The organism is Dactylosporangium thailandense, assembly GCF_059739745.1.
In genome coordinates this window covers 459,739-514,936 of the sequence record NZ_AP029195.1, presented here as the reverse complement: position 1 = coordinate 514,936, position 55,198 = coordinate 459,739, and the positions used below count along the sequence as shown (strand labels likewise).

Sequence of the window (55,198 nt, the reverse complement as noted above, 5' to 3'; positions counted from 1 at the left end):
CGACCTCGGCCCCGTCCGCGTCACACAGCCGCAGGTCGACGCCGAACATGGGCCGCCCGATCGAGCCGAGCAGATGCGGGCGGCCCGCGAACGCGGCCCGGTGGTCGGCCGGGCGCAGGATGGTCTGGCCGCCGCCCTCGGTCCCGGCGCCGAAGGTGTTGAACAGGTCGCAGCCGAACGTCTCGTGCAGGCGGCGCACCAGGTCCGGCGGCATCGCGGAGCCGCCGTAGGCGATGCTGCGCAGCTGCGGCACGGGCCCCGCCCCGGGGTGGTCCAGCAGCGCGACGACCATGCTCGGCACCAGCAGGCAGCGCGTCACGGTGCCCTCGCGCAGGCAGCCCAGCACGGCCGCGGCGTCGAACTGCGGCAGCAGCATGAGGGCGGCGCCGCGGGAGATCGCGTAGTACAGCCACCCCATCCCGGCCACGTGGAACAGCGGGGTGCCGGCGTAGAGGCACTCGCCCGGCTGGAAGCCCTGCTCCAGCACCCCCTTGGAGGTGTTGGCCTTGACCATCCGCTGGGTCTGCGCGACCACGCGCGGGGTGCCGGTGGTGCCGCTGGTGAGCATCCACAGCAGCACGTCGTCGTCCGCGGTCGCGGCCGGGAGGGTGTCCGGCCCGTCCGGCGCGTGCCCGGCGGCGAACTGCTCGATCGAGGCGATGCCGGGCAGCGGCCGGTCGAGGGTCAGCACCAGCCGCAGGCCGGGCGCGGCGGCACGCAGCTCGTCGAGCAGGTGGGCGTACCGCGCCTCGATGACCAGCACCGCGGGCTCGGCGACCGCCGTGAGCCCGGCCAGCTCGGCCCCGGCCAGCCGGAAGTTCAGCGGCACCCCGATCGTGCCCAGCTTGAGCGAGGCGAAGAGGGTCACCGCGTAGCCGACCCCGTCGGTGCCCAGCACCGCGACGCGCTCGCCCCGGGCGACCCCCGCCGCGGCCAGCGCGGCCGCCAGCCGGGACGCCCGCGACTCCAGCCCGGCGTAGGTCAGCGCCACCCCGCCGGGCGTGCGCAGCGCCGGCGCGTCCGGGTGGGCGTGCGCGCCGATGGTGGGCCAGTCGCCGGGCCCGACCGAGGACAACGATCTCACGGACGCCTCCAAGACATTCAATTGCCGAAACCGACGTTAGCCCCCGGAATGGGCGTGTCAAGAAAGGAGCGATAGGCGTCCCCTATCAGTTCCGCGGGCACCCGTATTGGACATGGCCGGGGTTTACGGCAATGGTCGGGGAGTCGATTGATTGGCGGCAGGAGAAGCGAACGTGAATCTGGACAACGCCACCGTCGTGGTGACCGGCGGGGCCTCCGGTCTCGGCCTGGCCACCGCGCGCCGGCTCGTCGCCGGGGGCGCGACCGTGGTGCTGGTCGACCTCCCCACCGCGACGGAGACCGGCACCGCCGAGGCGAAGGCGCTCGGCCCGGCCGCGACGTTCGTCGCCGCGGACATCACCTCGGCCGAGGAGATGTCGGCGGCCGTGGACGTGGCCCGCTCGCGCGGAGCCGTGCGGGGGCTGGTGCACTGCGCCGGCCGCGGCAGCGACCGCCTGCGCATCCTGGACAAGCAGGGCGTCCCCGCGCCGATCGAGGGCTTCGCCGAGGTGGTGCGGGTCAACCTCGTCGGCACCTACAACGTGCTGCGCCTGGTCGCGGCCGCGATCGCCGAGGCCGAGCCGGTCGACGGCGAGCGCGGCGCGTGCGTGCTCACCGCGTCGGTCGCCGCGTTCGAGGGGCAGATCGGGCAGGCGTCCTACACCGCGGCCAAGGCCGGCGTGCACGGCATCACCATCACCACCGCGCGCGATCTCGCCAGCCGGGGCATCCGGGTCAACACGATCGCCCCGGGGGTGTTCGACACCCCGATGCTCGGGCGGCTGCGCGACGACCTGCGGGCGGGGCTGGCCGCGAGCGTGCCGCACCCGAAGCGGCTGGGGCAGCCGGAGGAGTACGCCGCGCTCGCGGTGCACATGCTGACCAACGGCTACCTCAACGGGGAGACGATCCGGCTCGACGGCGCGATCCGGATGGCGCCGCGCTGATGGGCGACGTCCTCCTCGAGCGGCGGGGGCACGTCGCCGTCATCACGGTGAACCGCCCCCACCGGCGCAACGCGATCAACCGGGCCACGGCCGAGACGATCGCCGAGACGTTCACGGCGCTGGATGCCGATGCGGCCGTACGCGTCGTGGTCCTCACCGGCGCGGGCGGCACGTTCTGCGCCGGCATGGACCTGCGCGACTTCCCGGAGCAGGGCCGCCCGAGCGTGCCCGGCCGCGGCTTCGCCGGGTTCGTGCAGGCCCCGCCGCGCACGCCGGTCGTCGCCGCCGTCGAGGGCTGGGCGCTCGGCGGCGGGTTCGAGATGGTGCTCGCCTGCGATCTCGTGGTGGCCGCCGAGGACGCCCGCTTCGGGCTGCCCGAGGTCACCCGCGGGCTCGCGGCCCGGGGCGGCGGCGCGTTCCGCCTCCCCCGCCGGCTCCCCTACGCCCTGGCCATGGAGCTGGTGCTCACCGGGCAGCCGATCGACGCCGCCCGCGCGGCCGGGCATGGGCTCGTCAACCGGGTCACCCCGTCCGGCGGCGCGCTCGCCGCCGCGGTCGAGCTGGCCCAGGCGGTCGCGGCCAACGCGCCGCTCGCCGTCGCCGCCAGCGTCCAGGTGGTGCGGCGCGGCCCCGACTGGCCCGACGACGAGGGGTTCACGCGCCAGGACGAGTGGTTCGACCCGGTCTTCGCCTCCGCCGACGCGGCCGAGGGCGCCCGCGCCTTCGCCGAGCGCCGCACGCCGGACTGGGCCGGGCGATGACCGCGACCTTCGACGAGCTGGCGGCCCGCATCCACGCGTTCGCCGCGGCCGAGGGGCTGGCCCGCCGCGACCCCGCCGCCCTGGTGGACGAGCCGGGCGGCGGCGACGGCGGGCTCCCGGCGTCGATGGCGTTCCAGCGGCGGCTCTTCGACGCCGGGCTGGCCTGGTTCGACGGGCCGGTCGAGCACGGCGGCCTCGGTCTCGACCCGGACACCGCGAACGCGCTGCGCGACGTGCTCCACGCCTACGCGCTGCCCGACCAGGCGTACTTCACCGTCAGCCGCCGCATCGTCGCCCCCACGATCCTCGCCCACGGCACGCCGGAGCAGCGGGCGCGCTGGGTCCGGGCGCTCTGGCGCGGCGAGAGGCTCGCCTGCCAGCTGTTCTCCGAGCCCGAGGCCGGCTCCGACCTCGCCTCGCTGCGCTGCACCGCGGTGCGCGACGGCGACGAGTGGGTGATCAACGGGCAGAAGGTCTGGTCGTCCTGGGCGCACCTGAGCGACGTCGGCGAGCTGCTGGCCCGCACCGGCCCGCCCGCCGAGCGCCACCGGTCGATCACGGCCTTCCTGGTGGAGATGGACCGGCCCGGCATCACCGTGCGCCCCATCCGCCAGATCAACGGCGAGAGCCACTTCAACGAGGTCTTCTTCGACGACGTGCGCATCCCCGACCGCGACCGCCTCGGCCCGCCCGACGCCGGCTGGGCGGTCGCGATGTCCACGCTGACCAGCGAGCGCACGGCGATGGGCAGCCGGGACAAGACCTACCTCAGCCGGCCGTACCGCCGCCTGCGCGCCCTCGCCGGGACCGCACCGGACCTCGGGGACGCCGAGCGGGAGCTGCTCGCCGAGGCGTGGATCCGCGAGCGGCTCGCCGGCGTGACCGCCGACCGGGTCGCGGCGGGCGCGCTGTCGCCGTCCGTCGGCAAGCTCGCCCTCGTCGACGACCTCGGCTTCTACGGCCGGGCCGCCGCGCGGCTGCTCGGCCCGGACCTCGTCGCCGGCGACGCCCCGGGCGCGACCGCCTGGGCCGGCTTCCTGCTCAGCTCGCCCGCGCAGCGCATCGCCGGCGGCACCGACCAGATCCAGCGGGGCATCGTCGCCGAGCGCGTGCTCGGCCTGCCCCGCGACCGGCGCGACTGATTTCGAAGGGACCGCAGCATCATGATGACCGGGGAGCAGTACCGGCAGAGCCTCCGCGACGGCCGCCGGGTCTACATCGCGGGCCGGCCGATCGAGGACGTCACCGAGGAGCCCCTGCTGCGGCAGAGCATCGCCATGACCGCGGCGAACTACGACGAGTTCCACCGGCCGGGCGAGGACGCGTTCGGCCCCCTGTTCTTCATCCCGCGCAGCGTCGAGGACCTGCGCTACCAGGAGGTCGAGCAGCTCAAGTGGGCCAACCCGACGCGCACGACGTCGGTGAGCCTGCTCATGCTCATGACCGCGGCCAGCCGCATCCGCTCGCAGCTGCCGCAGTACGCCGACCGGGTGATGGCGTACTTCGAGCACGCCAAGCGCGCCGACCTGCGCTGCGTGCAGACGATCACCGACGCCAAGGGCAACCGGGCCCTGTCGCCGATGAAGCAGGACGACCCGGACCTCTACGTCCGGGTGGTCAGCCGCGACTCCGGCGGCGTGGTCATCCGCGGCGCGAAGCTGCACATCACCGGCGCCCCGATCGACCACGACCTCATCGTGATGCCGACCAAGCGGATGAAGCCCGGCGAGGAGGACTGGTCGATCGCGTGCGCGGTCCCGGTCGGCGCGCCCGGCGTGAAGATCATCGCGACGACCTACGCCCCGCGGCCTGACCTGCCCGCCGACTACTTCCCCTACAGCGGCCGGCGCAACATGGCCGAGGGGTTCGTCATCTTCGACGACGTGTACGTGCCCAACGACCGCGTCTTCCTCGACGGCGAGGTCGAGCACTCCGCCACCTTCGCCCACTCCCTGGGCCTGTGGGAGCGCATCGGCAGCGTCGCGCACTACGTCGAGATGGCCGACACGCTCGTCGGGATGGCCCAGCTCGTGGCCGAGGCCAACGGGCTGCAGCGCATCCCGCACATCCGGCAGAAGATCGCCGAGCTGATCAACTACGCGACCATGGTCCGGGCCGGGCTGGAGGCGGCGGTCAACAACGCCCAGTTCACCCCCGAGGGCTGGGCGTCGCCGGACGAGCTCATGACGAACGCGGCCAAGTACTTCGCCGCCGCCAACTACGCCGAGATGGTGCGCAACCTGCACGACATCGCCGGCGGCAGCGTGCTCACCGCCCCGATGCTCGACGACCTGCGCAGCCCGGAGACCGGCGCGTTCGTGGCGAAGTACATGCGCACCATGGAGGGCGTCGGCGCCGAGCACCGGATGCGGCTCTTCCACGGCATCCGCGACTTCACCGCCGACACGTTCGGCGGCTGGCAGAGCGTGACGATCCTGCAGGGCGGCGGCGGCCTGCACGCGCAGCGGCTCATCGTCGAGAAGCACTACGACATGGCCCACGCCAAGGAGCTCGCCCGCCGGATCTGCGGGATCGAGGACCTCTCGTGAGCGAGACGGCGGCGGAGCTCGGCGCGGCGCTGCGGGACTTCCTCGCCGCGCACGCGAAGCCGGTCGAGGCCGAGCCGGTCTGGCCGCGGCTGCGCGACGAGCTGGGCCTGGCCGGGCTGCTCGTCCCCGAGTCGCACGGCGGCCTCGGCCTCGGGGCCGCCGAGCTGGTCGCGGTCGCGGCCGAGCTCGGCCGGGCCGTCGTCGGCGGCCCGTTCGTGCCCGCCGCGGTCGCGGCCGCGACCGCGCTGTCCACGCTGGACCTCCCGCCCGCCACCGCGGCGACGCTGGCCCACCGGCCCTTCGCGGCCACGCGCGTGCGGGCGTCCACGGTGGACAGTGCCGTGACGCTCACCGGCACCGTCGGGCCGATCCTGGCCGCGCCGCCCGGGCCGCTCCTGGTGCCGGCCGACGCCGGCGGCACCCCGGTGCTGTGCCGGGTGGACGCCGGCGCGACGCTCACCGCGCTGCCCTCGCTGGACCTGAGCCGGCCCGGTCACCGGGCCGAGTTCCGCGACACCCCGGCGACCGTGCTCGCCGAGGGCGAGCGGGCCGCCGAGGCCGTCCGCCGGGCCGAGCTCGCGACCTGGCTGGCGCTCGGGGCCGAGTGCGTCGGCGTCGCCGGGCACGCCCTGGAGCTGACGGTCGAGCACGCCAGGACCCGCCACCAGTTCGGCCGCCCCATCGGCACGTTCCAGGCGATGCAGCACAAGCTCGCCGACCTCACGGTGACGCTCGAGGTGGCCCGCTCGGCCGCCGAGTTCGCCGTGCGCCGGGGCGGCGACGCGGCCGGCGCGCACACGCTCGCCGTGAAGGCCGCCGAGGCCGCCGTGACCATCACGACCGAGGCCATCCAGCTGCACGGCGGGATCGGCTTCACCTGGGAGCACCCGGCCCATGTCCTGCTGCGCCGCGCGCACGCCGCCGCGGTGCTCGCCGGGACCCCGGACCAGCACCGCCGTGCGCTGTTCGCCCTGCTCGACGAGGAGTGACCATGCCCAGTTCCAAGGTGCGCTTCATCGCACCCGCCGCCGTCATGGGCGGCGGCTTCTCCACGAAATCGTTCCGCGCCGCGCTGCGGAGCGAGCCCGACTTCATCGCCTGCGACGCCGGCTCCACCGACTGGGGCCCCTACTACCTGGGGGCGGCGAAGTCCTGGGCCGGCTACCGGCAGACCCGCCGCGACCTCGAGCGCATGGTGCTCGGCGCGCTCGACATCGGCGCGCCGCTGCTGATCGGCTCGGCCGGGTTCACCGGCAGCGACGCCGGGCTGGCCTGGTTCCGCGGCATCGTCGAGGACATCCTGGCCGCGGCCGGCCGCACCGCCCGCATCGCGACGATCCGCACCGAGCAGCCGAAGGACTGGGTGCTGGGCAAGGTCCGCAGTGGACAGACGTGGGGCCTCGACGGCCGGCCGGAGCTGACCGAGCAGGACGTCGGGCGCGCGGCCCGGATCGTGGCGATGATGGGCCCCGAGCCCTACGCCGAGGCCCTCGACGCCGGCGCGCAGATCGTGCTCGCCGGCCGCTCGTCGGACGCGGCCATCTACGCCGCGGTACCGCTGATGCGCGGCGTCGCGCCGGGGCCGGCCTGGCACATGGGCAAGACCGTCGAGTGCGGGTACGCCATCGAGGAGCCGATCGGGGCCGGCGAGTGCATCGTCGGCGAGGTCGACGACGAGGGCTTCACCGTGCGCCCGGTCGGCGGCCGCTCCCGCTGCACGGTGCGGTCGGTCGCCGCGCAGATGCTGTACGAGAACGCCACGCCGTACCTGCTGCGCGAGCCGCCGGGCACCCTCGACACCTCAGCCGCGCGCTACATCCAGCTCGACGAGCACTCGGTGCGGGTCGAGGGCGCGACGTTCCGGCCCGAGCCCTACAGCGTGCGCCTGGAGGGCGTGGACCAGCTCGGCTACCGCAGCATGTGCCTCTTCGGCGTCCGGGACCCCGCCGTGGTGCGCAACGTCGCCGAGTACACCTCGGCCATCACCGACCTCGTGCACCGCACCGCGCAGGACCGCTACGGGCTCGACCGCGACGCGTACACCTTCGGCTTCCGCCGCTACGGCTACGACGCCGTGCTCGGTGACGCCGAGCCCAACGCCGCGAACGGGTACGAGGGCTGCTACGAGATCGGGCTCGTCGCCGAGGCCGTCGCGGCCGACCAGGAGCTCGCGCACGAGATCGTCTCCGGCGCCATGCCGTTCTTCATGCACGGCGTGCGCGTGCCCGGCGTCGCCAACTCCGCCAACGGCGCCCTCGCCTACGCCCCCTCGGTCGTGGACGTCGGGCCGGTCTTCACCTGGAGCGTCTGGCACGGCGCGGCGCTCGATCACCCGATGGAACCCTTCACGCTCGAGGTCTCCGACTCGGCCGGCACCCGGGAGATGGTCACGTCATGAGTGACGACATTCGCAGCGACTGCAGCACGTTCCGGACCCGCAACGCGGGCGCCTTCCTGGTCTCGGCCGACATGGTGTTCCGCACCGAGGAGGCGTACCGCTCCTGGCGCGACTCCGGCGCCGTCACGGCCGAGGCGGTCGCCGCCCTGCTGCGCGTGGACCCGGCCACCGTGCAGGTCATCGACTACCCGGCGGCGAACGCCATCAAGGTGACGATGCCGCGCCGGACGGTCGCCGGCGGCCCCGACGACACCGACCTGGACAGCGCGGCCCAGTTCGTGCCGCTGCTGTCGCTGCGCCGCCCGTGAGCCGCGGCCCGCTCGCCGGCGTCCGGGCCGTGCTGCTCGCGGGGGCGGGCCCGTCCCCGTTCGCCGGCATGCTGCTGCGGGATCTGGGTGCCGACGTCGTACGGGTGGACCGCCCGGGCGGCGGCGACGGGGTCTCCGGGCTGCCGGTCCGGCTCGACTCGCGGTACACCGGCATCCGGACGGTCACGGCCGACCTCAAGTCCGCCGAGGGCCTCGCGACGGTCCGCCGGCTCGTCGCGGACGCGGACGTGTTCGTCGACCCCTACCGCCCCGGCGTCGTGGACCGCCTCGGGCTCGGCCCGGCCGCGCTGTGCGCCGAGCACCCGGCGCTCGTCTACGTCCACATGACCGGCTGGGGCCACGACGGCGGCTGGGCGCACCGGGCCGGGCACGACATCAACTACCTCGCCGTCGCCGGGGCGCTGCACCCGACCGGCCCCGCCGACCGCCCGCCCCTGCCGCCGCTCAACCTGCTCGCGGACTTCGGCGGCGGCGGGACGTACCTGGTGATCGGGGTCCTCGCGGCGCTGCTGGAGCGGACCCGCACCGGCCGCGGCGCGGTGCTCGACGTGGCGATGCTCGACGCCGTCGTCTCGCTGACCACGCTGCTGCGCGACATGCGCGCGGCGGGGCTGTGGACGGACGAGCGGGAGTCGAACATCTTCGACGGCGGGGCCCCGTGCTACCGCACCTACCGGACCGCCGACGGCGGCTTCATGGCCGTCGGCGCCCTGGAGCCGGCGTTCTACGCGGCGCTGCTCGCGACCCTCGGCCTCGACCCCGCCGACTGGCCCCAGCACGACCGCGCGCGCTGGCCCGCCCAGCGGGAGGAGCTGGCCCGCATCTTCGCCGCGCGGACCCGCGCCGAGTGGGAGCGGGCGTTCGAGGACGTCGACGCCTGCGTGACCCCGGTGCTGACGCCCGGCGAGGCGCCCGCCCATCCCGCGCTCGCGTCGCGGATGATGGCCTCATGAACCCGCTCGTGCTCGAGGTCGCGGCGCTGCAGGCCGCCTACTGCCGCGGCGTCGACGATCGCGACCCCGGCCTGCTGCGCTCCATCGTCGCCGACGACGTGGAGTTCCTCGGCGCCGACGGGGTGGCGCACACGGGCGCCGAGGCGTTCGTGGCGGTGTTCACCCGCTACTGGGCGGCCAACCCCGGGCCCGTCATGCACTTCGTGTCCAATGTGGAGGTGCTCGGCGACGGCGACCCGTTCCCGGTGCAGGCGCTGTTCCACGCGATGTCGCGGCCCGCGCCGGACCGGATCGTGCAGACCTGGGGCCGCTACCACGACCTGCTGCGGCGGACGCCGGGCGGGCTCGTGTTCGCGGCCAAGCGGCTCTCAGTAGTGCACCGCGGCTGAGGTTCCGCCCGACACGGTCAGCACCTGGCCGGTCAGGCCCGATGCCGAGGCGGACGCCAGGAAGACCACGACCGCGGCGACCTCGGCCGGCTCGACGAAGCGGCGCAGCGACTGGCGCGCGGCGAGCTTGCGCAGGTGCTCGTCCGGGTCGGTGCCGTCCGGCGCGCCGGCCAGGAGCATCGCCCGCACGTCCGGGGTGAGCACGACCCCGGGCTGTACGACGTTCGCGGTGATCCCGTGCGGGCCCAGTTCCCGGGCCATCGAGTGGGTGAGGTGCACGAGGGCGGCGTTGCGCACGCCGGAGCTCACGTTGTGCCGGGCGATCCGGGCCGCCTCCCCGCCGATGTTCACCACGCGGCCGGAGCCGCTCGCGCGCAGGGCGGCGGCCGCGGCGCGCACCACGCGCAGGTATCCGACGACCTTCTCCTCGAAGTCGGCCCGCAGCAGCCCGTCCGTGGTCGTGAACAGCCCGTCGGCGACGCCGCCGGAGACGCGGGCGGCGTTGTTCACCACGACGTCGAGGCCGCCGAGGGCGTCGGCGGCCGCGCGCACGGCGCGCTCGCACGCGTCCGGGTCGGTGACGTCGGCCGCGTGCACCGAGCGCGCGGGCAGGCCCGGCGCGGCGGCGGGGTTGCGGCAGAGCACCGCGCAGTGCGCGCCGGCCGCCGCGGCCGCCTCGACGATCGCCCGCCCGATGCCCCGCGACCCGCCGGTCACCAGGACCCGGCGGCCGTGCAGGTCCGTCATGGGAGCAGCTCGACGATGGTCGCGTTGGCCATGCCGCCGGCCTCGCACATGGACTGCAGGCCGTACCGAATCCGGTTGTCCCGCATGTGGTGCAGCAGCCGGGTCATGAGGATCGCGCCGGACGCGCCGAGCGGGTGCCCGACCGCGATGGCGCCGCCGAGGGGGTTGAGGCGCTCCGGCTTCGCCCCGGTCTCGGCCAGCCAGGCCAGCGGGACGGGCGCGAACGCCTCGTTGATCTCGAACGCGCCGATGTCGTCGATGCCGAGGCCGGCCCGGGCCAGCACCTTGTGCGTGGCCGGCCAGGGCGCGCTGAGCATCACGACGGGGTCGTCGCCGACGACGGTGCCGCTGTGGAAGCGCGCGAGCGGCCGCAGCCCGAGCGCGCGGGCCCGCTCGCTCGTGGTCACGAGCATGGCCGCGGCACCGTCGGAGATCTGCGACGAGTTCCCGGCGTGGATGACCCCGTCCTCGCGGAACGCCGGCTTGAGGTTCGCCAGCGTGTCCACTGTGGACGTGCGCCGGATGCCCTCGTCGGCGCCCAGGGACGGCAGCGCGACGAGCTGGCCCGCGAAGGCGCCGGCGTCGGTGGCCGCGGCCGCGAGGGTGTGCGAGCGGACCGAGAACTCGTCGCAGGCGGTGCGGGACAGGCCGTACCGCTCGGCGAGCATCTCGGCCCCCTCGCCCTGGCTGAACGCCTCGCGCGCGTAGCGGGCCCGGACCTTCGGCCCGTAGGGCATGCCGGTCGCGCGGGCCGAGCCGAGCGGCACCCGCGTCATCATCTCGACCCCGCCCGCGACGACCACGTCGGCCATCCCCGACAGGACGCTCGCGACCGCGAAGTGCAGCGCCTGCTGGCTGGAGCCGCACGCCCGGTCGATCGTCACGCCGGGCACCGCCTCGGGCCACCCGGCCGCGAGGGCCGCCATCCGGCCGACGTTGGTGGACTGGTCGCCGAGCTGGTTGACGCACCCGAACATCACGTCGTCGACGGCGGCCGGCTCGATCCCGGTCCGCGCGACGAGTGCGTCGAGCACCTCGGCGGCCAGGTCCACGGGGTGCCATTCGGCCAGGGCGCCGTTGCGCTTGCCGATCGGGGTACGCACGGCGTCGACGATCACCGCATCACGCGAGGACTCCATGGTCCCATCCCACCGGGCCGCCGCCGCGCGCACAAAGACGAACCGCGGATCGGTCGATAGGCGCGGCCAATCTCACGCGCCAGTGGTCCCCGTCAACTTCCGCGCCAGGTTCTCGATGCCGCCGCGGATCATCGCGCCGTACTCGTCCGGCGGCAGGTGGTGCACGTTGGCCCGGGCGGCCGCCAGGTGCTCGCGGGCGGCCTCGACATGGTGCAGGCGCCGGTGTACGTCACCCAGGTTCAGGTGCAGCGAGGGCAGGAAGCTGTTGCGCTGTTCGGCGGGGAGCCCGGCGGCCGCCTCCAGGGCGCGCTCGTCCCAGGCGAGCTCCGCCTCGGCGTCGTCCTGCCGGTCGGCCGCGTAGTGCGCGATGGCGCACCGGGGCAGGGCGTCCTCGGTCTCGTCCCAGAGGGCGGCCAGGGCGTCACGCGCCTCGGGCCGGTCGAGCTGCATCGCGGCGCCCACCCGGGCCATGATGTCGTCGCTCATGCGTGCTCCTTCGTCTTCGCCGGCATGGCCAGGGTCGTGAAGTCCGTGTCGTCGGCGGAGCGCACGACCACGGGGAGGTCCGGCGCGGCGATCCGCAGCAGGACGTCGGGGCCGATGCTCGCGGCGATGGACGGGTACAGCGTCCGCAACTGGAACCGCAGCGCCATCGGGCCGCCGCTGACCTCCGCCGGGACGGCCGCGCCGCCGACGTGCAGCCCGCCGTCGACGGTGAGGTCGATGCCCGCGCCGGGGTCATCGACGGGGTCATCGGCGGGGTCATTGCCGAGGGCGCGCAGCAGGGCCTCCCGCGGCGCGACGACGCGCACGACCGGCTCGGGCAGGCCGTTCAGGATGGCGCGGTACTCGGGAAACTCCCCCGGCATCGCCGGCAGCACCCGATCCCCGAGCCGGACCTCACCGCCACCGATGTGCAGCCGGACGGTGTCCTGGCCCGCGATCCACGGCCGCGCCTCCTCCAGCCGCGCGACGGCGACGGTGGCCCGGGCCGGCGGCGCCGAGCCGGACGCGCGCAGCGAACGGATCGCGAGCCGGTACCGGTCCGTCGCCACCAGCCGCACCTCGCCCTCGGCCGCCTCGAACAGCACCCCGCCCAGCGCCGGGAACTCCCCGCCCGCGGCCGCGGCCGGGCTCACCTGCCCGATCGCCTCCGCGAGCAGCGCCCCACGCACCGCGAGCCCCCGCCCGCGCAGCAGCTCCCGGGTGGCCGCGACGGCATCCTCCATCGCGCGCAGGTGCCGGGTGAGCAGCGCCTCGGCCTCGTCGGCGGGCCCGTCGAGCACCCGCCGCACGTCGACGAGCGGCAGGCCGGCCTCGCGCAGCCGCCGGATGAACAGCACGTCGTCGAGCTGGCCGAGCGAGTAGTACCGGTAGCCCGTGCCCGCGTCCACGAACGCCGGGCGCACGAGGCCGCACTCGTCGTAGAAGCGCAGCGCGCTCGTCGTCACACCCGCGGCGCGCGCGAACGCCCCGATGCTCACCCGCTCGTCGTGTTCCCTCACGCCCTTCATCCTGGGCCTTCAACCAACCCGAAGGTCAAGCGCTCGCGTCTACCGCCGCAGCTGCGCCAGTCCCGCGTCGATCATCGTGCCGGTGCGGGGGAAGTCGTACAGCATGCCGCGGTAGCGCTCCAGCGGGATCGCCAGGCTCGCGGCCGGCACCCCGCGGCTCGCCAGCACCTCCCCCGTCCAGGCGAGGAACCCGGTGAACAGCTCGGGGTCGTCGACGTAGACGGCCGCCGCGAGGAAGTCGACGATGTGCGCCAGGTCGGCCATGGTCGCGTCGAGCTGGGCGTCGGAGTAGTCGCGCATCGGCGGGAACCGGCGCCGCAGCTCGGCGGCCGCCTCGTCCACGAGGTCGCCGCGGCGCTTGAGCAGCGCGGTGTGCTCGTCGTCGGCGAGGTGGGCGAGGGAGCCGGCGGACTCGGTGCGCAGCGCGGCCGGGTCGTCGAGCAGGTCCGCGGCCCCGGTGGCGTCGGCCGCCCAGCGCGCGCCGATCGCCCGGGCCCAGCGGCCGTCCGGGCCGAAGCCGCGCCCGCCGACGATGAGCGGCACCTCGGCGCGCCGGCAGGCCTGCACCGCCCGGTGCGCGGCCTGCAGGCGCGGCGCCAGGGCGCAGCTGAGCGCGACGGCGTCGACGTCCTGCTGGTGCAGGTAGGACACCAGGTGCGCCACCGGCACGCTGGCCCCGAGGAACCTCACCTGCCAGCCGCGCAGCCGCAGCACCTCGGCGACGATCCGGGCGGGCAGCGCGTGCCACTCACCGTCGAGGCAGGCGACGACGACCCGGCCCTTGCCGGTCGCGCGGGCGCCGTGGCCCAGCATGGCGACGACGCGCTCGCTGATGTGCGTGGCCGCGTGCTCCTGGGCGACGCTCCACTCGTTGCGCTGCCACCACTCGCCGACCTGCCGCTGGGCCGGCGCGACGAGCTCGAGCAGCACCCGCTCGGCGTCGGTGCCGGCGTCCACCAGCCCGCGGGCCACCGCGACGGCTCCCTCCTCGTCGGCCTCGGCGAGGCAGGCGAGGTAGTCGTCGTAGGGGCTCACGACACGGTCACCGTCGCGGCCTGGTGCACCGAGTGCAGGTGGCGCGGGGACGTGCGGACGGGCTCGGCGCGAACGGCGAACACCGCGATGTCGTCGTGCTCGCGGCCGCCGAGCCAGTCCATCGCGAGCTGCTCGACCCGCTCGGCCAGGGCCGGCGCCGGCATGGCGGCGCAGCCCGCGAGCGCGGTGGTGAGGCGGCGCAGCCCGTACATCTCGGCGCCCCGGTGCCCGCCCCGCGCCTCGGTGACACCGTCGGTGAACAGCAGGCAGGTCTCGCCGGGCGCGAGGTGCAGGCTGCGCCGGCCGAAGACCGGCTCGTCGGTGACGCCGACGAGCATCCCGTGCAGGGCGACCGTCTCGACGGTGCCGTCGGCGCGCAGCACGAGCGGGGGCAGGTGCCCGCCGCCGGCCAGCGTGAGCCGGATCCCGCCGCCCGGGCGGGGCTGGGCGGTGCCGAGGACCATCGTGGCGAACCGGCCGTCGGAGACGCCCTCGAGCAGCATGTCGTTGAGCACGTGCAGGAGCCGCTGCGGGTCCTCCTCGATGCGGCGCAGCGCGCGGAGGCTGTGCCGGACCTGGCCGGTCAGCACGGCCGCGTCGACGCCCTTGCCCGACACGTCGCCGAGGAAGAACATGGCGCCGCCGGCGATCGGGTGCGCGCCGTAGAAGTCGCCGCCGATGTGCATCGTGGAGCGGGCCGGGCGGTAGGCGGTCCCCCAGGTCAGCCCAGCGACCGGGGCCGGCGGCTCGGGCAGCAGGCTCTCCTGCAGCGTCGCGGCGACCCGGGACTGGGCCGCGTAGAGCTGCGCGGCCTCCAGCGCGGCGCCGACGCGGGCCGCGAAGTCCTCCAGCAGGGCCAGATCGCCGACCTCGGTGACCACGAGCGCGGCGGCCGGGGCACCCGCGGCGAGGATCGGCACGACCCAGGCGGCCGGCGTCGCCTCGCCGCCGAGGAATGGGGTGCCGCCCGGCCACAGGAACGGCTGCGCGACCGGGTTGCCGTCGAGCGTGTCCTGCACGGCGGCCGGCAGCGCGGCCAGGGCCACCTGGTCCTGCCGCACCGGCGCCGAGCCGGCCGCGTGCCAGCAGCGGGCGCGGCCGCGGCGGGTGGGCAGCACGAGCAGCGCGGCCCCGGCGAGCGAGGACACCGCCAGCTCGACGGTGGCGCGGCAGACCCGGTCGGCGTTGAGCATGCCGCCGAGGCGCCGCGCGGTGGCGGCCAGGAAGGCCGCGTGGTCGTTTGCCTGTTCAGAGGCTCGATCGGAGGCTCGTTGGAGATACCACGCCACCTGTCCGTCACCGAGCTCGACCCGGCGTCCGCGCAGGTCGTCGGGCATCGATCCACCGACCGTCACCGCGGGCAGCCGGCGAGCCGCCGCGGGGTTGCGGTAGAGCACGATCCCGGCGCCGTCACACAGCAGGACGCCCTCGTCGAGATGGTCGAGGAGCTGGACCAGAGCGGGCGCGGCCGTGTCGGGCGCACCCAGCGGTGCGTTCATTGGTTGTCCAATCCGTGGCCGTCGCGTTCCCTGCGAGCCTACGCTCCTGGCCTTAGGCTGGCACGGCGGCGACCCTTTCGGTGCACAGGAGGCCCTCGCGATGACGATCAGCGACGAGCGCGACACGGCGACGCTGGAGATCACGGTAACCGGCTCGACCGGCGAGTCCGTGCTGGTCACCGTCGAGGGCGAGCTCGACTACGACACCGCCGGCGACCTGCGCACGGCCCTGCTCGACGCGCTGGGGCGCGATCCGGCGGGGGTCACGCTCGACCTGGCGGGGCTGCGTTTCCTGGACAGCAGCGGACTGGGCGTCATCGTGAGCGGATGGCAGCGGGCCCGCGCGGCCGGGGTGCACTACGTGGTTCGCCGCACACCGGTCGTGATCGCCGAGCAGTTCGAGATGACGGGCCTGTCGCAGGTCCTCACGTTCGGCGATGAGCACGAGGCGGAAAGCGACGGATCGAGCGCCGCCTGACCCGTGTCGCTCGGTTGCCGGCTCCCGGCGTGACCGGCGCCCTGCCGACTGCGCTCAATGATGCGGCTCACGGCTCGCCGATCGCCGTCAAGCGGCCGCACGCAGCGGCGGACGGCAGCGTTCCCTACCGTCCGCCGCTGTGCTCGCGTGGTGCTAAGGCCTGTTTCATAACTGAGGCGGGGCTGCGGCGGGCCCAGATTCCGCCTGCGCGCACCCCGCGAAGGCCGGGTTACAACACCGGTAGCCAGGCCTCCGCGGGGCACACGCAGCGCCTTGGCTGGGCCGGCCTGGCGCAGCGCGCCGGGCCAGCCTTGGCGTCGCGAAATCTGGACTCCGCCTCGCTCCCACCCCAGTTATGAAACAGGCCTTAGTTGGTGACCGTGATCCGCACCGAGTCGAAGCTCGGGATCTCGTTCGCCTTCTGCATCATCGGGATGCGGTGCGAGCCGTCGCCGGCCCAGGACGCGCACTGGGCGGTGCCGGTCGTCGGCATGCCCGTGATGTTGATGGTCACGACGTCGGGCTGGGCGCCGCCGCCGCGGTCCTCCGTCGCGACGAAGAACGCCGGCGCGACGGTCGGGTCCGGGGCGCTGCGCGTGTTGGCGAGCATGCGGCACGCGGTGTGGAAGTGGCCGCGGGTCAGGCCGTCGGGCGTGAGGAACGCGCTCTCGAGGTAGTAGCCGCCCGCCGCCGCGCCGAGGAAGCGGTCGCGGACCAGGTTGCGGGTGCTGATCTGGATCGTGAACGCCTGGCCGACCCGGACCCGCTGAGGTGCGCGGGTGATGAGCAGCGTCGGGTTCTTGTCCTGGCTGCTGACCTCGCCGAACGCGGTGCTCACGCAGCGCGGGGCGTCCTGGAAGCCGGTGTGCGCCGCGAGGCGGCTCTGGCTGCAGTCGTTGCCCAGCGTCTCCAGCGTGGTGCCGGTGCTGCTGCCGGCGGAGGGAGCGCCGGTCGAGCCGCCACCGCCCTGGGTGGGCGGCGGGGTCGGGCAGTTCGGGTTGACGCGGCGCCACTGCGGCCGGCCGTTCACCTGGCCGTCGCCGATGTGGTTGGTCACCTGGTGGCCGTTCTGGTTGCCGCCGCTCACGTCGCCCGCGGTCTGGTCGGGCTTGGGGACGCTGCCCGCGGCCGGGTCGGCGCCCTCGTCGGCGGCCGCCGATGAGCTCGCGGACGGCTTCGGGGCGGCCTTCGAGGTGCCGCCGGCGGCGCCGGTCGCGGGGCCCTTGGCGGTGGCGGTCGGGCACGCCTTGGACCCGCTGTTGTTCTGGTTCGGCCGGCGGGTGGCCGCCTCGGAGATCTGGGTGACCGTGAGGCCCGCCACGAACGCGAGCACCGCGGCGATGACGGTGACCGCTCGCTTGCCGCGGGCGTTCGGGGCCCGTTGCTCGTCCTCGGCCGGGCGCTCCGGCTCGTCGCCGTAAAAGCTCCTGCGCTGCATGACGGAACCTCTCTCAAATCTTTGTCCGGCGTGAGCCAACGTAGATTTCGTGATTGACCGCCGTCAACCATTGAAGCATAACCTAAGTCGATCTAAAGAAGTTCCACAGGTTGCCGTATTTGGGCAGGCAGGAGCGCATCTCCTAACCCATTTCGATGCGGCCGGTCAGCTGGTCGCGACCATTTCCTCAGGCACTTCTTTTACCTCTGGAACGGGTTTCCGGCGATGTTGCAGGACCACGCTGACGATGCAGATCACGCCGATTCCGAGCAGCGCGACCAGACTCCACATCAGATATGACGGGCCGCCGGTTTCCGCTCGCTCCTGCGACTGCGGCTGCGACTGCGGCTCGGCCTCGCCGTGGGCGGCCGCGTGCGCGTTTCCCTCGCCGGGTTTCAGCGTGAGCGCCGGGGCCGTGAGGTTCGTCTGGGTGCCGTCGGAGTTGGTGAGCACGACCCCGAACGCGAGCTGGCCGACGGCCGGCAGCGGGCCGATCGAGAGGTACAACTCGGTCGTCTTCCCGGGCGGGAGCGCCTTGTCGGGCATCGCGATCCACTTGATCGCGGTGGTGACCTCGGTGATCTGGTAGCCGTGCAGCGACGCGAGGGGCTTGTCGACCTTCACGTTCGTCATGGCGGGGGCCCAGTCGTCGACCGACAGCGGGTACACCTCGGCGATCGGGTTGTCCGCCGGCAGCCGCACGTCGATCGCCGTCACCGAGGCCGTCCGGCTCTCGTTCGTGATCCGCAGCGTCAGGTCGGCACCGTCGCCCTGCACCGCCTCGGTCGGCGTGACGACCACGTCGGCCGCGGCGGGGGCCGCGATCCCGGCGAGGGCCAGGACACCGGCTCCGGCGATGACGGCGCGGACGGCCCACCGTTGCTTGTGCTCCACACCGGGTTGTTCGTAGCCGGGGCCCGGAGGGTTCAATCCGTTCCCAAGAAAATTTCAGCTTGCCGGTTTCTTGGCATCGACGCGGCTCAGGACGGTGCCCACCATCCGCCGCCAGTCGGTGGTGAACTCGGGCCCGGTGGCGTGCTCCCCCACCCAGTACACCGCGTAGCTCGCGACGACGATGGCATTGCCCTGCCCGACGACCGCCACCGCGACGTCGGCCGATCCCGGATAGGCGGCCTCGTACGCCTTGTGCCGCACGGTCACGAACCCCTTCCAGCTGCCGGAGACCAGCGGCTCGATCGTGCTCGTCTCGCTGTATCCGGCCTCGCTGCTGCCGTCGCGCGGCCCGGCGCTGCGCGAGGCGCTGGGCGGGCAGGCGTCCATCGTGTCCTGCAGCGACGCGAACGCCGCCTCCATCGCGGCCGCGTCCTTGTACACCAGCCCCAGCTGGTCGAACGCCTGCGCGCCCTTGTCGCCCTCGTCGGCCATCGACGCGGCGATCGAGCCGGTGGGCGAGCCGGGCACCGGCGGCCGCTTCGCGACTCCGGCACACAGCGGCGTGATGCTCGTCGTGGGCGGCGCCGACTCGGCCGGCCGCTTCCACGTCGGCCCGATGTCGCCGGGCTCGAGCACGCCGGCCTGCAGCATCGCGGTCGTGTAGGTGGCGCCCCGCGGGTCGGCCCCGTCGCTCGTGCACCCCGCGAGCGCCATCGTCGCCGCGAAACTACCGGCCGTCACCATGCGCAGCGCTTTCCTGGCCATCGACACGCCGCCCATCCTGACAGACCGTGGACGGACCGGAGTAGGCCTGGACCCACCCCGGCCGTACGGATCAGCGCCGTAGGTCGTGGCGGCGGTGCGTGACCTTCTCGACCAGCCCCGGCGGCAGCAGCCGGCGCAGCGGGAACACCAGCGGCGCGTTGCTGCCGACCGCGTAGTGCGCCTTCGGCCGCGCCGCCTCGACCGCCTTCACGATCGTCGCCGCCACCGGCTCGGCCGCGATCCCGGCCTGCTCGTTGCGGTCCAGCGCGGCCAGCATCCGCTCGAACTCCGCGCGGTGCGGCGAGGCCTCGGCGACATACTTGGTGCGCCGCTGGCTGATCCCGGTGCTGATCGCCCCCGGCTCGACGGTCGTGAGCCACACGCCGAACGGCGAGTACTCGTGCCGCGCCCCGTCGCTGAAGCCCTTGAGCGCCGCCTTCGAGGCGACGTACGACGATCGGTACGCCAGCGGGAACGACGCCAGCATCGAGCCGACCATCACCACGCGCCCGTACCGGCGCTCCCGCATCCCCGGCAGGAGCAGCTGCGCGAGCCGGACCGGGCCGAGCACGTTGACCTGGAACAGCCGCCGCAGCGCGTCCATGGGCAGATCCTCGAACGGCCCGGACTGGCTCTCCCCCGCGTTGTTGACGAGCACGTCCACCGGACCGGCGGCCGCCGCGAGCGCCTCGATGGACGCGTCGTCCTCGAGATCGAGCGCCAGGAACTCGATGCCGTCCACGCGCAACCCGCCGGGCTTGCGGCTGGTGCCGAGCACCCGGTACCCCCGCGCGGCCAGCGCCGCCGCGGTCGCCTTCCCGATCCCGGACGACGCCCCGGTGACGAGCGCGATGCGATCCATCGAAGCACCATACCGTCGCCGGGTGGGGCCGCGTGCGGCTAGCATGCGCAGCGTGATTCTGGCGCTGCTGCTCGACCTGGCCAACATCGCCGGGGGCTTTCTGCTCGCCATCGGACTCATCCGCCGCCTCCCCCGCGTCGGCGACGAGCTGGGGCGGTTCGCGGACCGCGCGGCACCGCAGGGCTGGATCGTGGGGATCGTCGCGCTCGCCCTGGGCGCGGCCTACCTGCTCATGCACCTGCTCGCCGGGCTGCGCGTGTTCCACTTCGAGATCGTCGGCATCGGGGTCGGCCTCGCGCTGCTGTGGGACCGCATCACGGGCCGCCGCGCGCCGGAGCCCACCCCCGCCCCCGACGGGCCGACGGGACGGGCGCTGCTGCTGGCCGTCTTCGGCGTCGTCGCCATCGTCGCCGGGCTCCAGGGGCTGTTCACGCCGGACTAGACCGGCCTTCCCGCGCGGCGGCGTAGGCGGCGTCGAGGCGCTCGAGCGGCCCCGGGCCGGGGCGCGGCTTCGGCGGGGCGCCCAGGTGGCGCTCCCGCAGCTCGTCCATGAGCTCCTCGACGAACGCCGGGCCCTCGTCGCGCATGAGCTGCTGGCGGGTGCGCAGCTCGTCGCTGCCCGCGCGCCAGTCGAGGCCCCAGTTGCCCAGGGCGTAGATGACCGGCAGCGTCTGGATGCCCGCCTCGGTGAGGCTGTAGCGGGCCCGCTGCCCCCGCGCCGCGGTGCCGCGGGTGAGGATGCCCGCCTCGACGAGCCGCACGAGGCGGTCGGCCAGGATGTTCGAGGCGATGCCCTCGATCGACCCGGTGAGCAGCGCCCGGAAGTAGCGGCGGTCGCCGAAGATGACGTCGCGCAGCACGAGCAGCGCCCAGCGATCCCCGAGCACCTCGACGGCGGCGTTGATCGGACATCCGGACCGTGGTTCCACGACTCCTCCTTGACAGGTACCTCGCCCCCAATATAGTGGTTGCAGATCGCAACCACTAGAGGGACGAGGTGAGCCCGTGCTGAGCCAGATCGCGGACGGTGTGCTGGTCCACGAGAGCGAGTTCTGCCAGAGCAACGCCGTGGTCGTGCACGGACACGGCGGCGTGCTGCTCATCGACCCCGGGGTGCAGGACCACGAGATGGCCTGCCTCGCGGACGACCTGTCCCGGTCGGGCCGGACCGTCGTGGCCGGCTTCTCGACGCACCCGGACTGGGATCACCTGCTCTGGCACGCCCGGCTCGGCACGGCCCCGCGCTACGGCACGGCCCGCTGCGCGGCCGTCATCCGGGAGGAGCTGTCCGACCCGGAGGCGAAGGCCCGCATCGCCGAGCACCTGGAGCCGACGGGCATCGCCGAGCAGATCCCGCTGGACCTGCTCGGCGAGATCACCGCCCTGCCCGCCGAGACGGCGCGGATCCCCTGGGACGGCCCGCGAGCCCGGATCATCGAGCATCAGGCGCACGCCCAGGGCCATGCGGCGCTGTGCATCGAGGAGCGCGGGGTGCTCGTCGCCGGCGACATGCTCTCCGACGTCCTGGTGCCGATGCTCGACGTGCACGGCACCGCCGACCCGATCGAGGAGTACCTCGCCGCGCTGCGGCTGCTGGAGGGCGTGGCCGGCGACGTCGACGTCTTCGTCCCCGGGCACGGGTCGGCCGGCGGGGCCGACGAGCTGCGCGCTCGGATCGAGCGGGACCGGGCGTACGTGCTCGCCCTGCGCGAGGGCCGCGACCCCGGCGACCCGCGGGTCGGCCCGTCGGCCAAGCCCGGCTGGGAATGGGTGAGCGACGTGCACGACGGCCAGGTCCAGCGCCTCGCCGAGCGGGGGAAGGCGAGCCGGACCGCGGCTAGTCGGCCCAGATCGTGACCGTGAACATGATCGGCCTGCCGGCGGCGGTCACGGTGCCACCGATCACCCGGCCGGGGCGCAGTGCGCAGAACGTCTGCCCGGCCTGGATCGGAATGCGGACGGTGGCCAGGGTCGCCGCCTTGCAGCCCTGGTACGTCGGCGCCGCGCCGTCCGCCGGCGTGTACGCCCGCACCGCCACGCCCACCGGGTCCAGCGATCCGAAGTCGCCGTCCACGCACAGGTCCCCGGACTCGCAGTCCTTGTCGATCTGGATGCCGGCGTCGCCGAGCAGCACCGAGCCCGTGGTCATCGTCACCGGGTACGCCCCGACCTGCGTCCCGGCCAGCGGCCCGCTCGGCGGCGGCGCGGCCACCACCGGGGAGCCGGGCGGGTCGGCCCACACCGTCGCGGTGAACGCGACCGCGCCGCCGGCGACGTGCGGCGAGGACGTGATCGCCACCCCGACCGCCCGGCCGGGCTTGAACACGCAGAAGGTCTGCCCCACGGCGATCGGCACACGCGCGGCGAGCACGGTCGCCGACTTGCAGCCCTGGTACGTCGGCGGCGCGTGATCCGCCAGGACGTACTGCCGCACCTGCGGGCCCACCGGGACGAAGGACGACGAGTCCGGGTCGAGGCAGATGTCGCCGGACGAGCACGGCTGGACGAACTGCGCATGGTCCGGGGCGGCGTCGTCCAGCGGCACCGAGCCGCCGTTCACGGTCACCGGATACGACGCGAGCTGCGTCCCGGCCGGCTCCCCGCCGGAGGTTGCCGAGTCCGCGACCGGCGGCGGCCGCGACGGCGCGACGGCCGGCTCCCCCGTGGTGCGCAACGCCGGGGCCACGACGAGCGCCAGCACCGCGGCGATGGCGACGACGCCGGCCACGACGCCGCCGGCGAGCAGATCGAGCCGGTCCCGATCGCTGGACGGCTGACCGGCCGCGGGGTCCTGAGGATCCGACACGCCGGAACGCTATCGATGCCGCTGCCGGAATGGTCCCGGCCTTGCGCCAGATCCGGCGACCCGAACGCCGGACCGCTGCTCGATAGATCGGCGGCCCGCGCTCTTGACCTCAACTCAGGTTGAGGTTTTACGGTGGGAACAGTGAACAGTGACGTGGTGGCCGGGTTCAAGGCCGCGTTCCGGGGCTACCCGACCGGGGTCGCGATCATCTCCGTCGCCGGCCCCGACGGGCCGGCCGGGCTGACCGCGTCCAGCGTCGCCTCGGTCTCCCTCGCCCCGCCCGCGCTGTCGTTCTCGGTCATGGACTCGCCGTCGGCGCTCGTCATCGTCAACGCCCCCAGCCTCGTGGTGAACCTCCTCGGGGCCGGGCACGCCGACCTCGCGCACGACTTCGCCCGCTCCGGCGGCCCCCGCTTCACGCCCGGCCAGGGCTGGATGACGCTGCCGACGGGCGAGCCGGCGCTGCGGGACGCGCAGGCCGTGATGCGGTGCGTGCCCCTGCACCGGGTGGCCGTCGGCGCGTCGACGGTCGTGGTCGCGGAGGTCACGAGCGTGCTCACGGGCGCCGAGGACGCCCGCCTCATCTACCACGGGCGCATGTTCCACGTGTTCCACCACTCAGGGGGCCCACAGCCCCAGTAGGCGATGATGGCCGGGTGCGCGTCGCAATCATGGCGATCGGCAGCCGGGGGGACGTGGCCCCCTACACCGGCCTCGGCGTCAGGCTCCAGCAGGCCGGCCACGAGGTCACCATCGCCACCCACGCCGCCTTCGAGCCGCTCGTGCGCGGGCACGGCCTGCGCTTCCACCTGCTGCCGATGGACGCCCAGGAACAGCTGCGCACCCGCTTCGCCGACCGCGGCCTGCTGCGCATGACGATGGCCGTGAGCCAGGTCGTCGCCGAGCACGCCCGCCCGCTGGCCACGGCGATGCTGGCCGCCGCCCGCGAGGCCGACGCGCTGCTGGTGACGCCGACGAGCTGGTTCGGCGTCGTGATCGCGGAGGGTCTGCGCATTCCCAGCATCGGGGTGTACCTGCAGCCGCTCACCCCGACGCGCGAGTTCCCGCCCCCGGCCCTCACCAAGCGCGACCTGGGCGGCTGGGCCAACCACCACCTCGCCACGCTGCTGCTCACCGCGGGCCAGCGCCCGTTCCGCAGCGTGGTCGCCGAGCTGCGCCGGGAGCTCGGCCTGCCCGGGACGACCCCCTCGGCCTGGCTGCGCTCCCAGGAGGCGAAGCACTGGCCCATCCTGTACGGCTACAGCCCCATCGTCGTGCCCACCCCGAAGGACTGGCCGGCCTGGTACCGCCCGGTCGGCTACTGGTGGCCGGCCCCCGAGCCGGACTTCGCCCCGGCCCCCGAGCTCGAGGACTTCCTGGCCGCGGGCCCGCCACCGGTGTACGTCGGCTTCGGCAGCATGCCCGTCCCCGACCGCGACAAGCTCGCGTCCGCGGTCGCGGCGGCGGTGCGAAAGGCGGGCGTCCGCGCGGTGGTGAGCGCCGGCTGGTCGGGCCTGACCGTCGACTCCGACGACGTCCTGGCCATCGGCGAGGTGCCGCACGAGTGGCTGTTCCCGCGCCTGGCGGCCGTCGTCCACCACGCGGGCGCGGGCACCACCGCCGCGGGCCTGCGCGCGGGCGTGCCGCACGTGCCGGTCCCGGTGATGGTCGACCAGCCGTTCTGGGCCCAACGGCTCCGGCTGCTGGGCGTGACCCCGGGCCCGATCCCGGTCCGCCGCCTGACCGCCGGCCGCCTGGCCGAGGCCCTGACGGCCGCCGTGACCGACCCGGTCTACCGCCGGCGAGCGGAGGCCCTGGCCGCCCGGCTGTCCGAAGAGGACGGTGCCGGGGCCGTGCTCCGCGCGCTCGAACGCCTCACGGCCGCCACCTCCTGACCTTGCGCCGGACCCGGGTCGTGGCCGCGAGCGCGACGGCCCCGGCGAGCAGCGCGAGGCCCGCGGTGGACAGCAGCCGGACGACGACGAGGAGGTACGCGCCCCAGATCGCGTCGGGCTGGGGCGGGACGAGCGCGACGGTGGTGAGCACGGTCCCGGGCAGCAGCAGCGCGACGCCCGCCCACCCCGCGACCCGGGCCGGCGTTGGCCCGCCCGCGAACCGCCGGCCGCCGGCCCACCCGACGGCCAGCCCGGCGAGATACCCGGCCAGCGCCAGCGGCCCGACGCGGCCGGGCCGGGTCCGCCCGAGCTCGAGCACGACCGAGCCGTCGGTCCACGGGTACACCTTGAGCGTCCACGCCCCCTTGCGCGCGACGACGTCCCCGGTGACCTGCCACCCGCCGGACGCGAGCGCGTCGCCGATCGTGCGCACGAGGGTGCCGGGGTCGTCCCCGCCGGGCGTGGTGAGCCAGACGGCCCCGCCGATGTAGCCGGTGTCGCCCACGAGCCACGTCCACGGCCCGCCGGGGTGCTCGTAGCCGAACAGCTCCGGCATCCGCCCCGCGACCGTCACTGAGGCCGCGGTTCCGTCGGCGTCGACCGGTACCGCCGGCGCCACCATCGCCACGGCCGCGTCGTCATCGGGCAGGTCGGGCGCGCCGACCCAGCCGAGCACGGCCCCGAACCCGGCGCCGAGCGCCGCGAGGGTGAACGCCACGACGATCGCCGCGAGGACGGGGCGCAGGCGAGCGGGGACGGTGACGGGGTCAGCCTGAACTACGGCGGCCATCCGGGTGGATCCTTCCGCGGGACACGACCCCCCGCGTCCGACCCGGATGCTAGTGCGTGGCCGGCCCGCCCCGGCCGGGAGGGGTGGCCCTCACGCCGAGCGCCGCACCGGCGAGCAGCGCGACGCCGAGGACGCCCAGCGCGCGGACGGCCAGGTTCAGGCCCGGGGAGGCGTCGAGCTCCCGGTCGCCGGCCAGGCCCGCCGTGGTGAGCGCGGTCGCCGGCAGCAGCAGCACGCCCCCGGCCAAGGCCGCACGGCGCGACCAGGCCCGCACGGCGAGCCAGGGCCGCGCTGCGAGCCGGCGCGGGGCGAACCACCCGGCGGCCAGGCCGGCGAGGTAGCCCAGGACGGCCAGCGGCCGCGCCGGGGCCGGTTCGGCCCGGCCGAGCTCGATGATGACCAGGCCCGCCTCGGGGACCGGCGTGAGCCCCAGGCTCCAGCGGCCCCGCACCACGCCGGCGCCGCCCGCGCGGTGCCAGCCCTGACCGGCGAGGGCGGCCGCGATGCGGTCCGCGGTGCGGTCGGCGCCGGCACCCGCGTCGGCGCCGGCGTCGACGGACAGCCAGACCGCGCCGCCGTTGTAGTCGGTGCCGGCGAGCCAGGTCCACGCGGTGAGCGGGTGCTGGGTGCCGATCGTCACACGGTCCGAGCGGCCGGCGACCCCGGCGCCGGGAGCGGCCGGGGCGACGAGCGCGACGGCGGCCGCGTCGCCGGGCAGGGCGGGGGCGGCGCGCCAGCCGGCCCACGCGCCGAGGGTGGCGCCGAGCGCGGCCAGGGTGAGGGTGGCCACGATCCGTCCGACGCCCACGTGCCCGCCCTGTCCCCCGGTGTCCGTGCCCGGCCCGCGGCCGGCACCAGGCAATCTAGTGCCGGCCGCGGGCCGTGGCTGTCAGGCGGTCAGCCGGAAGTAGTCCAGGTTGAAGCCGCCCGTCTCGCAGTGCACGGTGACGAGCTGGTCGCCCGCCGGGAGGGTGACCGTCGTGTGGACGGACCGGTAGTTCGCCCACCCGCCCGTGTCGGGCACCGAGACCGTCGACAGGACCTGGTCGTTCGCGTCGCGGAAGGTGATCGCCTCCGTCGCCGCCGCGCCGGAGCCGTTCGCCACGCGCAGTTCCAGGTCGTACGTCCCGGGCTGGGCCACCGCCAGGCGGTACTGCAGCCAATTGCCGGCCGCCGTCCACCCGACGTTCTTCCCGCCGCTCGCGGAGGGGTTGTTCTCCACGAAGTTCGCGCCGCCGTCGGTCCAGCCGTGCTCGGCGACGTACGCCTCCGCCTCGACCTTCTCCCCGATCGGCGCCCCGTGCGGGTTGACCGTCACGTGCACGGACACCTGGGAGCTCGCGGCGCCGTCGGTCACCCGGAACGCCAGGTTCAGGGTGCCCGCCGTCGTCGGGTGCAGGCTCACGGTGCCGGTCGCGGCGTCCACGGCGACGCCGTCGGGCAGGTCGACCGCGTAGAACGCGAGCGCGTCCCGGTCGCGATCGGTGGCCCGCAGCCGGAAGGTGGTCGTCGTGTACTGGTCCGCGACCACGTCCGGCACCGCGGAGAGCACCGGCGCGTGGTTGCCGCGCGGCGAGGGCACCTCGGCGCGCCAGCGGAACGTCGCGTACGCGCCCGCGGGCACGGTCTCGACGAACTGCCGGCCGGCGAGCACGACGCGGACCTTGCGCGCCGTGGTGTTCGCGTTGCCGACGACCGCCACGAAGTCGTCGCCGTCGCGGTACACCACGTTGCCGATCCCGTTCGCCGTGGCGCTGGACTCGACGCGGGTGTGCCGCGGGGTGAGGTACTTCGCGAACTGCCCCATGGCGTAGAGCTCGTCGCGGACCGTGAACGTGCGGGACGTGGTGTCGACCTTCACCAGGCGGTCGGGCCACTTGGTGGTGGCCGCGATCTGGTCCCAGTCGACGTTGTTGTCGCGCAGCGGCGTCCAGTGCAGGGTGCCGCCGTCCTGGTCGGTCGCCTGCGCCCACATCACGTAGGAGCTCGCGTCGAGCCGGAAGTAGCTCAGGATCGTGGCCGGCGAGAGGTCGCTGGTCTCGGTCATGTGCACCGGCTTGCCGGTCTGCTCGTAGGCGTCCCGCATCACCGTGGGGTCGCCCCAGTACGGGTGGAAGGCGATCGCGTCCGCGGCCTTGCGCGCGGCCGGGTCGTTCAGGATGCGGTAGTAGTTCTTGGTCTCGGTGCTGCCGGGGTCCTTCCAGTCCCAGAAGTTGAAGTCGTGGACGTACACGTCGACGTCCCGCGGAAGGTACTTGCGCATGGCGACCGCGAGCTTCTGCTGCTGCTCGACGCTGATGTCCATGGCCGGGTACACCACGTCCATGCCGGGCTCGTTGAGCAGCGTGAGCGCGTCGACGCGGATGCCCTTGCGCGCGTAGGCCTCCACGTACTTGGCGTAGTAGCGGGCGAAGACGTCGATGCAGTCGTCGCGCAGCTTGCCGACCTGGTAGTAGTCGGTGGTGCTGCCCGGCTTCAGCGCGACCTCGCCGAGGAACTTGTTGTTGGTCTTCATCCACGCGGGCGCGCTCCAGGCCGAGGCGAAGAACGTGGCCCGCGGGTTGTACTTCTGGATCAGCTTGATGGTGTCGACGATGTGCAGGTCGATGTCGCGCTGGATGGAGAAGTACTTGAGCCCGAAGTCGTCCGTGACCCCGGCGGGCAGGTCGTCCTCGGACCAGAACGGCAGGTGCTCGATGAGGTCGGGGCTGCCGATGGTGAGCCGGAAGCGGCTGAGCCCGGCCCCGGTGCGCGGGTCGGCCAGGAGCCGCACGGCGTCCTCGCGCTGCTGCGGGGTGAGCTTCCACAGGTTCGAGACGCTGGTCTCGTCCAGGGAGAAGCCGATGCCGCTGTAGCGCTGCCGGACCTGGCTCGGGTCGACCACCACGGTCGCGTCGGCGGCGACGGACGCGTTGTCGCCCACCTTGACCGCCGGCAGCGGTTTCCACGCCTGTCCGGCCCCGGCCGAGTACGTTCCCGTGACGGTCTCGGCCCGATGCGCCGGGGCCGCGGTTGCGGGCGCGGCCCCGACGGTCAGGGCGAGCAACGCCGTCGAGGTGACGGTCATGATGCGTCGCATGGTGTCCTTTCCGGTCACGGCCCCGAGACCAGGTACTCGACCTGGTGGCCCGAGTTCACCGCGGCACCGGTGTTGTTGATGACGTGCGAGATGGTGCCGGTGCCGCCCAGCGAGACGGTCACCATGTCGTGGAACTTGACGCCCGCCTTGGCCGGCACCTCGAACGCGTGCGCGGCGACGACGCCGGGGTTGACGTTGAAGTAGCAGTAGCTGCCCAGGCCCCACGCCTCGTGGTTGGTGACCGAGTCGGCGACCTTGTAGGCGGCCCAGCCCTGGGTGCTGCCGTTCATGAAGGCGGCCTGGTTCGGCGGGTCGTACGGCATCTCGTTCTGGTAGAAGTACGTGCGGCCGTTGTTGCCGTTCCAGATGGTCTGGTACTGCTGGTAGTGCTCGACGAACAGGCCGTAGAACGTCACGTTGTTGCCGTTGACGACCAGCCCGTTCTGGGCGGTGTTCGTGGTCCAGCCGACGCCGGAGCCGTGGTCGGCGCGCCAGATCCACGAGTGGTCGCCGATCACGTCGTTGCTGTTGATCCGCAGGCTCACGGTCGCCTTGCCGACGCCGGCGCCGCCGATGCGGAAGAACACGTCGGACAGGCTCGTCGGGTTGGCCGCGTGGCTCGCGGCCGAGCCGGACGGGCCGATCTCGGCGAGCACCGACGAGTTGGTGGTGCCGGCGTCGAAGAGCAGGCCGGCGAGCTTGATGCCGTCGACGTCGGCGGTCGTCAGCGCGGTGATCCCGCCGTCGGGCACGAGGGTGGCCAGGCCGAGGCCGAGGATCACGGTGTCGGCGCGGGTCACGTTCAGGGTCTGGTTGAGGTGGTACACGCCCGGGGTGACGAGCAGGTTCTTGCCCGCGGCGAGGGCGGCGTTCATGGTCGCGGCGGTGTCGCCGGGCTTGATGACCTGGAACTGGCTGATCGGCAGGCTGGTCCCGGCCGGGTTGCCGTTCGCCCAGCTGACGCCGGAGGAGTTGGTGCGCAGCGCGGGGACGAACACCTGGTAGGCGCCGGTGCCGTCGACGTACAGGAACGGCTTCTCGCGCACGACCGGGGTGGTGCCCACGGTGGTGTAGGGCGGGTTCGGGAAGCTGTTGCCGGGCGCGCCGGTAGCCCCGACGAAGACCTGGTTCCAGTTGGAGCCGTTCCAGCTGCCCATCGCCGAGTTGCGGGTCAGCCACTGCTGCTGGGTGCCCGACTGGATCTGCCCGTCGATCTTGGAGTCGGCGATGAAGCCGCCGGAGGACCAGCCGCCGTCGGACAGGGCGAGGTTGCCGCGGACGTGCATGCGGCGGTACGGAGCCGCCTGCGACACCGCCCAGCGGTCCAGGCCGCCGTTGGGGGTGACGGAGAGGTTCTCGGCCGAGCGCCAGAAGTTCTGGGTCGCGTTCTGCGAGCCGTCCGGCCACCAGTCGGCCTCGGCGTGCACGGCGCCGTTGATGACCACGGCGTCCGGGGTGAGGCCGAGCCCGGCGACCTGGGTGTAGAACCCGACGTTGGCGTCGACGTTGTACGTGCCCGGCTTGAACAGCAGCGCGTAGCGCTGGCTGCCGAACTGGTTGCTCACCTGGCCGTTGAACACGGAGTTGAGCTTGTTCTGGATGGTGGCCTGGGACATCGACGGGTCGAAGACCGTGACGGTCGGGCCGAGGTCGGGGTTGTTCGGGTTGTTGGGCACGCCGGTGGCGGTCGCGGTCGGCTGGCTCGTCCCTCCGGTGAAGTTCCACTTCTGGTTGGCGCCGCCGCCGCAGGTCCAGATCTGCAGCTTGGCCCCGTCGGCGAGGTTGTTGTCCTTGATGTCCAGGCACTTGCCGGACTTGGTGTTGATCAGGTCGTGGGCGGCGTTGAGCGACCACTTCTGGCTGGCGACCGAGTCGTAGCAGGTCCACAGGTGCACGACGGCACCGTCGTTGGTGGCGCCGTTGACGACGTCGAGGCACTTGCCGAGGCCCTGGACCGAGCCGTTGTCGGCGAGCGTCCAGGTCTGGTTCGCGCTGCCGGCGTAGCACGTCCACATCTGCGGCTGGTTGCCGTCGGCGGTGGAGCCGTTGGTGACGTCGAGGCACTTGCCGTTGGCGGAGCTGGTGATCTGGCCGGTGCTGGCGGCGGAGGCGGAGGTCATGGCGATGGCGCCGACGGTGGCCACGGTCGCGGTGGTGATCGCGGCCGCGAGCAGCATCGAGCGCCGCACTCGTCTTGGTGCGTGCATGGCGGGGGCTTCCTTGTCCCTGGCGGAGGGTGGGTACCGCCAGGAAACACGCCCCAGCCAAGGCATGTCAATGAATCGCTGTAACTTTTTTCGTGTCGCGGCGTAAGTGTTTATGAAACACGCGTCAACGCCGGCCCCGTGGAGCCGCGGATGACCAGCTCGGTGGCCAGTTCGACGTGCAGGGCGTCCAGCTCGTGGCCGGTCAGCATGCGGCTGAGCAGCGACACGGCCATGCGGCCCATCTCGCCGAGGGGCTGGCGCACGGTCGTGAGCATCGGGTGGGTCGCGCGGCTGACGTCGATGTCGTCGAAGCCGGCGACCGAGAGCTCCTCCGGCACCCGCAGGCCCCGCTCGGCCGCGGCCTGCAGCGCGCCCACGGCCATCTTGTCGTTGAACGCGACCAGGGCCGTCGGCCGGTCGGGCCGGTCGAGCAGGTCGCCGGCGAGCGCGCGGCCGGCCTCCACGGTCGGGTCGGTCGAGGTGCGCAGCAGGTCGGCCTCCGGATACGCGCCGACGGCGACGAGCGGGGCGTGGTAGCCGGCCAGCCGGTCGCTCATCGCCATCCAGGTGAGCGGCCCGCCGAGGATCCCGACGCGGCGGTGGCCGAGCTCGACCAGGTGCGACATGAGCCGCCGGGCGCCGGCGAAGTTGGCCGCGGACACCGCGGCGACGTCGCGCGGCGGGGCGGTGCGCGGGTCGACCACGACGAACGGGAAGCCGTGGTCGCGCAGCCGCTCGAGGTCGCCCTCCGGCTCCGGCGGCAGGATCAGGATCGCCCCGGTGACCTGCGGCCAGCCGGTGAGCGTGGGCAGCACGTCGGTGCGCCGCCAGGCCGACTCCCCGGCGTCGACGACGGCGTGCATGCCGTGCACGTCGAGCGCCTCCGTGATGGCCGAGACGATCAGCCCGAAGTAGTCGGTGAGCAGGTAGGGGCAGCGCACGTAGACGCCGTTGTCGGCCTTGGGCACCCCGGCGCCGCGGCGGCGGGGCGCGCGCTTGCCGAGCCCGCCCATCGCCTGCAGGACCCGGTCGCGGGTGTCGGGGGCGACGTTGGCCCGGCCGTTGAGGACCCGCGAGATGGTCGCGATGGACAGACCGGTCTGCGCGGCCACGTCCCGGATGGTGACCCGCGGCGGTTGTTCCTGCTCTGTTTCAGCGCCCTGTTTCATCGCCGATCAGCGTACCCGCGCGAGTCCGTTGAACCGATCCGCCCTCGTGGCAGTACATAAGGGTGTGACCACTTCGACCGCCGCACACGCCGAGGCCGTCCGGCGCTACTACGACCAGAACACGGCCGCGTTCGACCGGCTCGGGCAGGGCGGCGCGTCGATCCACCGCGCGGTGTGGGCGCCGGGGGTGACGGGCCGGGCCGAGTCGTTCCACCACGTCGACGAGCTGATCCTGGCCGCGCTGCCCGGGGGCGTCGCCGAGCCCGCGGTCGTGGACCTCGGCTGCGGGCTGGGGGCGAGCCTGATGTACCTGGCCGGCCGCGCGCCGATCCGGGGCGAGGGGCTCACGATCAGCCCGAAGCAGGCCGAGGGGGCGACGCGGCTGCTGGCCGGGGCGGGGCTCGCCGGCCGGGTGCGGTGCCGCGAGGGGAACTATCTGGACGTACCGGATGATCTGCACGGCACCGCTGACGTCGTGTTCTCGATCGAGGCGTTCCTGCACAGCCCCGACGCGGCCGGCTACTTCCGCGAGGCCGCCCGGGTGCTGCGGCCGGGCGGGCGGCTGCTCGTGTGCGACGACTTCCTGTCGCCCGCCGCGCCCGCGGCCCCGCCCCGCGAGGCGAGGCGGCTGGCCGAGTTCCGCGACGGCTGGCGGGTCGGCTCGCTGCTGACCGTCGAGCAGGTCCGCGCCGCGGCCGCCGGGCACGGCCTGGAGCTGACCGGCGACGTGGACCTCACGCCCTACCTGGAGCTGCGCCGTCCGCGCGACCGGTTCATCGCCGCGCTCGTCGCCGCCGGTCGCCCGCTGCGGCTGTCGGGCGAATACTGGAAGATGCTCTCCGGCGGCGACGCGCTGCAGTGGTGCCTGCTCAACGGCCTGCTCAACTACCGCGTGCTGACCTTCACGCCCCGCGGCTGACGCTCACGCCCCACGACCTACGCCTCACGCCGCGCGGCCTACGGCCAAGATCGCGTCCATCGCCTTGAGCCGCTCCGCGCCGCGGCCGAGCAGGCCGTCGGGCACGATGAACTCGTCGAGGCCGCCGGCCCGGTATTCGGCGAGCGCGTCGGCCAGCGCGCCCGGGGAGCCGCCGATGACCGGGAAGTGCACCTCCGGCAGCGGCCCGTCGGCGACCACGAGCGCCTGGGCCGTCCGGGCGATCGCGCGCGGGTCGCGGCCCTGCTTCGCGCAGAACTCGTCCAGCACCGCGGACTTGTGCGCGATCACGTCGGGCCGGCCCCAGGTGTTCCAGATGTCGGCGTAGCGCGCGACGATCCCCAGCATCCGCCGCTCCCCGCCCCCGCCGACGAGGATCGGCAGCGGGTCCTGCACCGGCTTGGGATTGCACACGGCGTCTGTGAGCTGGTAGTACTCCCCCGCGAACGTCGTGCTCGGCCGGCGCAGCAGCCCGTGCAGCACCTCGAGCGCCTCGACGAACCGGTCCAGGCGCTGCTTCACCGGCGGCAGCTCGATGCCGTACTGCTCGTGCTCGTTGACCTGCCACCCCGCCCCCACGCCGAGGGTGAACCGGCCGCCGGTCACGTGGTCGGCGGTCACGGCCATGTTGGCGAGGACGGCGGGGTGGCGGTACGTGTTGCCGTACACCAGCGTCCCGATCCGCACCCGCGGCACCGCGGCCCCCAGCGCGGCCACGAGCGTCCCGCATTCGAGCGTCGGCCCGTCCGGGTCACGCCCCGGCCCGGCGTTGGGCATGAAGTGGTCGGCCACGTACACGCCGTCCCACCCGGTCGCCTCGGCGTGCCTCGCCATGTCGAGGATGTCGTCGTACCGCTGTCCCGCTCCCGGCCAGATCGAAAGTCGCATGGTTCCTCTATACAACCTTTCGCGCGGCGGTCGCTGTAGCGTGGGCCGGGCATGGTTCCCCCCTCTGGCCGGAGCAAACCCGATGACGCCGCGCTCGCCCCGAATCCTCGCCATCTCGTGGGGCTCGATCACCGTGGACGGCCACGGCCAGTTCAAGGACGCCAAGCTCTGGCCGGGCGGCGCCCGCGCGTGGGACTGGGACGAGACCGGCACCCGCCACTCCCCCGGCACCCAGCCGGCGGACGTCGAGGAGCTCCTCGAGGCCGGTGCGACGGTGATCGTGCTGTCGCGCGGCATGGAGGAACGCCTCGGCGTCACCCCGGCGACCCTGGCGCTGCTGGAGGAGCGCGGCGTCGAGGTGCACGTCGCGGAGACCTCGCAGGCCGTGGCGCTCTACAACGGGCTCGTGGGCACCGCCGCGGTGGGCGGCCTGTTCCACTCGACCTGCTGACGGCCCAGCCGCCCGAGCGCCGGCGGGAGCGCGGGCGGGGCGGGGCCCGCGTTCACCGACCGGCAATCGGGTGCGCAGTCGCCGGACGCCTCGATGTCGGGCTCCGGGCCTAGCGTCCGGAGCCATGGCTAACGTCGATCGTCGTACATTTCTGCAGATGGCGGCGGCCGCCGCGGTGCCGTTGCCGTTCGAGCAGGCACTGCGCATCCCGGCCCACGACCGCCACGGGTCCATCGAGGACGTTGAGCATGTCATCTTCCTGATGCAGGAGAACCGCTCGTTCGACCACTACCTCGGCACCATGCGGGGCGTGCGCGGGTTCGCCGACCCGCACCCGGCGAGGCACCCCGACGGGCGCAGCGTGTTCCACCAGCCGGACGGGGCCGGCGAGGTGCTGCCCTTCCGGCCCGAGGTGCGCGACATGGGCAAGACGTTCCTGCCCGACCCGCCGCACGGGTGGAACGACACCCACGGCGCCTGGAACCGGGGGAAGTACGACGGCTGGGTGCCGAACAAGGGCGTCACCACGATGACCCATCACACCCGCAAGGACCTGCCCTACCAGTACGCGCTCGCCGACGCGTTCACGGTGTGCGACAACTACCACTGCTCGCTGCTCGGGCCGACCGACCCCAACCGGTACCACATGTGGACGGGATGGGTCGGCAACGACGGGAAGGCGGGCGGCCCGGTGATCACCAACGCCGAGGCCGGCTACGACTGGTCGACCTACCCCGAGCGGCTCGAGCGGGCCGGGGTCTCCTGGAAGGTGTACCAGGACGTCGGGCTGGGCCTGACCGCCGAGGGCTTCTGGGGCTGGACGAGCGACCCGTTCATCGGCAACTACGGGGACAACTCGCTGCTGTACTTCCACCAGTACCAGAACGCCGCCCCGGGCAGCCCGCTGGCGAAGGCCAAGACCGGTACCGAGATCAACAAGCAGGGCCGCAGCCCCGACGCGCTGCTGGCCGACTTCCGCGCCGACGTCGCCGCGGGGAGGCTGCCGCAGGTCTCCTGGATCGTGGCGCCGGAGGCGTACACCGAGCACCCGAACTGGGAGCCGGACTACGGCACCTGGTACGTCTCCCAGGTCATCGACATCCTGGCCGCGCACCCCGAGGTGTGGTCGAAGATGGCCCTGTTCATCACGTACGACGAGGAGGGCGGCTTCTTCGACCACCTCGTCCCGCCGACCCCGCCCGCGACCCGGGCCGAGGGCCTGTCCACGGTCCCGGTGACGAACGAGATCTACCCCGGCTCGGCCGACCACCCGGCCGGCCCGTACGGGCTGGGCGTGCGGGTACCGATGATCATCGTGTCGCCGTGGACGCGGGGCGGCTGGGTCAACTCGGAGCTGTTCGACCACACGTCGCTCATCCGGTTCCTGGAGCGCCGCTTCGGCCACGGGCGGCCCGACCTCGTCGAGTCGAACATCACCCCGTGGCGCCGGGCCGTCACCGGCGACCTGACCTCCGCGTTCGACTTCAAGACCCCGAACGCGTCGCGCCGCGTGGACCTGCCCGGCACCGGCGACCTGAAGCCGGCGGACCTGACCCGCCGGCCCGACGAGGTGCCGGTCCCGCCGGTCGACGGCCGGTTGCCGGCCCAGGAGCGGGGGGTGCGGCCCGCCCGCGCGCTGCCGTACGCGCTGCACGCCGACGGCCGCCCGGCCGCCGGAGCCTTCGCCGTGGACTTCCGCAACGCGGGCACCGCGACGGGCGTCTACCAGGTCCGCTCGGCCGATCCGTCGATCGCGCCGCGCACGTACACCGTGGAGCCGGCCAAGCAGGTGACCGACGTGTGGCCCGCGGACCGGGGCTACGACCTGTCGGTCCACGGGCCGAACGGCTTCTTCCGCCGCTTCGCCGCCGGGCCGCGCCACCCGGGCGTGACGGCGCGCGTGCGCTACGACGAGCACGGCGTGGTGCTGGAGCTGGCGAACCGGAGCTCCCACCGCGCCGAGGTCGAGACGGCGGACCACTACACCGGCCGTCACGCCCGCGTGGCGCTGCGGGCGGGCGAGACCCGTTCGGTCGACTTCCGCCTCGCCCGCAGCCACGGCTGGTACGGCATCACGATCACGATCCCGGGCGACTCCGGGTTCGCGGTGGAGTATGCGGGCCACGTCGAGGACGGCGCGCCCTCGATCAGCGATCCCCTGATGGGCGGCCTGCTCTAGGCGAACCCTAGGCGAGGCCGGCGAACTCCTCCCACGCCCCGGCCTGCGTGCGGTTGGCGATCAACGGCGAGTTGCCACCGTTCTCCGCGGTGACGTACTTGCCGTTGGCGCCGGCCAGCAGCGCCCACTTGCCGTTCGCCGTCCGCACCGGCTTGAACTTCTCCCAGGCGCCGATGGTGGTGCGGTTGGCGATCAGGGCCGCGTTGCCGCCGTTCTCGGCGGTGACGAAGCGCCCGTTGGCCCGCGAGAACAGCGCGACCCAGCCGTCGCCGGCGTCGATCAGGTCGAACCTCTCCCACGGGCCGATCTGCGTGCGGTTGGCGATCAGCGGCTGGGCGCCGCCCGCGTCGGCCGTGACGTAGCGCTGGTTCACCTGGGCCTGCAGCCAGAGGGACTGGTTGAGCGCCGCGGCGTCCACATTGTAGGTGAACCAGAACTGCTCCCACGGCCCGATCTCGGCGCGGTCGGCGGCGAGCGGGGCGGTGCCGGCGTTGCTGGTGACGTACTTGCCGTTGAGCCGCGACAGCAGGCTGAGCGTGCCGTCGGCCCCGGTCACGAGCTGGAACCGCAACGCGGTGCCGATCCCCGCCTCGGCGCGGCCGGAGGCGATCAGCCGGTTGCCGTCGGCCGGGTTCACCCCGAGCAGCAGCCCGTTGACCTTGGCTCGCAGGGCGACGTCGCCCCGGCCGGCGTCGATGAGCTCGAAGCCCTCCCACGCCCCGATCTCCGTGCGGTTGGCGATCGCGGGCGACGCGCCGGCCGTCTCCGCGCTCACGTACCGCAGGTTGCTGCGCGCCATCAGGCCCATCGACTTCACGAAGGGCGTCACCTGGATCGGCTGGGAGGCGGTGCCGGTGTGCCCGAGGACGTCGGTGGCCACGACGGTGACGGTGTAGTCGCCGCCGCGCGCGTAGGTGTGGAAGAGCACCTGGTCCGGCCCGGTGACGACGGTGCCGTCGCCGAAGTCGAAGGAGTACGAGGCGATGCGGGCGAGGGTCATGTACCCGGTGCCCTGGACCCGGACCTGCCCGCCGAAGCCGGCCGGGTCGCCGCGGGAGATGTCCAGCAGGGGCCGGGGCAGCGCCGGCTCGACGAGGCCGGTCGCGATGCCGAGCACGCCGTGGCCGAGGGTCGCCGCCGTCGACGCGGTGCCGGTGGCGGTGTCGATCGCGGTCACGGTGCCGGTGGTGTCGCCGGCGGTGACGTACGCCTTCGCCCCGTCGGGCGTGACGTCGACGCCGTAGGGGTGCGCGATCCCCGTGACCGTGGCCGAGACCGTGTTCGCGGCGGTGTCGAGCACCGACACCGAGCTCGTGCCCCAGTTCGTGACGTAGGCGCGCCGGCCGTCCGGCGTGAGGGCCACGTCGTAGGGGCGGGTGCCGACCGCGACGGTGGCGGTGACGGCGTTCGCGGCCGTGTCGATGACCGACACGGTCCCGGACGTCCAGCCGGTCACGTACGCCCGGGACCCGTCCGGCGTGACCGCGATGCCGTAGGGCCGCGCGACCGGGATGCGCCCGGTGACGGCGTTCGTGGCGGTGTCGACGACGACCACGGCGTCGGCGGTGGTGACGTAGAGGTGCCGCTCGTCCGGGGCGACCGCGACCCCCTGCGGCGCGGCGCCGACGGTGACGGTCGCGGCGACGGCGTTGCGCTGGGCGTCGATCACCGACACGGTGTCGGCCCCGAACTCGGCGACGAAGACGCGGCGGATGCCGGGCGCGACGGCCACGCCGTGCGGCTGCGCGCCGACCGCGATGGTCCCCGAGGGCGAGCTGTCGGCGGTGCCGAACACGGTCACCGTGTTGCCGCCGGAGTCGGCGATGTAGCCACGGCTCCACTGCGGCACCAGCGCGATCTCCCCGGACCCGCCGCCGGCCGCGATGGTGTTGACGTCCCGGCCGGTGGCCTGGTCGAGCACGGTCGTGCTGCCGGGCGCGGTGCCCGCCACATAAACGATCATCCGGGGTGCCGCGGCGGCCGCGGCCGGGCTCGCGCCCATCGCCGCGACCGATGCCGCCGCCACCGTTATCGCCATCGCTGTCGGACCGCTCAAGATTCGCGTGCGCACGGCGTGCATTATGGCCGAACGCCGGATTCCCCGCCGTCCCGTTCTTTCCATGGCTCGGGTCCGCGGTGGTCCGGGCCGTCGCTCCCGCCAGGAATCCCGGCCTCCGCAGTGGCAGGGAGCGAGGCGCTCCTACGCCGAGGCGCGGACGATCAGCTCGGGGTTGAAGATGACCGAGCGCGGCGTGCGCTGCGGCTCGCGGATGCGGGTCATCAGCAGCTGCGCCATCTCCCCGGCCATCTCCTCGACCGGCTGGCGGACGGTCGTGAGCGGCGGGTGGCACTCGAGCGCGGCGGTGCTGTCGTCGAACCCGATCACCGCGATGTCCTCCGGCACCCGCCGCCCGGCCTCCTGCAGCACCCGCAGGGCGCCGTCGGCCATGAGGTCGTTGGCGACGAAGACGCCGTCGACGTCGGGGTGCTCGGCGAGCAGGCGGGCCGCGGCGCGCTCGCCGCCGGAGCGGGTGAAGTCGCCCTCGATGTGCCGCGGCGTGAGGCCGTGGGCCTTGACGGCCTCCTCGAACGCGGCGAGGCGGTCCTGCGCGGCCGGCATGTCGAGCGGGCCGGTGACGGTGGCCAGGCAGCGCCGGCCGAGGCCGGCGAGGTGGTCGACGGCGAGCTGCACCCCGGCGCGCTGGTCGACGTCCACATAACTGATGGTCACCGGGTGCCCCGGGCGGCACGAGAGCACGACGGGGATGCCGAGCTCGACCAGCTGGGCCGGGAGCGGGTCGTCGACGTGGCTGGAGATGAGCAGCGCCCCGTCGACGTGGCCCTGGCGGAGGTACCGCTGCAGATGCGGGCGCGCGGGCGGGTCGGCCAGGAAGATGACCAGGTGGATGCCCAGCGGCCGGAGCACCTCCTGGGCGCCGGCGGTCACGCGGCCCAGGAACGGGTCGGTGAACATGCGCGTCAGGAACGGGGTGGAGTACCCCCGGTTCTCCGGCTCCGACACGACCAGCGCGATCGAGTCCGTGCGGCCGGTGACCAGCGATCGGGCGGCCAGGTTCGGCACGTACCCGGTCGCGGCGATGGCCCGCTCGACCGTGCGGCGCAGTTCCGGGTCGACGGTGGAGACACCGTTGATGACCCGGGACACCGTGGCGCGTGACACTCCGGCGTAGTTGGCGACCTGCTCGAGGGTGGGCGGTCGCGAGTCGCTGCCCGTCATGGTTGTCACGGTAGATCGTGCCCCGTCGCGATGAGGAGCCGCGGGTGGACGGACCCGTTCGTCACGTCCACCCGCGGCCGGCTTCTTACTTGTAGACGCGGACGTAGTCGACGTACATCCGCGACGGGAACGGCGTGCTGGCGTCGATCGGGCCGGGGAAGTCACCGCCCACGGCCAGGTTGAGGATCAGGTAGAACTGGTGGTCGTAGACCCACGGGCCCCGGGTCGACTCGACCGTGTCCTTGTTGGCGACGAGGATCACGGTGTTGTCGACGCGGAACGTCATGTGCTTGCTGTCCCACTCGACCGAGTACACGTGGTAGTCCAGCGACAGGTCCACGGTGGTGAGCTTCTGGCCGTAGCCGCCGCCACCGTTGTACGCCGGCGCGTGCAGCGTCGAGTACACGTCCGTGGTGCTCTTGCCGAGGATCTCCATGATGTCGATCTCGCCGTTGTACGGCCACGGGCGGCCCTGCAGGAAGTCGGCGCCCATCATCCAGAACGCGGGCCAGAGGCCGTTGCCCTTCGGCACCTTGATCCGGGCCTCGACGCGGCCGTACTGCGTGGTGAAGCTGGTGCTGGTGTTGATGCGGCCGGAGGTGTAGTCACGCCCGCCCGCGGTCTCCTTGCGGGCCTCGATGACCAGCGAGCCGCCCTGGATGCTGGTGTTGCTCAGGTTGGAGTAGTACTGGATCTCGCCGTTCTGGCCGGTGCCCGGGTCGACGTGCCACTTGGTCGTGTCGACGTTGGTGCCGGTGTTGAACTCGTCGCTCCAGACCAGGTTGGTGGCCGGGAAGATCGGGTCCGCGGGCGGGGCCGGGGGCTGGGTCGGGGCGCCGCCGGTGCCGTACACCTTGAACTCCCACAGCGAGTAGCCGTAGCCGTTGGAGCGCTGGGTGCCGTACATCCGCACGTAGCGGCCGTTGCCGTTGACGGTCAGGGTCTCCTTGAAGCCCTTGCCCGTCGTGGTCGAGTAGATGTTCGTCCAGTTGGCGGCGTCGTTGGAGGTCTGGATCTGGTACGACACCGCGTAGGCCGGGTCCCACTGCAGGACGACCTGCGTGATGTGAGCCTGCGCGCCGAGGTCGACGTAGATCCAGCCCGGGTCGACCCAGCCGTTGTCGGGGCTGGTGGCCCAGCGGCTCGCCGGGTCGTTGTCGAACGCCTTGTCCGGCGTGCACGGGTTGCAGTTGCTGTCGTTCTGCGAGGTCGACGCGACGGCCGGCTTCTTGTAGGACAGCAGCACCGCGTTGCCCGGGTTGGTGCTGGGCGTCGGGCTCGGCGAGCTCGGGGTGTCGTTGGTGGTCGACACGGTGCCGCCGACGCGGATCTGGAACTCCCACAGCGAGTAGCCGTACTGCGTGGCCCGCGCGGTGCCGTTCATCCGCACGTAGCGGCCGCTGCCGGTGACGTTGAGGTTCTGCACCCCACCGGTGCCGGTCGTGGTCGTGTAGATGGTCGTCCAGGTGGTGCCGTTGGTCGACGTCTGGATCTGGAACGCCGTCGCGTAGGCGGTCTCCCAGTTCAGCGTGACGCCGCAGACCGACTGCACCGAGCCGAGGTCGACCTGCAGCCACTGCGGGTCGCTGGCGGCGCTGGACCAGCGGGTGCCGTTGTTGCCGTCCACGGCGGACGAGGCCGGGGTGCCCGCGTTCTCGGTCGAGGACGCGGTGGCCGTCTTGCCCTGCGCGGCGTTGGCGGCGCCGCAGCTGCCGGGCGTGCTCGGCGAGCCGCCGAAGACCTGGAACTCCCACAGCGAGATGCCGTACTGGGTGTTCTTGGCGGTCGCGTTGAGCCGCACGTAGCGGCCGGTGCCGGTCACGCTGAGGCTGACGGCGCTGCCACCCGCCCCGGACGTGGTCGAGTAGATGTTCGTCCAGTTCGTGGCGTCGTTCGAGGTCTGGATCGTGAAGGCGGTCGCGTACGCGGCCTCCCAGTTCAGCCCGATCCGGGTGATCGACTGCTGGGAGCCGAGGTCGACCTGCAACCACTGCGGCACCGAGAAGGCGCTCGACCAGCGCGTGCCGGCGTCGCCGTCGGTCGCGCTCGAGGCGGGGGTGGCCGCGCTCTCGGCCGAGGAGGCGGTCGTCGGCTTGCCCTGCGACAACAGGGTCTCGGCGGCGTTGGCGCGGGTGACGACGACGGTGATGTACGCCGCGAGCATGGCGAACACCGCGAGCGCGATGATGCCGTAGCGCATGGTGCGCCTACTCGGGCGGTTGTGGTCGGTGAACCTTACGGATCGATGGCCGGGGGCGGAGACCGACCAGTCCATGGGTGACTCCTTCGTGGCGGGGGTGTTACGGCGGAGTTGAGAGAGCGCTCTCTCAGGAAGCCACAATGACCCCTCGCTGAAACCCTGTCAATGGCTCGCCCGGAATCGGAGAGCGCTCTCCAAGCCAGGTCAAGGGCCGTGGGCTGCGGTTGTACGGCCAGGGAGCGCTCTCTGACGGAGGGTGTCGCCGAGGCCTCCGAGCGGCTCCACTCGTGGCGCAGCAGGGCCGCCGCCCCGAACACGTCGGCCCGCTCGGCCAGCTCCCCGGCGACGACGGCGGCCGCCTCCGCCGGGGCGCCGTCGAGCCAGACCGGCACGAACTCCCACCGCCGCCCGGCCCCGCCGCCGCCCCGGCCCCCGGGCGGCGGCACCGGCGAGCCGACCCCGACGACGACCGCGACGAGCCCCGTGACAAGTCCTGCCCCGGCCCGGGCCGCGGCCGGTCTACAGGCCGCCGGGCACCAGCCGCAGCCCCGGTTGCGGCGGGGTCACGAGCCGGTCCAGGGCCGCCTCCGTGGCCGGGTCGGCGGGCAGGTAGACGAGCAGCCGCTGGTCGTCGTCGGCCGGCAGGTCGAGGGTCTCGAAGGCCAGCCGCAGCGGCCCGGCCGACGGGTGCGCCAGGCGCAGGATGCCGGAGGCGCGCGGCAGGCCCGGGATCGCGCCCACCCGCGCGGTGAACGCGTCGCCCGCGACGACGGTCAGCTCGTCGGCCAGCGCGGCCACCGCCGGGTCGGCGCGGAACGGGCCGTGCTTGAGCGCCGCCACCTGCTCGTCGGCGACGTGCTCCCAGTCGGGGAAGGCGGCCCGGGCGCGCGGGTCGGTCAGCACGAAGCGGGTCAGGTTCGGCGGCGCCGCGTCCAGCAGCCCCAGCGGGCGGGCCAGCAGCTCGAAGGCGGCCGTGCGGGCCACGAGGTCGCCGAGCCGGTTGAGGATCGCGGCGGGGGCGGGGTCGAGCCGGTCCAGCAGCGCCCGCACCGCCGGCCGGACGGTCACCGGCGGCACGGCCCGGCGACCGCGGCACGTGAACCCGAGGTCCGCGGCCTTGGTCAGCCGATGCAGGTGGACCCGCTCGGACGGCGTCAGCCGCAGCGCCTCCGCGAGCGCCGAGAGCACCGGCGGCGACGGGTGGCGGTCGCGGCCCTGCTCCAGCCGCGTGACGTATTCGACGCTGACCCCGGCCAGCGCCGCGAGCTCGGAGCGGCGCAGGCCCGGCGTGCGGCGGCGGGGACCGGTGGGCAGCCCCACGTCGGCCGGCTTGACCGCGGCCCGGCGCGTGCGCAGGAACAGCCCGAGTTCGCTCACGCCGCCGACAGTACCGCCGCAAAGGCCGCGGATCGTGGCCCTGCCGCTACCACCGTTAATTTGTTCGAGTACCGAAAAAAGATCGGTTAGCGTCCCCCGGTGGCCATCGTGGAGGCTCGTCAGCTGACCAAGGTCTTCCGGAGGCCGGACCGCGATCCGGGCCTGCGGGGGGCCGTCAAACACCTGTTCACCAGGAGGTTCACCGACAAGGTCGCGGTCGATCACGTCGACCTGTCGATCGAGGCCGGTGAGGCGGTCGCCTACGTCGGGCCCAACGGGGCCGGCAAGTCGACGACCGTCAAGCTGCTGTCCGGCATCCTGGTGCCGACCTCGGGCGAGGTCCGCATCGACGGGCTCAGCCCGCCCTCGTCCCGCTGGCATACTTCCCGGGCTGGCTGGCCACCGCGGCGCAGTGGTCGCCGTTCGCCGGCCTCACGTCCACGCCCGCGCTCATCTTCGTCGGCCAGGCCTCGGGCCGCCACGCCCTGCTCCTGGTGGCGGTGCAGCTCGGCTGGCTGGTGCTGCTGTGGTACACCGCGCGAGCGCTCTTCGGGCGGGCGCTGCGCCAGCTGACGGTACACGGGGGCTGACATGCGGATCGTGCGACTCTGTCTGCGGCTGCTGGGCGCGCACCTGCGATCGGTGCTGGAGTACCACGGCGACTTCTGGGTCATGATGGCCGGCACGCTCGTCATGCAGGTCGTGAACGTGGCGTTCCTGGCCGCCATCTTCTCCAAGGTGCCGGCCGTCAACGGCTGGAGCTTCTGGGCCGTGGTCGCCATGTTCGGCATGGTCGCCGTGGCCGAGGGCGTGGGCTCGCTGTTCTTCGAGGGCATGTGGAGCATCGCCTGGCAGATCAACCAGGGCGACATCGACTCCATGCTGGTGCGCCCGTACCCGGTGGTCCTGCAGGCCTCGAGCGTCCAGATCGGCCCCCACGGCCTGTCCAACATCGTCACCGGCGCCCTCATGCTCGGCTCCGCACTGTCCCATGTGGACGTGGAGTGGTCGGCCGGCCGCGTGCTGCTCGGCCTGGTCGTCCTGCTCTCCGCGATCGCCGTCAAGGTGGCGATCAACCTGGCCACGAACGCGGCCTCGTTCTGGATGCAGAGCCCGAGCCCGCTCTTCGCCATGGCCGTCCATCAGGCCGGCGACCTGGCCCGGTTCCCGCTGAGCGTGTACCCGTGGGCGCTCAAGGCCGCGCTGGGCTTCGCGCTGCCCTTCGCGTTCGTGAGCTTCTTCCCGGTGACCTACCTGCTCGGCCACGGCCACGCCTGGGTCGGCCTGCTGACCCCCTTGGTCGCCGCGTACTGCCTGGCCGTCGCGGGCTGGATCTTCGCGCGGGGCCTGCGCCGCTACGAGAGCGCGGGCAACTGACCCGCAGCCCGGACAGACGTGCCGTTCGCACACATCAGGACCCAGAACGGTCGGCCACCTCGCTGATCGCCCTACCGGCCGGGCGGCCCCGGCGGGAAGTCATGGAAGTTGATTGTTCACTGGCGGAATGTTTGACAAGTCAGCTATGTTGTAGCGCGCAGAGGCCGGGGAGCCGCCCGGGTCCGCAGTGAAGGTGGCGTTCGAAATGCAGTTCGGTGTGTTCACCGTCGGTGACGTGACGCAGGACCCCACGACGGGGCGGGTGCCGACCGACGCCGAGCGGGTCAAGGCGATGACGACGATCGCGCTCAAGGCCGAAGAGGTCGGGCTCGACGTGTTCGCGATGGGCGAGCACCACAACCCGCCGTTCGTGCCGAGCTCGCCGACCACCATGCTCGGGTGGATCGCGGCGAAGACCGAGCGCCTCCTGCTGTCCACCGCGACCACGCTCATCACGACCAACGACCCGGTGAAGATCGCCGAGGACTACGCGATGCTGCAGCATCTCGCCGACGGGCGCGTGGACCTCATGATGGGCCGCGGCAACACCGGGCCGGTGTACCCGTGGTTCGGCCAGGACATCCGCAAGGGCGTCGACCTCGCGTTCGAGAACTACGCGCTCCTGCGCCGGCTGTGGCGCGAGGACGTCGTGGACTGGCAGGGCGAGTTCCGCACGCCGCTGCAGGGGTTCACGGCCACGCCCCGGCCGCTGGACGGGGTGCCGCCGTTCGTCTGGCACGGCTCGATCCGCACGCCGGAGATCGCGCAGCAGGCCGCGTACTACGGTGACGGCTTCTTCGCCAACCACATCTTCTGGCCGAAGGAGCACACGCAGCGGATGGTCGAGCTCTACCGCAAGCTCTTCGAGCACTTCGGCCACGGCTCCGCCGACCAGGCCATCGTCGGCCTCGGCGGGCAGGTGTTCATGCGCAAGAACTCCCAGGACGCCAAGAACGAGTTCCGGCCCTACTTCGACAACGCCCCCGTCTACGGGCACGGCCCGTCGCTGGAGGACTTCTCGGCGCAGACGCCGCTGACGGTCGGCAGCCCGCAGGAGGTCATCGACCGCACGCTGGGCTTCCGCGAGTACGTCGGCGACTACCAGCGCCAGCTGTTCCTGCTCGACCACGCGGGCCTGCCGCTGAAGACGGTGCTGGAGCAGCTGGACATCCTCGGCGAGGAGGTCGTGCCCGTGCTGCGCAAGGAGTTCGCGATCGGCCGCCCCGCGCACGTGCCGGACGCGCCCACCCACGAGTCCCTGAAGGCCGCCGCGCAGAAGGTGGACGCCTAGCCATGACCACTCGCTCGATCGTCGCGATCAGCGCCGGGCTCGGCCAGCCGTCGTCCACCCGGCTGCTGGCCGACCGGCTCACCACCGCCGTGGCCGACGGGCTCGACGACGCCGCGGTGCGCACGTTCGAGCTGCGCGCCGTGGCCCACGACATCACCGACCACCTGCTCACCGGCTTCCCGTCGCCGGCGCTCAAGGAACTCATCGACGCCGTCGCGGGGGCCGACGGGCTCGTGGTGGTGACGCCGATCTTCAACGCGTCGTACAGCGGGCTGTTCAAGTCGTTCTTCGACGTGCTCGACGACGACGTGCTGCGCGGCAAGCCGGTCCTGCTCGGCGCGACCGGCGGCACCGCGCGGCACTCGCTCGCGCTGGAGCACGCGCTGCGGCCGATGTTCGCCTACCTGCACGCGGTCGTCGCGCCCACCGCGGTGTTCGCGGCGACCGAGGACTGGGCGACCGGCGGGCGGGACACGCTGCACGAGCGCGTCCGGCGCGCCGGGGCCGACCTGGCCGCGCTGGTGACCGCCCGCGCGCCGATGGCCGAGGCGCCCGAGCCGCTCGGGCCGGGGCTCACGACGTCGTTCGACGACTTTCTCCGTCGCACTTCATGATCCATACCGGGAGCTCGTCGACGTGCAGCGACTCGACGACGCCGAAGCCGGCCGAGCGGTACACCTCGACGTTGCCCGGATTCGAGGTCTCCAGGTAGGCCGGCAGCCCGTCGGCGGCCGCGCGCGCGAGCCCGGCGGCCATCGCGGCGCGGCCGAGCCGGCGACCGCGGTGCTCGGGGTGTGATGCGAGCACCCCGAGGTACCAATGCGGCGTCTGTGGCATTTTGGTGTGCACGATCGCCTGGTAGCGGCCGAAGCGCCCGGCCTGCGGCGGGTGCTCGACGCCGGGGCCGGCCGGGGACCTCGGCGGGTCCCACATCGCGACCGCCGCGCCGCCGTCGGCGACCCACACCGTGCCGTGCCCGACGCGCAGGTCGAACAGCGAGCCCGCCATCGCGGCCGCCTCGGCGGGGTAGGTGGCGTCGTCGGGCAGGAACCAGCGCAGGGCCGGGTCCGCGGCGAACGCGGCCACGAAGGTGGCCACGACCGCCTCCCGGTCCGCGGCGGTGGCGACGGTCACGCGGGGCTCGCTCATGGGTCGGGTCACTTTCGCCAGGTACGCGTCGATGGCGTCACGGTTGCGGCTCAGGCAGGCGATCCGGGCGTCCATGCGGTCCCGCTCGTGGCGCAGCAGGTCGACCACCTCGGGCCCGGCATCGGACATCGTAATGTCGCAGGGGTTGTCCAAACACGGCAGCACGTTCTTGATCAAGCGCGTGGGCAGCCCGGACTCGAGCAGGCCGCGGATCTGCTGCACCCGGTCGACGAGGTGCTCGCCGTAGTCGCGGTAGCCGTTCGCGCGGCGCTCGGGCGCGAGCAGGCCCTGCTCCTCGTAGTAGCGCAGCAGCCGGGCGGGCGTCCCGGTGCGCGCGGAAAGTTCGCCGATGCGCATTGACCTTCACACTAGTGTGAGGGTCGGACGATGGCGAGCATGATCCTTGCCGTGCTCTCGGCGGCGCAGTTCCTGCTCGCCCTCGACTATTCGATCGTGTACGTCGCCCTGCCCGCCATCGCCCGCGAGCTCGATCTCGACCTGGCCGCCGCGCAGTGGGTGGTGAGCGCGTACGCGGTGCCGTTCGCGGGCCTGCTGCTGCTCGGCGGCCGCCTGTGCGACCGGCTCGGCGCGGGCCGCGTGTTCCTGGCCGCGTCCCTGCTCTTCGGCGCGGCGAGCCTCGCCGGCGGCCTGGCCGGCTCCGGGGCGCTGCTGCTGGCCGCGCGCGGGGTGCAGGGTCTGGCCGCGGCGCTGCTGCAACCGGCGATCCTGGGCCTGATCGGCGCCCGCTTCACGGGTCCGGCGCGCACGCGCGCGCTGTCGGTGTGGGGCGCCGTGGGCGCGTCGGGGCTGGCGGCCGGGGTCGTGCTGGGCGGCCTGCTCACGCGGTACAGCTGGCGCTGGACCTTCCTCGTGAACGTCCCCGTGACCCTGGCCTGCGCCGCGGGCGCGGCGATCTGGCTGCTGGGCTCGGCTCCGGCCCGCCCCGCGCGGGCGCCGCTGGCGCGGGTGCTGCTGTCGACGGCGGCGGCGGTCGCCGCGGCGCTGGGCCTGACGCTGGCGGGCGAGCGCGGCTGGTCGGACCCGGCGGCGGTCGCGGTGCTGGCGGGCGCGGCGCTGCTGGGGGCGGCGATCGTGCGGCCGGCCGCCCGGCTGCGCCCGCCGTCGCTGCGGGCGGGGTCGCTGGCCGCCGCGCTCTACATGGCCAGCGTCGGCTCGGAGTTCTACGTCGTGACGCTGATGCTGCAGGACCGCGACGGCTTCGCGCCGCTGGAGGCCGGGCTCGCGTTCCTGCCGCTCGCCGCGCTCGTCACGGTCGGCAGCTCGCTCACCGCGCGGCTCGTGCGCCGCTTCGGCGCCGCGCGGACGCTCGGCGGCGGGTTCGCCGTCGCCGCCGCGAGCCTGGCGTGGCTCGCGCTGGCCGCCGGGACCGGCTACCCCGGCGGCGTGCTGCCGGGGCTCCTCGTCAGCGGCGCCGCGCACGGGGTCGTCTACACCGCGATGTTCGTGCTCGGCGCGCGTGACGTGCCCGCCGAGCGGCAGTCGTCCGCGGGGGCGACGATGACCACCGCGCAGTACCTCGCCGGGGCCGTCGCCGTCGCGCTGCTCACGCTGCCGTTGCGCACCGGCGCGTATGCGATCGCGTTCTGGCTCACCGCCGCGGCGGCGGTTGCCGGAGCCCTCGTCGCGCTCCGGCAACCACAAGACGACCGCGGCCCCGGTCTCGTTCCGCTTTCATGACCGTACCACGATCGACCTAACCGATCATGTTCGTGAATGCGGAACGTGGACCAGGCGACTACTACGCGCTGTGCTCCTTCTTGTCGCCGGCCCACTCGACGTGGAAGGTGCCCTCGCGGTCGGTGCGGCGATACGTGTGCGCGCCGAAGTTGTCCCGCAGGCCCTGGATCAGCGAGGCGGGCAGGCGCTGCGCGCGCAGGCCGTCGAAGTACGACAGCGACGACGAGAACGCCGGGGTCGGGATGCCCGCCGCGGCGGCCGCGGCCACGACCCGGCGCCAGGCCGGCACGCCGGCGTTGACGGCCTCGGCGAAGTACGGCGCGACCATGAGGCTCTTGAGCCCGGGGTTCTCGTCGTAGGCCTCGCGGATGCGGTTGAGGAACCGGGCGCGGATGATGCAGCCGCCGCGCCAGATCGTCGACACGGCGCCGCGGTCGATGTCCCAGCCGAACTCCTCGCTGCCGGCCTGGATGTGGTCGAAGCCCTGGGCGTAGGCGACGATCTTCGAGGCGTACAGCGCGGCGCGCACGTCCTCGATGAACTGGTCGCGGTCGGTGATGTCCAGCGCCGCGACCTCGGTGCCGAAGGCGGAGCGGGCGGCCTCGCGCTGGTCGGCGTGGCCGGACAGCGAGCGGGCGAAGGTCGCCTCGGCGATGCCCGTGATCGGCACGCCCAGGTCGAGCGCGCTCTGCACGGTCCAGCGGCCGGTGCCCTTCTGCTCGGCCTGGTCGAGCACGATGTCGACGAAGGCCTGGCCGGTGTCGCCGTCGATCTGGGAGAGCACGTCGGCGGTGATCTCGATCAGGAACGACTCGAGGTCGCCGGTGTTCCAGGTGCGGAAGATGTCGGCGATCTCGGCCGGGGTCGCGCCGAGCCCGGCCCGCAGCAGGTCGTAGGCCTCGGCGATGAGCTGCATGTCGGCGTACTCGATGCCGTTGTGGACCATCTTCACGAAGTGCCCGGCGCCGTCGGGGCCGACGTGGATGCAGCACGGGGTGCCGTCGACCTTCGCCGAGATCTTCTCGAACATGGGGCCGAGGGTCCGGTAGGACTCCGGGGAGCCGCCGGGCATGATGCTCGGGCCGAGCAGGGCGCCCTCCTCGCCGCCGGAGACGCCGGTGCCGACGAAGTGCAGGCCGTGCTCGCGCAGCGCCTGCTCGCGGCGGCGGGTGTCGGCGAAGTGCGCGTTGCCGGCGTCGACGATCATGTCGCCCTCCTCCAGGAGGGGCACGAGCTCGTCGATGACCGCGTCGGTGGGGCCGCCGGCCTTGACCATGATGATGACGGCCCGCGGGCGGGCCAGGGAAGCCACGAAATCGGCCATGGACTCGCTCGGCACGAACGTGCCCTCATCCGCGAACTCGTCCACCAGGCGGCGGGTGCGCTCGTACGAGCGGTTGTGCACGGCGACGGTGTAACCGTTGCGGGCCAGGTTCCGGGCCAGGTTACGGCCCATCACCGCGAGACCGGTCACGCCGATCTGCGCCAGGTCGGACATCTGCGATGCACCTCATCCAGTCGAGCTCTCTGCCCCGGGCCACCGACCACTACCCCGTGATCAAGGACCGAAGCGCGCGTCGACCCGAAGGCTACAGGAGGTGTTTGCGCACCATGAGCGTGATGCTGCGGTCACAGAAGGCCACAAGGTCCCACGAGATTCGCATTCTTTCCGATGTACTGCCCCAGAAGCGCCGCCGCGGCTCGACCACGAGCGCCGCGATCTCCCGCGCCCCGTCCCGCCCGACCGTCATCTCGATGCCGTCCACCGTTCCGATGGGCAGCCCGGCCAGATCCACGACCGGCTTGTGCAGCAGATCGACACCCATGCACCGCTCGATACCCGGGCGTCATGATCGACTAACGGGCGCGCACGCCGTCCAGGGCGACGGTCAGCACGCGCTCGCGCTGCGCCTCGTCGACGTATCCGCCCGCGGTGAGCCCGGAGACGAGCCGCAGCAGGTCGTCGGTGCTGACGTCGCGCCGCGCGGCGCCGGACTCCTGGGCGCGGGCGAGCAGCGGCTCGAACGCGGCGTACATGGCCTCACGGGCGCCCCGCACCATCTCGGAGTCGCGGTTGATCTCCTCGTAGATGGCGCGCTTGGTCGCGACGTAGCCGACGAACCGGCGCAGCCAGGCCGCGACCGCGTCCCACGGCTCCAGTCCGGCGACGTCGTCGGCGGCGCGGCACAGCGCGTCGAGCTCGCCCAGGTACACCGCGTCGAACAGGTCCTGACGGGTCGGGAAGTTGCGGTACAGCGTCCCGATCCCGACGCCGGCCCGCCGCGCGATCTCCTCGAGCGAGGCGGTGGTGCCGTGCTCCGCGAAGGCGTCCCGCGCGGCGGCGATGAGCGCGTCGAAGTTGCGCCGCGCGTCGGCCCGCTGCGGCCGCCGCACCCCGCCCTGGGTCTGCATCCGGTCACCTTCTATCGGAGGTAAGCCTCCACTTTAGCACCGGAAACCGGGCGGGCCATTGACTGCCCAACCACGACCCGAGCACGACCAGGGCCGCGAGCGCAAGGCCGGCGGCGATGCCCATGACCGGGAAGGGATTGCCGGTGTACGCCAGATAGGCCGCCGGCAGCGTCCGCCCGTCCGCGCCGAAGGTGGTGCCGGCCAGCGCGACCCGGTAGCCGACGACGATCCAGGCCAGCAGCGTCGCCGGGGCGAGCAGCAGGCCCGCGGCGACGGCCAGGGTCGCGAGCGCCGTGCGCACCCCGAGCCCGGCGCGGCGCAGGCGGTAGCCGGCCCGCGCGGTGAGCAGCCAGCCCGCGGCCGCGCCCGCCAGCGTGCCGAGCAGCGTCAGCGGCCGGACCGGCCAGGGCTCCGCCGGCGTGACGGACACCGACAGGCTGACCGGGTAACCCTCGGCCCGCGACGCGGCCACCGCCAGCACCAGGCCGTCGCGCTCGGCGATGACGCCGGACGAGGAGATGCCGGCGCCGGCGCCCGGGGTCGCCGACTGCGAGCGCACCGTCCAGCCCGCGTCCTCGATCCGGGCCGTGGCCTCCTCCAGCGTCCAGGACGGGGCGACGGACTCGGGAGTCGTGGACTGCACCTGGTAGCGCAGCCCATGATCCTCGGACTGGACCGTGCGGTCGTGCGGCACCGGGCCGCCCGCCGCCAGCTCCACGGCCCGGTCGACGACCGCGTCGGCCGGGCGGGCCGCCGCGGCCGTCCAGCCCAGCACCGAGCCGAGTCCGGCCCCCAGCGCGCCGAACGTCAGCGCGGCGGCCACGGCGGCGAGCACGATCAGCCGCCCGACCGGCAGCCGGAAGCGCTGCCGCAGGCCGCCGAGGACGAGGTCGCGGGCCTCCGCGAGCGTGGGCCGGGCGCGGCCGGGCCCCGCGCGGTCCAAGAGCACGGTGAGCAGCTCGGGGCCGTACTCCCGCCGGAACCGGGCGGGGTAGGCCAGCATCAGCCGCGCATAGCGGCGCCGCAGCGCACTCATGGCGAGCAGCTTACGGTTACCGATGCATATCGGCAACCGTACGGTGGGCATGCCCTACGCTGCGCGGATGGACGGGGATGCGCTGCGGTTGGCGGCCGGGAACGCGGCCGAGTTCTGGACCCGGGTCGCCCGCGCCCGCGGCCACGAGACGCGCCGCGGCGACGGCTGGTTCGCGGTGCTCGACGACGAGCGCGGCAGCCTGCGCGTGCTCACGCTGGCGGCCCGCGGCGCCGAGGACTTCGCGGCCCTCATCCAGCGGCCCGGACGGGTCCTGGTCGAGGACGCGTTCGGGGCGGTGAGCCTGGCCGAGCAAGGCTACGAGCGGCGCCCGATGCCGGTGATGCTGCGGCGACCGGCCCGGCCCGCCGGCGAGCCCCGCGTCCCCGTGCGCCGGATCGGGGCGGACGAGCTGCACGTCGCCGAGCGGCTCGTGGTCGAGGAGTTCCCGCTGGAGCTCTTCCAGCCGTACGAGCGCGGCGTCGTGCTGCCCGAGGACCTCCTCACCGGCGTCGAGGTCTACCTCGCCGAGCTCGACGGCGAGCCGGCCGGCGCGTGCGTGGCCGTCCCCGAGCCCGAGGTCGTCGGGGTGTACTGGGTGACGACCGGCACGGCCTTCCGTTCCCGGGGCGTCGGGCGCTCGCTCATGCACGCGGTGCTGCACCGCTTCGACGACCGCCCGATGACGCTCACGGCCTCGCGAATGGGGCGGCCGCTGTACGAGTCCCTCGGCTTCGAGGACGTCACGCAGGCGAGCTGGTGGACCCCGACGGGCTGAACCCGTTCGCGGCCAGGTACCGCTCGATGGCGACGATGTCGTCGCGGTCCTTGGGCCGGTTCAGGGTCCTCTTGTACCGCAGCACGTCCGCCAGCGGCGCGAACGGCAGGCCCTCGATCACCTCGGCCCGGTCGATGAGCTGGTCGATGAGCTCGTCGCTGTTCCAGTCGTCGGATACCCAGCCGCGCGAGAACTCGATCAGGCCGTCCTCGAACCGCATCATCGGCGCACCGTTGATGGTGCCGGCGACCGGCAGCCCGTGCGCGCAGACCCGCTCCCACGCCGCGCCGCGGGCCACGACGTCGAGATCGCTGACCTGGGTGCGCACACCATGGGCGAGCAGCGGCGCGCTGCCGAAGATGACGAAGTCGCGCGGATCGAGCTCCAGGCCGGCGACGAGCCGGCGGAGCCGCTGGATCAGCGGGTTGCCGGCGAGGCGGGTCACGCCGGACCGCCCCCGATCCGCCCGCGCCTCGGCGGCCGCGCGGCCGCCCGCTCGAGACGACTGAACGCCGTGATGATCTCCGCTCGCTGCGGCGGCTTCGTATCCCGCAGCGCCTGTTCGAGCCGCCGGGTGCGTCCCTGCTGCTCGATCCAGATCCGCAGGACCCAGGCCAGCGGAGGGACGACGGCCGACACGATCCCGGCCATGATCCCGGCCACGAGGCCGGCGTTGTCGTTCGTCAGCAGGTATGCCATCAACCCGGCCATGGCCGCTCACGACACCGTCAGATTGCCGTCGGCGACCTGACGCAACGAGTCGAGGTCGGCGATCACGATGGCCTGCCGGCCGGTGGACACGATCCCGGCCGCCCGGAACCGGCCGATGACCTTCTTCACCGAGTCGAGCTTGCGCGCCCCGATGAGGGCGGCCAGGTCCTGCTGCCCGAGCCGCAGCGCGATCCGCTGCTGCTCGTCGACCTCGCCGAGACCGTGCGCCGCCAGCTCGACCAGGCGCTTGGCCAGCTGCTGCTCGATGGCGAGCTCCGACTCGACGCTGCGGATCATGGCCCGGCCGGCCAGCTCGTCGGTCATCGCCAGCAGCGCGTGCATGGCCCGGGGGTGCTCGTAGAGGAACCGCAGCCAGGCGGCGCCGGGCAGGTACAGCGCCTCGACGTCGTTGAAGGCGATGATGCTGGCCAGCCGCGGCTGGCGCCGGATCACCGCCATCTCGCCGACGATCTCGCCCGGTCCCCGGACGTCGACGATCCGCGGCGGGGTACCCCGGACCGCCTTCACGTGCCCCTTGCGGATCAGCAACGCGAAGTCGCCCTGCTCGCCCTCGAGGAAGAACGGGTGACCGGCAGAGCGGTGGATGATGTGCCCCATGCCCTCCAGCACAGCGGCCTCATCCTCAGTAAGGAGGGGCATGGTCGATTCATGCAGGCGATCATCCACACTCGAAAGTGTACGGTTACACGTTGAGGAAGGCAATGCAGCCCCTGGCAATGTGTCACGCAGCCGACACGGACGTGGTGATCGACCCGGACCACCGATGGCCCAGCCTCAGATGACCCACGTCGGATTGAGGCGCGCGAACTCGGCCAGCCGGTCGTCGCGGGCCGCGGCGAAGAGCGCCGACGTCGTCGAGTCCAGGTTCTCGTAGTCGCGGCCGTCGCGCTGCTCGGTGTGGAACCGGCCCGCGTTCGTGCGCAGCAGGGTCAGGTCCTCGGGGCCGATCGCGCGCAGGCGGACGATCCAGTCGGTCACCGAGGCGCCGTTGCCGTCGAAGGTGAGCGAGTCGCCGACGGCCGTGATCGCGCGGTTCAGGGCGATCGGGTTCGCGAGCACGCCGGCCGACGTCACCTTCTCCGCAATCGCGCGCAGCAGCTGCTGCTGGTGGCGCTGGCGGCCGTAGTCGCCGTCGGGGATGAGCTCGCGCTGGCGCACGTAGTCGAGGGCCTCCCAGCCCGCGAAGTGGCGGCAGCCGGCGTGGTACACCTGCGCCCGCACCCCGGCGATGCGCTCCGGGCGGAACGAGGGCGGGATCAGGCGGTACGGCGGCGTCTCCCTCCCCGAGGCGTCCCACCCGATGTGCACCGAGGTCGTCTCCTCGTCCACGCACAGCTCGACCCCGCCGACCGCGTCGACGACCTTGCGCAGGCCGGCGAAGTCGATGATCGCCCCGGCGTCGAAGACCAGGCCGGTGAGCTGCCGCACCGTGCGCGCGAGCAGCTCGAAGCCGCCGAGCGCAAAGGCGGCGTTGAGCTTGTCGGTGCCGTGGCCGGGGATGGCGACCCGGGTGTCGCGGGGCAGCGAGATCAGGAAGGCGCGGTCCCCCGGCTCGGTCACGTGCACGATGATCACGGTGTCGGCGCGCGCGGCGGCCCGGTCCTCCCCCGGGCGCACGTCCAGGCCGGCGAGCAGCAGGTTGCGCCCGGGCTCGGCGTCGAGCCGGCGCCGCACGTCGGCGCCGGGGCGCCCGTCCGGGCCGGCGGACAGGCGCGGCGCGGACTGGATGTCG

Annotated in this window: 54 protein-coding genes and 1 pseudogene (2 of these 55 running past the window's edge); 23 read left to right on the top strand and 32 right to left on the bottom strand. The window is 73.5% G+C overall.

What is annotated here, in order from left to right; translation table 11 throughout:
* Positions 1–1,084: the 5' portion of a class I adenylate-forming enzyme family protein gene (locus AC6JBM_RS02180; protein WP_497981924.1), read on the bottom strand. 479 nt of this gene lie to the left of the window's left edge; the window shows 1,084 of its 1,563 coding nt (coding positions 1–1,084); its start codon is at positions 1,082–1,084; the stop codon falls past the left edge of the window.
* A gap of 172 nt (positions 1,085–1,256) precedes the next feature.
* Here AC6JBM_RS02180 and AC6JBM_RS02175 point away from each other — a divergent pair, with 172 nt between their 5' ends.
* The 9 genes from AC6JBM_RS02175 to AC6JBM_RS02135 are packed head-to-tail and all read left to right on the top strand — an operon-like array spanning position 1,257 to position 9,409.
* Complete coding sequence (locus AC6JBM_RS02175; protein ID WP_497981923.1) at positions 1,257–2,030, top strand: SDR family NAD(P)-dependent oxidoreductase; 774 nt, start codon at positions 1,257–1,259, stop codon at positions 2,028–2,030.
* Positions 2,030–2,791: a crotonase/enoyl-CoA hydratase family protein gene (locus tag AC6JBM_RS02170; RefSeq protein WP_497981922.1), complete on the top strand. Its 762-nt coding sequence runs from the start codon at positions 2,030–2,032 to the stop codon at positions 2,789–2,791. Before AC6JBM_RS02175 ends, AC6JBM_RS02170 begins: the two co-directional genes overlap by 1 nt.
* Positions 2,788–3,933, top strand: a complete 1,146-nt coding sequence (locus tag AC6JBM_RS02165; RefSeq protein ID WP_497981921.1) for an acyl-CoA dehydrogenase family protein — start codon at positions 2,788–2,790, stop codon at positions 3,931–3,933. The genes AC6JBM_RS02170 and AC6JBM_RS02165 overlap by 4 nt, the downstream gene beginning before the upstream one ends.
* Positions 3,934–3,954: 21 nt before the next feature.
* Positions 3,955–5,340 carry a 4-hydroxyphenylacetate 3-hydroxylase N-terminal domain-containing protein gene (locus tag AC6JBM_RS02160; protein WP_497981920.1) on the top strand — a complete coding sequence of 462 codons (1,386 nt, stop codon included), beginning with the start codon at positions 3,955–3,957 and terminating at the stop codon, positions 5,338–5,340.
* Entirely contained in the window at positions 5,337–6,329 is a 993-nt protein-coding gene (locus AC6JBM_RS02155) for an acyl-CoA dehydrogenase family protein (RefSeq protein WP_497981919.1), read from the top strand. The genes AC6JBM_RS02160 and AC6JBM_RS02155 overlap by 4 nt, the downstream gene beginning before the upstream one ends.
* A gap of 2 nt (positions 6,330–6,331) precedes the next feature.
* A complete protein-coding gene (locus AC6JBM_RS02150; protein ID WP_497981918.1) occupies positions 6,332–7,738 on the top strand; it encodes an acyclic terpene utilization AtuA family protein in 1,407 nt (468 codons plus the stop codon).
* A complete protein-coding gene (locus AC6JBM_RS02145; protein ID WP_497981917.1) occupies positions 7,735–8,046 on the top strand; it encodes a DUF4387 family protein in 312 nt (103 codons plus the stop codon). Before AC6JBM_RS02150 ends, AC6JBM_RS02145 begins: the two co-directional genes overlap by 4 nt.
* The gene (locus tag AC6JBM_RS02140) at positions 8,043–9,020 is read left to right on the top strand and encodes a CaiB/BaiF CoA transferase family protein (RefSeq protein ID WP_497981916.1); all 978 of its coding nucleotides are present in this window, start codon (positions 8,043–8,045) and stop codon (positions 9,018–9,020) included. Before AC6JBM_RS02145 ends, AC6JBM_RS02140 begins: the two co-directional genes overlap by 4 nt.
* A complete protein-coding gene (locus AC6JBM_RS02135; RefSeq protein WP_497981915.1) occupies positions 9,017–9,409 on the top strand; it encodes a nuclear transport factor 2 family protein in 393 nt (130 codons plus the stop codon). The genes AC6JBM_RS02140 and AC6JBM_RS02135 overlap by 4 nt, the downstream gene beginning before the upstream one ends.
* Here AC6JBM_RS02135 and AC6JBM_RS02130 read toward each other — a convergent pair.
* From AC6JBM_RS02130 to AC6JBM_RS02105, 6 genes are all read right to left on the bottom strand, one after another.
* A complete protein-coding gene (locus AC6JBM_RS02130; protein WP_497981914.1) occupies positions 9,389–10,156 on the bottom strand; it encodes an SDR family NAD(P)-dependent oxidoreductase in 768 nt (255 codons plus the stop codon). The genes AC6JBM_RS02135 and AC6JBM_RS02130 overlap by 21 nt on opposite strands.
* Positions 10,153–11,295 (bottom strand): thiolase family protein, encoded by a 1,143-nt coding sequence (locus tag AC6JBM_RS02125; RefSeq protein WP_497981913.1) that lies wholly within the window; start codon positions 11,293–11,295, stop codon positions 10,153–10,155. Before AC6JBM_RS02125 ends, AC6JBM_RS02130 begins: the two co-directional genes overlap by 4 nt.
* Positions 11,296–11,367: 72 nt before the next feature.
* Entirely contained in the window at positions 11,368–11,781 is a 414-nt protein-coding gene (locus tag AC6JBM_RS02120; protein WP_497981912.1) for a hypothetical protein, read from the bottom strand.
* A complete protein-coding gene (locus AC6JBM_RS02115) occupies positions 11,778–12,809 on the bottom strand; it encodes a DNA polymerase III subunit beta family protein (RefSeq protein ID WP_497981911.1) in 1,032 nt (343 codons plus the stop codon). Before AC6JBM_RS02115 ends, AC6JBM_RS02120 begins: the two co-directional genes overlap by 4 nt.
* A 39-nt stretch (positions 12,810–12,848) precedes the next feature.
* A complete protein-coding gene (locus AC6JBM_RS02110) occupies positions 12,849–13,844 on the bottom strand; it encodes a cobalamin B12-binding domain-containing protein (RefSeq protein ID WP_497981910.1) in 996 nt (331 codons plus the stop codon).
* Complete coding sequence (locus AC6JBM_RS02105) at positions 13,841–15,343, bottom strand: PP2C family protein-serine/threonine phosphatase (protein WP_497981909.1); 1,503 nt, start codon at positions 15,341–15,343, stop codon at positions 13,841–13,843. The genes AC6JBM_RS02110 and AC6JBM_RS02105 overlap by 4 nt, the downstream gene beginning before the upstream one ends.
* Before the next feature lie 100 nt (positions 15,344–15,443).
* On the opposite strand from AC6JBM_RS02105, the gene AC6JBM_RS02100 reads away from it, so the two are divergent.
* The gene (locus tag AC6JBM_RS02100) at positions 15,444–15,821 is read left to right on the top strand and encodes an STAS domain-containing protein (RefSeq protein WP_497981908.1); all 378 of its coding nucleotides are present in this window, start codon (positions 15,444–15,446) and stop codon (positions 15,819–15,821) included.
* 367 nt (positions 15,822–16,188) lie between these two features.
* Here AC6JBM_RS02100 and AC6JBM_RS02095 read toward each other — a convergent pair whose 3' ends face one another.
* From AC6JBM_RS02095 to AC6JBM_RS02080, 4 genes are all read right to left on the bottom strand, one after another.
* Positions 16,189–17,259, bottom strand: coding sequence for a Pecanex-like protein 1 (locus AC6JBM_RS02095; protein WP_497981907.1), 1,071 nt, complete (start codon positions 17,257–17,259; stop codon positions 16,189–16,191).
* A 165-nt stretch (positions 17,260–17,424) separates the two neighbouring features.
* A complete protein-coding gene (locus tag AC6JBM_RS02090) occupies positions 17,425–18,153 on the bottom strand; it encodes a DUF1775 domain-containing protein (protein ID WP_497981906.1) in 729 nt (242 codons plus the stop codon).
* Between the two features lie 54 nt (positions 18,154–18,207).
* The gene (locus AC6JBM_RS02085; protein ID WP_497981905.1) at positions 18,208–18,924 is read right to left on the bottom strand and encodes a hypothetical protein; all 717 of its coding nucleotides are present in this window, start codon (positions 18,922–18,924) and stop codon (positions 18,208–18,210) included.
* Between the two features lie 64 nt (positions 18,925–18,988).
* Positions 18,989–19,780: an SDR family oxidoreductase gene (locus AC6JBM_RS02080; protein WP_497981904.1), complete on the bottom strand. Its 792-nt coding sequence runs from the start codon at positions 19,778–19,780 to the stop codon at positions 18,989–18,991.
* A gap of 43 nt (positions 19,781–19,823) precedes the next feature.
* Here AC6JBM_RS02080 and AC6JBM_RS02075 point away from each other — a divergent pair, with 43 nt between their 5' ends.
* The gene (locus tag AC6JBM_RS02075) at positions 19,824–20,222 is read left to right on the top strand and encodes a hypothetical protein (protein ID WP_497981903.1); all 399 of its coding nucleotides are present in this window, start codon (positions 19,824–19,826) and stop codon (positions 20,220–20,222) included.
* On the opposite strand, the gene AC6JBM_RS02070 is transcribed toward AC6JBM_RS02075, so the two are convergent.
* Complete coding sequence (locus tag AC6JBM_RS02070; RefSeq protein WP_350616686.1) at positions 20,209–20,709, bottom strand: winged helix-turn-helix transcriptional regulator; 501 nt, start codon at positions 20,707–20,709, stop codon at positions 20,209–20,211. The genes AC6JBM_RS02075 and AC6JBM_RS02070 overlap by 14 nt on opposite strands.
* Before the next feature lie 76 nt (positions 20,710–20,785).
* Between AC6JBM_RS02070 and AC6JBM_RS02065 the strand changes: the two genes are divergently transcribed.
* Positions 20,786–21,637, top strand: a complete 852-nt coding sequence (locus AC6JBM_RS02065; protein WP_497981902.1) for an MBL fold metallo-hydrolase — start codon at positions 20,786–20,788, stop codon at positions 21,635–21,637.
* Here the strand turns inward: AC6JBM_RS02065 and AC6JBM_RS02060 are convergent.
* The gene (locus tag AC6JBM_RS02060) at positions 21,618–22,586 is read right to left on the bottom strand and encodes a hypothetical protein (protein WP_497981901.1); all 969 of its coding nucleotides are present in this window, start codon (positions 22,584–22,586) and stop codon (positions 21,618–21,620) included. The genes AC6JBM_RS02065 and AC6JBM_RS02060 overlap by 20 nt on opposite strands.
* Positions 22,587–22,727: 141 nt before the next feature.
* Between AC6JBM_RS02060 and AC6JBM_RS02055 the strand changes: the two genes are divergently transcribed.
* Together AC6JBM_RS02055 and AC6JBM_RS02050 are read left to right on the top strand one after the other, a co-directional pair.
* The gene (locus AC6JBM_RS02055) at positions 22,728–23,228 is read left to right on the top strand and encodes a flavin reductase family protein (protein WP_350616691.1); all 501 of its coding nucleotides are present in this window, start codon (positions 22,728–22,730) and stop codon (positions 23,226–23,228) included.
* Between the two features lie 14 nt (positions 23,229–23,242).
* Positions 23,243–24,481: a glycosyltransferase gene (locus AC6JBM_RS02050; RefSeq protein WP_497981900.1), complete on the top strand. Its 1,239-nt coding sequence runs from the start codon at positions 23,243–23,245 to the stop codon at positions 24,479–24,481.
* On the opposite strand, the gene AC6JBM_RS02045 is transcribed toward AC6JBM_RS02050, so the two are convergent.
* The 5 genes from AC6JBM_RS02045 to AC6JBM_RS02025 form a co-directional block, all read right to left on the bottom strand.
* Complete coding sequence (locus tag AC6JBM_RS02045) at positions 24,462–25,271, bottom strand: hypothetical protein (RefSeq protein ID WP_497981899.1); 810 nt, start codon at positions 25,269–25,271, stop codon at positions 24,462–24,464. The two genes, AC6JBM_RS02050 and AC6JBM_RS02045, sit on opposite strands and share 20 nt — an antisense overlap.
* Before the next feature lie 49 nt (positions 25,272–25,320).
* Positions 25,321–26,079 (bottom strand): hypothetical protein, encoded by a 759-nt coding sequence (locus AC6JBM_RS02040; protein ID WP_497981898.1) that lies wholly within the window; start codon positions 26,077–26,079, stop codon positions 25,321–25,323.
* An 81-nt stretch (positions 26,080–26,160) separates the two neighbouring features.
* Positions 26,161–28,350: a carbohydrate-binding protein gene (locus AC6JBM_RS02035; protein ID WP_497981897.1), complete on the bottom strand. Its 2,190-nt coding sequence runs from the start codon at positions 28,348–28,350 to the stop codon at positions 26,161–26,163.
* Positions 28,351–28,364: 14 nt separating this feature from the next.
* Positions 28,365–30,557, bottom strand: coding sequence for a pectate lyase-like domain-containing protein (locus AC6JBM_RS02030; protein WP_497981896.1), 2,193 nt, complete (start codon positions 30,555–30,557; stop codon positions 28,365–28,367).
* Positions 30,558–30,667: 110 nt separating this feature from the next.
* Positions 30,668–31,726, bottom strand: a complete 1,059-nt coding sequence (locus AC6JBM_RS02025) for a LacI family DNA-binding transcriptional regulator (protein ID WP_497981895.1) — start codon at positions 31,724–31,726, stop codon at positions 30,668–30,670.
* A gap of 64 nt (positions 31,727–31,790) precedes the next feature.
* Between AC6JBM_RS02025 and AC6JBM_RS02020 the strand changes: the two genes are divergently transcribed.
* Positions 31,791–32,645, top strand: a complete 855-nt coding sequence (locus AC6JBM_RS02020) for an SAM-dependent methyltransferase (RefSeq protein WP_497981894.1) — start codon at positions 31,791–31,793, stop codon at positions 32,643–32,645.
* 24 nt (positions 32,646–32,669) lie between these two features.
* Here the strand turns inward: AC6JBM_RS02020 and AC6JBM_RS02015 are convergent, their stop codons facing one another.
* A complete protein-coding gene (locus AC6JBM_RS02015) occupies positions 32,670–33,551 on the bottom strand; it encodes a TIGR03560 family F420-dependent LLM class oxidoreductase (protein ID WP_497981893.1) in 882 nt (293 codons plus the stop codon).
* A gap of 82 nt (positions 33,552–33,633) precedes the next feature.
* On the opposite strand from AC6JBM_RS02015, the gene AC6JBM_RS02010 reads away from it, so the two are divergent.
* Together AC6JBM_RS02010 and AC6JBM_RS02005 are read left to right on the top strand one after the other, a co-directional pair.
* Positions 33,634–34,002, top strand: coding sequence for an Mth938-like domain-containing protein (locus tag AC6JBM_RS02010; RefSeq protein WP_497981892.1), 369 nt, complete (start codon positions 33,634–33,636; stop codon positions 34,000–34,002).
* A 124-nt stretch (positions 34,003–34,126) separates the two neighbouring features.
* On the top strand, positions 34,127–36,181 hold the full coding sequence (locus AC6JBM_RS02005) for a phosphocholine-specific phospholipase C (RefSeq protein ID WP_497981891.1): 2,055 nt from the start codon (positions 34,127–34,129) through the stop codon (positions 36,179–36,181).
* Positions 36,182–36,188: 7 nt separating this feature from the next.
* On the opposite strand, the gene AC6JBM_RS02000 is transcribed toward AC6JBM_RS02005, so the two are convergent.
* The 4 genes from AC6JBM_RS02000 to AC6JBM_RS01985 all read right to left on the bottom strand — a co-directional run bounded on the left by AC6JBM_RS02000 (position 36,189) and on the right by AC6JBM_RS01985 (position 42,996).
* Positions 36,189–38,219: a YVTN family beta-propeller repeat protein gene (locus AC6JBM_RS02000; protein ID WP_497981890.1), complete on the bottom strand. Its 2,031-nt coding sequence runs from the start codon at positions 38,217–38,219 to the stop codon at positions 36,189–36,191.
* A 162-nt stretch (positions 38,220–38,381) separates the two neighbouring features.
* Positions 38,382–39,419 (bottom strand): LacI family DNA-binding transcriptional regulator, encoded by a 1,038-nt coding sequence (locus tag AC6JBM_RS01995; RefSeq protein WP_350616707.1) that lies wholly within the window; start codon positions 39,417–39,419, stop codon positions 38,382–38,384.
* Positions 39,420–39,504: 85 nt separating this feature from the next.
* Positions 39,505–41,619, bottom strand: a complete 2,115-nt coding sequence (locus tag AC6JBM_RS01990) for a discoidin domain-containing protein (protein ID WP_497981889.1) — start codon at positions 41,617–41,619, stop codon at positions 39,505–39,507.
* 519 nt (positions 41,620–42,138) lie between these two features.
* A complete protein-coding gene (locus AC6JBM_RS01985; protein WP_497981888.1) occupies positions 42,139–42,996 on the bottom strand; it encodes a helix-turn-helix domain-containing protein in 858 nt (285 codons plus the stop codon).
* Between the two features lie 99 nt (positions 42,997–43,095).
* Here AC6JBM_RS01985 and AC6JBM_RS01980 point away from each other — a divergent pair.
* The 4 genes and pseudogenes from AC6JBM_RS01980 to AC6JBM_RS01965 all read left to right on the top strand — a co-directional run.
* Positions 43,096–43,314, top strand: a pseudogene (locus tag AC6JBM_RS01980) (ATP-binding cassette domain-containing protein); the annotation flags it as partial.
* Positions 43,315–43,587: 273 nt separating this feature from the next.
* On the top strand, positions 43,588–44,373 hold the full coding sequence (locus tag AC6JBM_RS01975) for an ABC transporter permease (protein ID WP_497981887.1): 786 nt from the start codon (positions 43,588–43,590) through the stop codon (positions 44,371–44,373).
* Positions 44,374–44,578: 205 nt separating this feature from the next.
* Positions 44,579–45,664 carry an LLM class flavin-dependent oxidoreductase gene (locus AC6JBM_RS01970; protein ID WP_497981886.1) on the top strand — a complete coding sequence of 362 codons (1,086 nt, stop codon included), beginning with the start codon at positions 44,579–44,581 and terminating at the stop codon, positions 45,662–45,664.
* Positions 45,665–45,666: 2 nt separating this feature from the next.
* Positions 45,667–46,278 (top strand): FMN reductase, encoded by a 612-nt coding sequence (locus tag AC6JBM_RS01965; RefSeq protein ID WP_497981885.1) that lies wholly within the window; start codon positions 45,667–45,669, stop codon positions 46,276–46,278.
* On the opposite strand, the gene AC6JBM_RS01960 is transcribed toward AC6JBM_RS01965, so the two are convergent.
* Positions 46,238–47,170 carry a MerR family transcriptional regulator gene (locus tag AC6JBM_RS01960; RefSeq protein WP_497981884.1) on the bottom strand — a complete coding sequence of 311 codons (933 nt, stop codon included), beginning with the start codon at positions 47,168–47,170 and terminating at the stop codon, positions 46,238–46,240. The genes AC6JBM_RS01965 and AC6JBM_RS01960 overlap by 41 nt on opposite strands.
* Before the next feature lie 39 nt (positions 47,171–47,209).
* Between AC6JBM_RS01960 and AC6JBM_RS01955 the strand changes: the two genes are divergently transcribed.
* Positions 47,210–48,511, top strand: a complete 1,302-nt coding sequence (locus tag AC6JBM_RS01955) for an MFS transporter (protein ID WP_497981883.1) — start codon at positions 47,210–47,212, stop codon at positions 48,509–48,511.
* 61 nt (positions 48,512–48,572) lie between these two features.
* On the opposite strand, the gene gnd is transcribed toward AC6JBM_RS01955, so the two are convergent.
* From gnd to AC6JBM_RS01935, 4 genes are all read right to left on the bottom strand, one after another.
* Complete coding sequence (gene gnd, locus AC6JBM_RS01950) at positions 48,573–50,009, bottom strand: NADP-dependent phosphogluconate dehydrogenase (protein WP_497981882.1); 1,437 nt, start codon at positions 50,007–50,009, stop codon at positions 48,573–48,575.
* A gap of 91 nt (positions 50,010–50,100) precedes the next feature.
* Positions 50,101–50,337: a hypothetical protein gene (locus AC6JBM_RS01945; RefSeq protein WP_350616723.1), complete on the bottom strand. Its 237-nt coding sequence runs from the start codon at positions 50,335–50,337 to the stop codon at positions 50,101–50,103.
* Between the two features lie 31 nt (positions 50,338–50,368).
* The gene (locus AC6JBM_RS01940; RefSeq protein ID WP_350616724.1) at positions 50,369–50,923 is read right to left on the bottom strand and encodes a TetR/AcrR family transcriptional regulator; all 555 of its coding nucleotides are present in this window, start codon (positions 50,921–50,923) and stop codon (positions 50,369–50,371) included.
* 4 nt (positions 50,924–50,927) lie between these two features.
* Positions 50,928–51,959, bottom strand: coding sequence for a hypothetical protein (locus AC6JBM_RS01935; RefSeq protein WP_497981881.1), 1,032 nt, complete (start codon positions 51,957–51,959; stop codon positions 50,928–50,930).
* A gap of 67 nt (positions 51,960–52,026) precedes the next feature.
* On the opposite strand from AC6JBM_RS01935, the gene AC6JBM_RS01930 reads away from it, so the two are divergent.
* On the top strand, positions 52,027–52,734 hold the full coding sequence (locus AC6JBM_RS01930; RefSeq protein ID WP_497981880.1) for a GNAT family N-acetyltransferase: 708 nt from the start codon (positions 52,027–52,029) through the stop codon (positions 52,732–52,734).
* Here AC6JBM_RS01930 and AC6JBM_RS01925 read toward each other — a convergent pair.
* The 4 genes from AC6JBM_RS01925 to AC6JBM_RS01910 form a co-directional block, all read right to left on the bottom strand.
* Positions 52,700–53,179 carry a hypothetical protein gene (locus AC6JBM_RS01925; RefSeq protein ID WP_497981879.1) on the bottom strand — a complete coding sequence of 160 codons (480 nt, stop codon included), beginning with the start codon at positions 53,177–53,179 and terminating at the stop codon, positions 52,700–52,702. The genes AC6JBM_RS01930 and AC6JBM_RS01925 overlap by 35 nt on opposite strands.
* Positions 53,176–53,445 (bottom strand): hypothetical protein, encoded by a 270-nt coding sequence (locus AC6JBM_RS01920; RefSeq protein WP_497981878.1) that lies wholly within the window; start codon positions 53,443–53,445, stop codon positions 53,176–53,178. The genes AC6JBM_RS01925 and AC6JBM_RS01920 overlap by 4 nt, the downstream gene beginning before the upstream one ends.
* Positions 53,446–53,451: 6 nt before the next feature.
* Positions 53,452–54,105 (bottom strand): Crp/Fnr family transcriptional regulator, encoded by a 654-nt coding sequence (locus tag AC6JBM_RS01915; RefSeq protein ID WP_497981877.1) that lies wholly within the window; start codon positions 54,103–54,105, stop codon positions 53,452–53,454.
* Between the two features lie 135 nt (positions 54,106–54,240).
* Positions 54,241–55,198 carry the 3' portion of an LCP family protein gene (locus AC6JBM_RS01910; RefSeq protein WP_497981876.1) on the bottom strand. It continues 146 nt past the right edge of the window, so 958 of the gene's 1,104 nt are visible here — the last part of the coding sequence; its start codon lies beyond the right edge, outside the window; its stop codon occupies positions 54,241–54,243.

Bases quoted from the DNA above. Each gene is read 5' to 3' on its own strand.
- AC6JBM_RS02170 (WP_497981922.1), top strand. From the start codon at position 2,030: ATGGGCGACGTCCTCCTCGAGCGGCGGGGGCACGTCGCCGTCATCACG.
- AC6JBM_RS01965 (WP_497981885.1), top strand. From the start codon at position 45,667: ATGACCACTCGCTCGATCGTCGCGATCAGCGCCGGGCTCGGCCAGCCG.
- AC6JBM_RS01990 (WP_497981889.1), bottom strand. From the start codon at position 41,619: ATGCGCTACGGCATCATCGCGCTCGCGGTGTTCGCCATGCTCGCGGCG.
- AC6JBM_RS02130 (WP_497981914.1), bottom strand. From the start codon at position 10,156: ATGACGGACCTGCACGGCCGCCGGGTCCTGGTGACCGGCGGGTCGCGG.
- AC6JBM_RS02080 (WP_497981904.1), bottom strand. From the start codon at position 19,780: ATGGATCGCATCGCGCTCGTCACCGGGGCGTCGTCCGGGATCGGGAAG.
- AC6JBM_RS01975 (WP_497981887.1), top strand. From the start codon at position 43,588: ATGCGGATCGTGCGACTCTGTCTGCGGCTGCTGGGCGCGCACCTGCGA.
- AC6JBM_RS02150 (WP_497981918.1), top strand. From the start codon at position 6,332: ATGCCCAGTTCCAAGGTGCGCTTCATCGCACCCGCCGCCGTCATGGGC.
- AC6JBM_RS02145 (WP_497981917.1), top strand. From the start codon at position 7,735: ATGAGTGACGACATTCGCAGCGACTGCAGCACGTTCCGGACCCGCAAC.
- AC6JBM_RS02030 (WP_497981896.1), bottom strand. From the start codon at position 30,557: ATGCACGCACCAAGACGAGTGCGGCGCTCGATGCTGCTCGCGGCCGCG.
- AC6JBM_RS02045 (WP_497981899.1), bottom strand. From the start codon at position 25,271: ATGGCCGCCGTAGTTCAGGCTGACCCCGTCACCGTCCCCGCTCGCCTG.
- AC6JBM_RS01955 (WP_497981883.1), top strand. From the start codon at position 47,210: ATGATCCTTGCCGTGCTCTCGGCGGCGCAGTTCCTGCTCGCCCTCGAC.
- AC6JBM_RS02120 (WP_497981912.1), bottom strand. From the start codon at position 11,781: ATGAGCGACGACATCATGGCCCGGGTGGGCGCCGCGATGCAGCTCGAC.
- AC6JBM_RS01930 (WP_497981880.1), top strand. From the start codon at position 52,027: ATGGACGGGGATGCGCTGCGGTTGGCGGCCGGGAACGCGGCCGAGTTC.
- AC6JBM_RS02025 (WP_497981895.1), bottom strand. From the start codon at position 31,726: ATGAAACAGGGCGCTGAAACAGAGCAGGAACAACCGCCGCGGGTCACC.
- AC6JBM_RS02035 (WP_497981897.1), bottom strand. From the start codon at position 28,350: ATGCGACGCATCATGACCGTCACCTCGACGGCGTTGCTCGCCCTGACC.
- AC6JBM_RS01940 (WP_350616724.1), bottom strand. From the start codon at position 50,923: ATGCAGACCCAGGGCGGGGTGCGGCGGCCGCAGCGGGCCGACGCGCGG.
- AC6JBM_RS02160 (WP_497981920.1), top strand. From the start codon at position 3,955: ATGATGACCGGGGAGCAGTACCGGCAGAGCCTCCGCGACGGCCGCCGG.
- AC6JBM_RS01960 (WP_497981884.1), bottom strand. From the start codon at position 47,170: ATGCGCATCGGCGAACTTTCCGCGCGCACCGGGACGCCCGCCCGGCTG.
- gnd (WP_497981882.1), bottom strand. From the start codon at position 50,009: ATGTCCGACCTGGCGCAGATCGGCGTGACCGGTCTCGCGGTGATGGGC.
- AC6JBM_RS02015 (WP_497981893.1), bottom strand. From the start codon at position 33,551: ATGCGACTTTCGATCTGGCCGGGAGCGGGACAGCGGTACGACGACATC.
- AC6JBM_RS02010 (WP_497981892.1), top strand. From the start codon at position 33,634: ATGACGCCGCGCTCGCCCCGAATCCTCGCCATCTCGTGGGGCTCGATC.
- AC6JBM_RS02115 (WP_497981911.1), bottom strand. From the start codon at position 12,809: ATGAAGGGCGTGAGGGAACACGACGAGCGGGTGAGCATCGGGGCGTTC.
- AC6JBM_RS02075 (WP_497981903.1), top strand. From the start codon at position 19,824: ATGCGCAGCGTGATTCTGGCGCTGCTGCTCGACCTGGCCAACATCGCC.
- AC6JBM_RS02165 (WP_497981921.1), top strand. From the start codon at position 2,788: ATGACCGCGACCTTCGACGAGCTGGCGGCCCGCATCCACGCGTTCGCC.
- AC6JBM_RS01995 (WP_350616707.1), bottom strand. From the start codon at position 39,419: ATGACGGGCAGCGACTCGCGACCGCCCACCCTCGAGCAGGTCGCCAAC.
- AC6JBM_RS02105 (WP_497981909.1), bottom strand. From the start codon at position 15,343: ATGAACGCACCGCTGGGTGCGCCCGACACGGCCGCGCCCGCTCTGGTC.
- AC6JBM_RS01945 (WP_350616723.1), bottom strand. From the start codon at position 50,337: ATGGGTGTCGATCTGCTGCACAAGCCGGTCGTGGATCTGGCCGGGCTG.
- AC6JBM_RS01920 (WP_497981878.1), bottom strand. From the start codon at position 53,445: ATGGCCGGGTTGATGGCATACCTGCTGACGAACGACAACGCCGGCCTC.
- AC6JBM_RS01915 (WP_497981877.1), bottom strand. From the start codon at position 54,105: ATGCCCCTCCTTACTGAGGATGAGGCCGCTGTGCTGGAGGGCATGGGG.
- AC6JBM_RS02005 (WP_497981891.1), top strand. From the start codon at position 34,127: ATGGCTAACGTCGATCGTCGTACATTTCTGCAGATGGCGGCGGCCGCC.
- AC6JBM_RS02125 (WP_497981913.1), bottom strand. From the start codon at position 11,295: ATGGAGTCCTCGCGTGATGCGGTGATCGTCGACGCCGTGCGTACCCCG.
- AC6JBM_RS01970 (WP_497981886.1), top strand. From the start codon at position 44,579: ATGCAGTTCGGTGTGTTCACCGTCGGTGACGTGACGCAGGACCCCACG.
- AC6JBM_RS02135 (WP_497981915.1), top strand. From the start codon at position 9,017: ATGAACCCGCTCGTGCTCGAGGTCGCGGCGCTGCAGGCCGCCTACTGC.
- AC6JBM_RS02100 (WP_497981908.1), top strand. From the start codon at position 15,444: ATGACGATCAGCGACGAGCGCGACACGGCGACGCTGGAGATCACGGTA.
- AC6JBM_RS02095 (WP_497981907.1), bottom strand. From the start codon at position 17,259: ATGCAGCGCAGGAGCTTTTACGGCGACGAGCCGGAGCGCCCGGCCGAG.
- AC6JBM_RS02000 (WP_497981890.1), bottom strand. From the start codon at position 38,219: ATGGCGATAACGGTGGCGGCGGCATCGGTCGCGGCGATGGGCGCGAGC.
- AC6JBM_RS01935 (WP_497981881.1), bottom strand. From the start codon at position 51,959: ATGAGTGCGCTGCGGCGCCGCTATGCGCGGCTGATGCTGGCCTACCCC.